60 protein-coding genes, 1 tRNA gene and 1 pseudogene (1 of these 62 running past the window's edge) are annotated in these 55,601 nt (G+C 52.9%); 31 read left to right on the plus strand and 31 right to left on the minus strand.

The window, feature by feature from the left end; translation table 11 throughout:
- The 9 genes and pseudogenes from ACIQ2T_RS01550 to ACIQ2T_RS01590 all read right to left on the minus strand — a co-directional run.
- Window positions 1-126: pseudogene (locus ACIQ2T_RS01550) on the minus strand (S-(hydroxymethyl)glutathione dehydrogenase); the annotation flags it as partial.
- 63 nt (window positions 127-189) lie between these two features.
- The gene (locus ACIQ2T_RS01555) at window positions 190-963 is read right to left on the minus strand and encodes a molybdopterin-dependent oxidoreductase (RefSeq protein ID WP_397589287.1); all 774 of its coding nucleotides are present in this window, start codon (window positions 961-963) and stop codon (window positions 190-192) included.
- The gene (locus tag ACIQ2T_RS01560) at window positions 960-1,793 is read right to left on the minus strand and encodes a cytochrome b/b6 domain-containing protein (RefSeq protein ID WP_397589288.1); all 834 of its coding nucleotides are present in this window, start codon (window positions 1,791-1,793) and stop codon (window positions 960-962) included. The genes ACIQ2T_RS01555 and ACIQ2T_RS01560 overlap by 4 nt, the downstream gene beginning before the upstream one ends.
- 225 nt (window positions 1,794-2,018) lie before the next feature.
- A complete protein-coding gene (locus tag ACIQ2T_RS01565) occupies window positions 2,019-2,900 on the minus strand; it encodes a ParB/RepB/Spo0J family partition protein (protein WP_397589354.1) in 882 nt (293 codons plus the stop codon).
- 41 nt (window positions 2,901-2,941) lie between these two features.
- Window positions 2,942-3,721, minus strand: coding sequence for a ParA family protein (locus ACIQ2T_RS01570; protein WP_397589289.1), 780 nt, complete (start codon window positions 3,719-3,721; stop codon window positions 2,942-2,944).
- A complete protein-coding gene (rsmG, locus tag ACIQ2T_RS01575; protein ID WP_397589290.1) occupies window positions 3,718-4,386 on the minus strand; it encodes a 16S rRNA (guanine(527)-N(7))-methyltransferase RsmG in 669 nt (222 codons plus the stop codon). The genes ACIQ2T_RS01570 and rsmG overlap by 4 nt, the downstream gene beginning before the upstream one ends.
- Window positions 4,383-6,254, minus strand: a complete 1,872-nt coding sequence (mnmG, locus tag ACIQ2T_RS01580) for a tRNA uridine-5-carboxymethylaminomethyl(34) synthesis enzyme MnmG (protein WP_397589291.1) — start codon at window positions 6,252-6,254, stop codon at window positions 4,383-4,385. Before mnmG ends, rsmG begins: the two co-directional genes overlap by 4 nt.
- Before the next feature lie 65 nt (window positions 6,255-6,319).
- Entirely contained in the window at window positions 6,320-7,615 is a 1,296-nt protein-coding gene (gene mnmE, locus ACIQ2T_RS01585; protein WP_397589292.1) for a tRNA uridine-5-carboxymethylaminomethyl(34) synthesis GTPase MnmE, read from the minus strand.
- A gap of 9 nt (window positions 7,616-7,624) precedes the next feature.
- The gene (locus ACIQ2T_RS01590; RefSeq protein ID WP_397589293.1) at window positions 7,625-7,885 is read right to left on the minus strand and encodes a DUF6489 family protein; all 261 of its coding nucleotides are present in this window, start codon (window positions 7,883-7,885) and stop codon (window positions 7,625-7,627) included.
- 90 nt (window positions 7,886-7,975) lie between these two features.
- Here ACIQ2T_RS01590 and ACIQ2T_RS01595 point away from each other — a divergent pair, with 90 nt between their 5' ends.
- Window positions 7,976-8,686 carry a dienelactone hydrolase family protein gene (locus ACIQ2T_RS01595; RefSeq protein ID WP_397589294.1) on the plus strand — a complete coding sequence of 237 codons (711 nt, stop codon included), beginning with the start codon at window positions 7,976-7,978 and terminating at the stop codon, window positions 8,684-8,686.
- A 35-nt stretch (window positions 8,687-8,721) separates the two neighbouring features.
- On the opposite strand, the gene ACIQ2T_RS01600 is transcribed toward ACIQ2T_RS01595, so the two are convergent.
- From ACIQ2T_RS01600 to hemE, 4 genes are all read right to left on the minus strand, one after another.
- Window positions 8,722-9,468, minus strand: a complete 747-nt coding sequence (locus ACIQ2T_RS01600; RefSeq protein ID WP_397589295.1) for a YjbE family putative metal transport protein — start codon at window positions 9,466-9,468, stop codon at window positions 8,722-8,724.
- A gap of 15 nt (window positions 9,469-9,483) precedes the next feature.
- On the minus strand, window positions 9,484-10,740 hold the full coding sequence (rho, locus tag ACIQ2T_RS01605) for a transcription termination factor Rho (protein WP_300039020.1): 1,257 nt from the start codon (window positions 10,738-10,740) through the stop codon (window positions 9,484-9,486).
- 211 nt (window positions 10,741-10,951) lie between these two features.
- Window positions 10,952-11,395 (minus strand): CopD family protein, encoded by a 444-nt coding sequence (locus tag ACIQ2T_RS01610; RefSeq protein WP_397589296.1) that lies wholly within the window; start codon window positions 11,393-11,395, stop codon window positions 10,952-10,954.
- Window positions 11,396-11,413: 18 nt separating this feature from the next.
- On the minus strand, window positions 11,414-12,445 hold the full coding sequence (gene hemE / locus ACIQ2T_RS01615; RefSeq protein WP_397589297.1) for a uroporphyrinogen decarboxylase: 1,032 nt from the start codon (window positions 12,443-12,445) through the stop codon (window positions 11,414-11,416).
- A gap of 302 nt (window positions 12,446-12,747) precedes the next feature.
- On the opposite strand from hemE, the gene ACIQ2T_RS01620 reads away from it, so the two are divergent.
- The 10 genes from ACIQ2T_RS01620 to ACIQ2T_RS01665 all read left to right on the plus strand — a co-directional run bounded on the left by ACIQ2T_RS01620 (window position 12,748) and on the right by ACIQ2T_RS01665 (window position 19,266).
- Complete coding sequence (locus ACIQ2T_RS01620; protein WP_397589298.1) at window positions 12,748-13,593, plus strand: pyruvate, water dikinase regulatory protein; 846 nt, start codon at window positions 12,748-12,750, stop codon at window positions 13,591-13,593.
- Window positions 13,590-14,186, plus strand: coding sequence for a Maf family protein (locus ACIQ2T_RS01625; protein ID WP_397589299.1), 597 nt, complete (start codon window positions 13,590-13,592; stop codon window positions 14,184-14,186). The genes ACIQ2T_RS01620 and ACIQ2T_RS01625 overlap by 4 nt, the downstream gene beginning before the upstream one ends.
- Window positions 14,183-14,992 (plus strand): shikimate dehydrogenase, encoded by an 810-nt coding sequence (aroE, locus tag ACIQ2T_RS01630; RefSeq protein ID WP_397589300.1) that lies wholly within the window; start codon window positions 14,183-14,185, stop codon window positions 14,990-14,992. The genes ACIQ2T_RS01625 and aroE overlap by 4 nt, the downstream gene beginning before the upstream one ends.
- Window positions 14,989-15,588 carry a dephospho-CoA kinase gene (gene coaE, locus ACIQ2T_RS01635; RefSeq protein ID WP_397589301.1) on the plus strand — a complete coding sequence of 200 codons (600 nt, stop codon included), beginning with the start codon at window positions 14,989-14,991 and terminating at the stop codon, window positions 15,586-15,588. Before aroE ends, coaE begins: the two co-directional genes overlap by 4 nt.
- A gap of 31 nt (window positions 15,589-15,619) precedes the next feature.
- The gene (gene dnaQ / locus ACIQ2T_RS01640; protein WP_397589302.1) at window positions 15,620-16,327 is read left to right on the plus strand and encodes a DNA polymerase III subunit epsilon; all 708 of its coding nucleotides are present in this window, start codon (window positions 15,620-15,622) and stop codon (window positions 16,325-16,327) included.
- A gap of 16 nt (window positions 16,328-16,343) precedes the next feature.
- Entirely contained in the window at window positions 16,344-16,919 is a 576-nt protein-coding gene (hpf, locus tag ACIQ2T_RS01645) for a ribosome hibernation-promoting factor, HPF/YfiA family (RefSeq protein ID WP_397589303.1), read from the plus strand.
- A gap of 80 nt (window positions 16,920-16,999) precedes the next feature.
- Entirely contained in the window at window positions 17,000-17,467 is a 468-nt protein-coding gene (locus ACIQ2T_RS01650) for a PTS sugar transporter subunit IIA (protein WP_397589304.1), read from the plus strand.
- Window positions 17,464-17,805: a DUF1491 family protein gene (locus ACIQ2T_RS01655; protein ID WP_397589305.1), complete on the plus strand. Its 342-nt coding sequence runs from the start codon at window positions 17,464-17,466 to the stop codon at window positions 17,803-17,805. The genes ACIQ2T_RS01650 and ACIQ2T_RS01655 overlap by 4 nt, the downstream gene beginning before the upstream one ends.
- A gap of 167 nt (window positions 17,806-17,972) precedes the next feature.
- Window positions 17,973-18,698, plus strand: coding sequence for a cell wall hydrolase (locus tag ACIQ2T_RS01660; RefSeq protein WP_397589306.1), 726 nt, complete (start codon window positions 17,973-17,975; stop codon window positions 18,696-18,698).
- A 100-nt stretch (window positions 18,699-18,798) separates the two neighbouring features.
- Window positions 18,799-19,266, plus strand: coding sequence for an MmcB family DNA repair protein (locus tag ACIQ2T_RS01665; RefSeq protein WP_397589307.1), 468 nt, complete (start codon window positions 18,799-18,801; stop codon window positions 19,264-19,266).
- A 9-nt stretch (window positions 19,267-19,275) separates the two neighbouring features.
- Here the strand turns inward: ACIQ2T_RS01665 and ACIQ2T_RS01670 are convergent, their stop codons facing one another.
- The 3 genes from ACIQ2T_RS01670 to ACIQ2T_RS01680 all read right to left on the minus strand — a co-directional run bounded on the left by ACIQ2T_RS01670 (window position 19,276) and on the right by ACIQ2T_RS01680 (window position 23,183).
- Complete coding sequence (locus ACIQ2T_RS01670) at window positions 19,276-21,210, minus strand: DUF3604 domain-containing protein (protein WP_397589308.1); 1,935 nt, start codon at window positions 21,208-21,210, stop codon at window positions 19,276-19,278.
- A 66-nt stretch (window positions 21,211-21,276) separates the two neighbouring features.
- Window positions 21,277-22,068, minus strand: coding sequence for a sterol desaturase family protein (locus ACIQ2T_RS01675; protein WP_397589309.1), 792 nt, complete (start codon window positions 22,066-22,068; stop codon window positions 21,277-21,279).
- 5 nt (window positions 22,069-22,073) lie between these two features.
- Complete coding sequence (locus ACIQ2T_RS01680; protein ID WP_397589310.1) at window positions 22,074-23,183, minus strand: alkene reductase; 1,110 nt, start codon at window positions 23,181-23,183, stop codon at window positions 22,074-22,076.
- 58 nt (window positions 23,184-23,241) lie between these two features.
- On the opposite strand from ACIQ2T_RS01680, the gene ACIQ2T_RS01685 reads away from it, so the two are divergent.
- The 7 genes from ACIQ2T_RS01685 to ACIQ2T_RS01715 are packed head-to-tail and all read left to right on the plus strand — an operon-like array spanning window position 23,242 to window position 29,695.
- Window positions 23,242-24,114, plus strand: a complete 873-nt coding sequence (locus tag ACIQ2T_RS01685) for a DMT family transporter (RefSeq protein ID WP_397589311.1) — start codon at window positions 23,242-23,244, stop codon at window positions 24,112-24,114.
- 38 nt (window positions 24,115-24,152) lie between these two features.
- Window positions 24,153-24,821, plus strand: coding sequence for a COQ9 family protein (locus ACIQ2T_RS01690; protein ID WP_397589312.1), 669 nt, complete (start codon window positions 24,153-24,155; stop codon window positions 24,819-24,821).
- Window positions 24,822-24,868: 47 nt separating this feature from the next.
- Complete coding sequence (locus ACIQ2T_RS01695) at window positions 24,869-25,111, plus strand: ferrous iron transport protein A (protein ID WP_397589313.1); 243 nt, start codon at window positions 24,869-24,871, stop codon at window positions 25,109-25,111.
- Window positions 25,108-26,961 carry a ferrous iron transporter B gene (locus tag ACIQ2T_RS01700; RefSeq protein ID WP_397589314.1) on the plus strand — a complete coding sequence of 618 codons (1,854 nt, stop codon included), beginning with the start codon at window positions 25,108-25,110 and terminating at the stop codon, window positions 26,959-26,961. Before ACIQ2T_RS01695 ends, ACIQ2T_RS01700 begins: the two co-directional genes overlap by 4 nt.
- 37 nt (window positions 26,962-26,998) lie before the next feature.
- Window positions 26,999-27,520, plus strand: coding sequence for a single-stranded DNA-binding protein (gene ssb / locus ACIQ2T_RS01705; protein WP_397589315.1), 522 nt, complete (start codon window positions 26,999-27,001; stop codon window positions 27,518-27,520).
- Between the two features lie 47 nt (window positions 27,521-27,567).
- The gene (locus ACIQ2T_RS01710; RefSeq protein WP_397589316.1) at window positions 27,568-28,242 is read left to right on the plus strand and encodes a TVP38/TMEM64 family protein; all 675 of its coding nucleotides are present in this window, start codon (window positions 27,568-27,570) and stop codon (window positions 28,240-28,242) included.
- On the plus strand, window positions 28,235-29,695 hold the full coding sequence (locus tag ACIQ2T_RS01715; RefSeq protein ID WP_397589317.1) for a dihydrolipoyl dehydrogenase family protein: 1,461 nt from the start codon (window positions 28,235-28,237) through the stop codon (window positions 29,693-29,695). The genes ACIQ2T_RS01710 and ACIQ2T_RS01715 overlap by 8 nt, the downstream gene beginning before the upstream one ends.
- Here ACIQ2T_RS01715 and ACIQ2T_RS01720 read toward each other — a convergent pair.
- The 3 genes from ACIQ2T_RS01720 to ACIQ2T_RS01730 are packed head-to-tail and all read right to left on the minus strand — an operon-like array spanning window position 29,692 to window position 31,379.
- Window positions 29,692-30,294 carry a CDP-alcohol phosphatidyltransferase family protein gene (locus ACIQ2T_RS01720; RefSeq protein ID WP_397589318.1) on the minus strand — a complete coding sequence of 201 codons (603 nt, stop codon included), beginning with the start codon at window positions 30,292-30,294 and terminating at the stop codon, window positions 29,692-29,694. The two genes, ACIQ2T_RS01715 and ACIQ2T_RS01720, sit on opposite strands and share 4 nt — an antisense overlap.
- 12 nt (window positions 30,295-30,306) lie before the next feature.
- On the minus strand, window positions 30,307-30,837 hold the full coding sequence (locus ACIQ2T_RS01725; protein WP_397589319.1) for a YceD family protein: 531 nt from the start codon (window positions 30,835-30,837) through the stop codon (window positions 30,307-30,309).
- The gene (locus tag ACIQ2T_RS01730; RefSeq protein WP_397589320.1) at window positions 30,831-31,379 is read right to left on the minus strand and encodes a ubiquinol-cytochrome C chaperone family protein; all 549 of its coding nucleotides are present in this window, start codon (window positions 31,377-31,379) and stop codon (window positions 30,831-30,833) included. The genes ACIQ2T_RS01725 and ACIQ2T_RS01730 overlap by 7 nt, the downstream gene beginning before the upstream one ends.
- 88 nt (window positions 31,380-31,467) lie before the next feature.
- Between ACIQ2T_RS01730 and ACIQ2T_RS01735 the strand changes: the two genes are divergently transcribed.
- A complete protein-coding gene (locus ACIQ2T_RS01735) occupies window positions 31,468-31,941 on the plus strand; it encodes an outer membrane protein assembly factor BamE (protein ID WP_397589321.1) in 474 nt (157 codons plus the stop codon).
- A 58-nt stretch (window positions 31,942-31,999) separates the two neighbouring features.
- On the opposite strand, the gene ACIQ2T_RS01740 is transcribed toward ACIQ2T_RS01735, so the two are convergent.
- Window positions 32,000-34,270 (minus strand): NADP-dependent malic enzyme, encoded by a 2,271-nt coding sequence (locus tag ACIQ2T_RS01740; RefSeq protein WP_397589322.1) that lies wholly within the window; start codon window positions 34,268-34,270, stop codon window positions 32,000-32,002.
- A 101-nt stretch (window positions 34,271-34,371) separates the two neighbouring features.
- On the opposite strand from ACIQ2T_RS01740, the gene mutS reads away from it, so the two are divergent.
- Window positions 34,372-36,975 (plus strand): DNA mismatch repair protein MutS, encoded by a 2,604-nt coding sequence (gene mutS, locus ACIQ2T_RS01745; protein WP_397589323.1) that lies wholly within the window; start codon window positions 34,372-34,374, stop codon window positions 36,973-36,975.
- Here the strand turns inward: mutS and ACIQ2T_RS01750 are convergent, their stop codons facing one another.
- Window positions 36,976-38,241, minus strand: coding sequence for a NupC/NupG family nucleoside CNT transporter (locus tag ACIQ2T_RS01750; protein ID WP_397589324.1), 1,266 nt, complete (start codon window positions 38,239-38,241; stop codon window positions 36,976-36,978). It lies immediately after the preceding gene.
- 112 nt (window positions 38,242-38,353) lie between these two features.
- Here ACIQ2T_RS01750 and ACIQ2T_RS01755 point away from each other — a divergent pair, with 112 nt between their 5' ends.
- The 6 genes from ACIQ2T_RS01755 to ACIQ2T_RS01780 all read left to right on the plus strand — a co-directional run bounded on the left by ACIQ2T_RS01755 (window position 38,354) and on the right by ACIQ2T_RS01780 (window position 42,506).
- Window positions 38,354-39,037, plus strand: a complete 684-nt coding sequence (locus ACIQ2T_RS01755) for a queuosine precursor transporter (protein WP_397589325.1) — start codon at window positions 38,354-38,356, stop codon at window positions 39,035-39,037.
- Window positions 39,027-39,917, plus strand: a complete 891-nt coding sequence (gene argB, locus ACIQ2T_RS01760; RefSeq protein WP_300038912.1) for an acetylglutamate kinase — start codon at window positions 39,027-39,029, stop codon at window positions 39,915-39,917. The genes ACIQ2T_RS01755 and argB overlap by 11 nt, the downstream gene beginning before the upstream one ends.
- A gap of 82 nt (window positions 39,918-39,999) precedes the next feature.
- On the plus strand, window positions 40,000-40,302 hold the full coding sequence (locus ACIQ2T_RS01765; RefSeq protein ID WP_397589326.1) for a YggT family protein: 303 nt from the start codon (window positions 40,000-40,002) through the stop codon (window positions 40,300-40,302).
- Entirely contained in the window at window positions 40,299-41,195 is an 897-nt protein-coding gene (folD, locus tag ACIQ2T_RS01770; protein WP_397589327.1) for a bifunctional methylenetetrahydrofolate dehydrogenase/methenyltetrahydrofolate cyclohydrolase FolD, read from the plus strand. Before ACIQ2T_RS01765 ends, folD begins: the two co-directional genes overlap by 4 nt.
- Before the next feature lie 4 nt (window positions 41,196-41,199).
- On the plus strand, window positions 41,200-41,886 hold the full coding sequence (locus ACIQ2T_RS01775) for a hypothetical protein (protein ID WP_397589328.1): 687 nt from the start codon (window positions 41,200-41,202) through the stop codon (window positions 41,884-41,886).
- Window positions 41,883-42,506 carry a MarC family protein gene (locus ACIQ2T_RS01780; protein ID WP_397589329.1) on the plus strand — a complete coding sequence of 208 codons (624 nt, stop codon included), beginning with the start codon at window positions 41,883-41,885 and terminating at the stop codon, window positions 42,504-42,506. The genes ACIQ2T_RS01775 and ACIQ2T_RS01780 overlap by 4 nt, the downstream gene beginning before the upstream one ends.
- On the opposite strand, the gene ACIQ2T_RS01785 is transcribed toward ACIQ2T_RS01780, so the two are convergent.
- Together ACIQ2T_RS01785 and ACIQ2T_RS01790 are read right to left on the minus strand one after the other, a co-directional pair.
- Complete coding sequence (locus ACIQ2T_RS01785; RefSeq protein ID WP_397589330.1) at window positions 42,507-43,124, minus strand: LON peptidase substrate-binding domain-containing protein; 618 nt, start codon at window positions 43,122-43,124, stop codon at window positions 42,507-42,509.
- Window positions 43,121-44,071 carry a tetratricopeptide repeat protein gene (locus tag ACIQ2T_RS01790; RefSeq protein WP_397589331.1) on the minus strand — a complete coding sequence of 317 codons (951 nt, stop codon included), beginning with the start codon at window positions 44,069-44,071 and terminating at the stop codon, window positions 43,121-43,123. The genes ACIQ2T_RS01785 and ACIQ2T_RS01790 overlap by 4 nt, the downstream gene beginning before the upstream one ends.
- A 144-nt stretch (window positions 44,072-44,215) precedes the next feature.
- Between ACIQ2T_RS01790 and ACIQ2T_RS01795 the strand changes: the two genes are divergently transcribed.
- Window positions 44,216-44,290 (plus strand) — tRNA-Gly (locus ACIQ2T_RS01795).
- A gap of 353 nt (window positions 44,291-44,643) precedes the next feature.
- Here ACIQ2T_RS01795 and ACIQ2T_RS01800 read toward each other — a convergent pair.
- From ACIQ2T_RS01800 to ACIQ2T_RS01810, 3 genes are all read right to left on the minus strand, one after another.
- Window positions 44,644-45,090 (minus strand): hypothetical protein, encoded by a 447-nt coding sequence (locus ACIQ2T_RS01800; RefSeq protein ID WP_397589332.1) that lies wholly within the window; start codon window positions 45,088-45,090, stop codon window positions 44,644-44,646.
- A gap of 508 nt (window positions 45,091-45,598) precedes the next feature.
- A complete protein-coding gene (locus tag ACIQ2T_RS01805) occupies window positions 45,599-46,036 on the minus strand; it encodes a hypothetical protein (RefSeq protein WP_397589333.1) in 438 nt (145 codons plus the stop codon).
- 46 nt (window positions 46,037-46,082) lie between these two features.
- Complete coding sequence (locus ACIQ2T_RS01810; protein WP_397589334.1) at window positions 46,083-46,334, minus strand: hypothetical protein; 252 nt, start codon at window positions 46,332-46,334, stop codon at window positions 46,083-46,085.
- Window positions 46,335-46,849: 515 nt separating this feature from the next.
- Here ACIQ2T_RS01810 and ACIQ2T_RS01815 point away from each other — a divergent pair.
- The 4 genes from ACIQ2T_RS01815 to ACIQ2T_RS01830 all read left to right on the plus strand — a co-directional run bounded on the left by ACIQ2T_RS01815 (window position 46,850) and on the right by ACIQ2T_RS01830 (window position 52,186).
- Window positions 46,850-47,776, plus strand: coding sequence for a hypothetical protein (locus ACIQ2T_RS01815; RefSeq protein WP_397589335.1), 927 nt, complete (start codon window positions 46,850-46,852; stop codon window positions 47,774-47,776).
- 873 nt (window positions 47,777-48,649) lie between these two features.
- Window positions 48,650-50,617, plus strand: a complete 1,968-nt coding sequence (locus tag ACIQ2T_RS01820) for a DUF2779 domain-containing protein (RefSeq protein ID WP_397589336.1) — start codon at window positions 48,650-48,652, stop codon at window positions 50,615-50,617.
- Window positions 50,618-50,864: 247 nt separating this feature from the next.
- A complete protein-coding gene (locus tag ACIQ2T_RS01825) occupies window positions 50,865-51,701 on the plus strand; it encodes an LEM-3-like GIY-YIG domain-containing protein (RefSeq protein ID WP_397589337.1) in 837 nt (278 codons plus the stop codon).
- Window positions 51,702-51,766: 65 nt separating this feature from the next.
- Window positions 51,767-52,186, plus strand: a complete 420-nt coding sequence (locus tag ACIQ2T_RS01830) for a hypothetical protein (RefSeq protein WP_397589338.1) — start codon at window positions 51,767-51,769, stop codon at window positions 52,184-52,186.
- A 100-nt stretch (window positions 52,187-52,286) separates the two neighbouring features.
- Here ACIQ2T_RS01830 and ACIQ2T_RS01835 read toward each other — a convergent pair whose 3' ends face one another.
- From ACIQ2T_RS01835 to ACIQ2T_RS01855, 5 genes are all read right to left on the minus strand, one after another.
- Complete coding sequence (locus ACIQ2T_RS01835) at window positions 52,287-52,835, minus strand: hypothetical protein (RefSeq protein WP_397589339.1); 549 nt, start codon at window positions 52,833-52,835, stop codon at window positions 52,287-52,289.
- Window positions 52,836-52,918: 83 nt separating this feature from the next.
- Window positions 52,919-53,317 (minus strand): hypothetical protein, encoded by a 399-nt coding sequence (locus ACIQ2T_RS01840; RefSeq protein ID WP_397589340.1) that lies wholly within the window; start codon window positions 53,315-53,317, stop codon window positions 52,919-52,921.
- 25 nt (window positions 53,318-53,342) lie between these two features.
- Complete coding sequence (locus ACIQ2T_RS01845; RefSeq protein ID WP_397589341.1) at window positions 53,343-53,780, minus strand: hypothetical protein; 438 nt, start codon at window positions 53,778-53,780, stop codon at window positions 53,343-53,345.
- Between the two features lie 182 nt (window positions 53,781-53,962).
- Window positions 53,963-54,547: a hypothetical protein gene (locus ACIQ2T_RS01850; protein WP_397589342.1), complete on the minus strand. Its 585-nt coding sequence runs from the start codon at window positions 54,545-54,547 to the stop codon at window positions 53,963-53,965.
- A gap of 46 nt (window positions 54,548-54,593) precedes the next feature.
- Window positions 54,594-55,601, minus strand: partial view of a zinc ribbon domain-containing protein gene (locus ACIQ2T_RS01855; protein ID WP_397589343.1) — the 3' portion only. It continues 123 nt past the right edge of the window; 1,008 of the gene's 1,131 nt are visible here — the last part of the coding sequence; its start codon lies beyond the right edge, outside the window — the gene reads right to left on this strand; the stop codon is at window positions 54,594-54,596.

The following is a 55,601-nucleotide window of genomic DNA, read 5'->3' on the forward strand; positions in this document are numbered from 1 at the left end:
GGTATGGCAAATGCCCGTCGCCATGATTTCGACCAGCACTTCGCCAGCCTTTGGACCTTCCAAATCCAACTCAACAATTTCCAATGGCTTTTTCGCTTCAAATGCAACTGCAGCGCGGGTCTTCATGGTACTTGGGTCTCCGTTATACTCTGCCACAGGTTTTTCCATTAACCGCGCAGCGGTGCAAGCCTAGATTCCAGCATACCATGCATAGTCGCCAACATCCTCCCAATATCCTCCCTTTCCACCGTGAAATTTGGTCAGGTCGTCCGTCGCCTCGATGCTCATAACATATTTGGCCTGCTTGTAGCCCAACTGCCGCTCTACGCGCAGCCGGATAGGTGCGCCATATTTCACGGGCAGAGTTTCACCATTCATGCCCCACGCCAATATGGTCTGCGGATGGTAGGCGTCGACCAAGTCAATCGATTCATAATATGGCAGCGCTCCGTAATCATCCGCGCAATGAAAAACGATATATTTGGCACGGCTAGACACGCGGGCCTGTTGCAGCAACAGGCGGAGCGGCGTGCCTTGCCACTGCGCAATCGCACTCCAACCCTCCACACAGTCATGCCGCGTGATTTGCGTGCGCGCTGGCATGGCCCGCAGCGCGTCCAGGCCAAGCATCAAGGGATTGGCGACCATGCCGTCAACACGCAGCCGCCAGTCCGCAAAACCATTCTGCAGATGCGCGAGATATTCCGCCGAAGTAGCGATCACCGAACCATTTGTTTTAAAAATGGGCGATATGTCCGACGGCGCAAATTCAGGCGCCAGCGTTGCGCGGTCCATTAACGACCTGTGCGTGATCTGATTAAGACTATCCACCGACCGCAGCGCAGATCTGAAGGTCGCATTCTCATTCATGGCGTCACAGCCACTCAAGATCAGCGCACCGCTGCCCAAAGTCGCGCCGCGCAACAGGTCGCGCCGGCGGATAAATTTGCGCCCATCGGTCATGGCTGTTCTCCAACTTGGCTGGGTTCACTGGTCGCCGCATGCCGCCCCGTTATCATCGACCGGACACCCTTAATTGGTCCGGAAAGTAGTACCATGAGGAGGTGAACGACAACAAAAAGTGCCATCATCGTCGCAGCAATGAAATGCAGCGAGCGGGCCGACTGCCGCCCACCAAATAGATCAAGTAACCACGGCCAAGCCGCGTTCAGTGCAGGCGACATTGCGATGCCCGTCAGGATCATGGTCGGCAGCACGACGAATATGAGCCCAATATAGGTGAATTTTTGCAGTATATTATAAGTGCCGTGCGCGTGATCGAAACGCAGCTGCGCATGATTTTTGATGTCTTTCCAGATATTAGCCACGCTCCATTCCGCACGTCGGACATGCAAGTCCTTTCGAATATGGCCGTTGACCAGCGAACCCAGCATGAAGGCCGTCAGCCCAAGCGCGAAAAGCCACGCAAAGGCAAAATGCCACCTGCGCGCAGCGGCTAGACTATAATGGGTCGGAATGGTCGCCCAGCCGGGGAAGGCAACCCTGCGAACCTTGTCTTTTGAATCTAATGATAGTCCCAGCACGCCGGTGGTTTCAACGCGGGCATTCCCAATTCTCACGAACCCAGTGGTGCGTGTATCGTCAATTTGCAACCAAGCATAATCTCCGCGTGCGCCGAATTCGCCCCAATATAATTGCGGATGGGCGTTAAAGATCATGAGGCCACTCATCAGCAATATCGTAGCGAAAATGGCGTTCAACCAATGCCAGATACGCGTGAGGCTATGGTGCCGTTTCACCACATCCTGCGACCCTGACTGTGTTGCATCCATAAAAGTGCTCCTATGCAAAGTCTAAGCGACCCTGGCCCATCGGGCAACTGCAACATCACAATTTAGCAGCGGACACATCGGGTTTATGTTTAAGGCGCTACGCGGCGCCCATCAGACCAGTGGCCCTATTCGTCGGCGTTGGACCGTTCGGGCTGCACCGGTGCCCATATCAACATGTGATCAGCCTTGAAAAGGCCAGTGCCTTAATATAACCAGCTGAAAATATTAGAATTTTTCACCCGTAAGCCGCTGGCACAACATGTCCAATTGGTCCAAACTCCCATATTCGAAAGTCACTGCGCCAGCGCCCGTCGCATTTTTTTGCGCTATCCGCACCTTCAATCCCAAAAGATCGCCAAGATGCGACTCGACTGCGCGGATATCGGCATTTTCTGGCTGGCCAGCAGATACTGTCCTTTTCGCCTTTGGCGCGCGCTCTTGTTGCACCAGCGCTTCAGTTGCACGAACAGACAGCCCTTTTTTGATGACCAGCATTGCCAACTGGACCGCATTGTCACTGCCCAATAAGGCGCGCGCGTGTCCCATGCTTAGCTTTTCTTCGGTCACCAGGTCGCGCAGCGTTGGCGGCAAGTCCAGCAAGCGCATCATGTTTGCAACATGGCTTCGCGATTTATGCACCAACTCGGCAAGTTCGGCGGCACTGTGCCCAAATAACTCCGTTAGCTTCTTATAGGCATCAGCCTCTTCAATTGGATTTAAATCCTGCCGCTGGATATTTTCGAGAAGCGCAATTTCCAGCGTTTCGGAATCGTCAAAGCTGCGGATAATTGCAGGAATATCATGTAACTGCGCACGCTGGGCCGCCCGCCAGCGGCGTTCACCCGCAACAATCTGGTACCCCCCTTGAAATGGCCGGACAATTATGGGCTGAATAATCCCATGCTTTGCTATGCTCGCGGCCAGCTCATCCAACTTCTCATCGGCAAAATGGCGCCGTGGCTGATCGGGATTAGGACGTATGTCGATCACCGACAGCGTCGCAACGCTCTGCCCACGAGAATCCATGTCTGAATTTGATTTTGTCCCCATGCTGTCGCCGCGCAATGCCTCACCGAGCAAAGCATCCAGGCCCCGCCCAAGGCCCATTTTTTTCTTTAACGGCGACTTTTCCGACGTATTGTCTTTGCTCACGCTGCTAACTCCCGGGCCGGTAGTCGGCCAATCAATTCCCTGGCAAGTTTCATATAGGCTTCTGATCCCGAGCAGCGGTGATCGTAGACCAAGGCCGGAAGCCCATGACTAGGTGCCTCAGACAAGCGCACATTCCGCGGAATGACGGTATCAAATACAAGATTACCTAAGCAACTGCGCACATCGTCAGCCACCTGCTCGGTCAGCTTATTACGCTTGTCGTACATGGTAAGCGCGATACCCATGATTGTAAGGGCGGGGTTGAAACGACCCTGAACGCGTTCAACTGTCTGCAATAACTGGCTAAGCCCCTCCAGCGCGAAAAACTCACATTGTAGCGGGACGAGAAGCGAATCTACCGCAACCAGCGCGTTTACGGTTATCAAACCAAGCGACGGTGGGCAGTCGATTATGCAAATGTCCCAATGCGCGTCGGATTTATCAAACGCCGCTTTAAGCCGACCAGTGCGATCTTCACACTGAACCAATTCGATTTCCGCACCCGATAGGTCAACAGTGGCAGGTACAATGTCGAGGTTCGGAATAAGCGTCGGGATCGACGCGTCTTTCAACGATGCATCTCCCAGCAATAGATCATAGCTGCTGTGAACCCGCTGCGCTTGCTTTAACCCAAGCCCCGTGGAAGCATTGCCTTGGGGATCAAGATCCACAAGAACGCAGCGCCAACCGCTTGCAGCCAACGCCGTCGCCAGATTTATGGCTGTTGTGGTCTTGCCAACCCCTCCCTTTTGGTTCGCTACAGCAATACGGATCATGGCCTTTGCCCCTGTGTTGCGGCACCCGCTTTGGTTTGGCGATGCCCCGATAATGTGCCAACCAGAATCCCCGCATCCTGGTCAGTTATGCTCTGCATAACTTTAAAATTTCCATCCCAAACGCCTTGGGCGTCTTGCCACTCGTGGTCCGCATTACGCCCCTTTGGTAAAAGCCACAAAGTTTTATTTGTCGCAAAGCGTTCTGCAAGATCAAACAGCTTCGGTAATGGCGCAAACGCACGGGCACTGATGACGGAATAAGGCGCGGTTTCCAAACGTTCCAACGTAACCCCTGCAACATGAACACGACGGGTGAGGGCCAACATTTCAACCGCACGCTGCAGATAATCAATCCGCCGCGCACGCGATTCCACAAGCGTCACGTTGTAATCGGCCAACAATGCAATAATCAGCCCGGGAAACCCAGCACCCGAGCCCAAATCCAGCCAGCGGGTGGCTGCGGGGGCATGGTCCAGAAATTGCAGCAACTGGGCACTGTCCACAATATGGCGGGACCAAATATGATCAAGCGTCGATGCAGAAATCAGATTTTGACTGCTCGCTTCCCGTTTCAAAAACGCAACAAAGGTCTTGAGCGCGTCCATTGTTTCACGTGAAACACCCAACTCGCTTTCAAGCCAACGCACTGCTTCCTGCTCGGTCATGCCGGTTCTACGATACTGGATTTTGTCCGCTTGGCATGTACCAAAATGGCAGCCAGCGCCGCAGGGGTTATACCCCTAATGCGCGACGCTCCGGCTAAAGTCTGCGGCTTTGCTGTTTGCAGACGCTCAACCATTTCGTTGGAAAGCCCCGCTATGAAACTGTAATCGGTTGTCTCGGGAAGTCTAATTTCCTCATTGGCGGTGACGTCATGTATTTCTGCCTCTTGTCGCGCCAAATAAGGTGCGTATCTGCCATCCTGCTCAACTTCGTTAAGCAGGTCCGTCGGCCATGCTTCGCTTTCACGTGCAAGCAACGTTGCAACCGACAGCTGCGGAAAGCGCAACCATTCAAACAAGGACATTTTACCGGCGTCTTGTTTTACGGAAAAGCCACGCTTTATGAGGACGTCGGCACTTTCCTGGGAATGAAGGCGCCCGAGCAGATCTTTGCGCTGATGCTCTCGGTGCTGAAACGCCGCAGCCGTGCTAGCCGCAACAGCTCCAACATCAATCGCCATGGGCGTCAGCCTCGATTGCGCATTATCGGACCGCAAACGTAACCGATATTCGGCCCGCGCAGTTAGCATGCGGTAGGGCTCGGTAACACCTTGCAGGGTGAGGTCGTCTATCATGACTGCAATGTAGCTATTTGTCCGGTCAATTGCTGGCATGGCTTGGCCCAGATGCATTGACGCAGCGCCAATACCTGCCACGAGACCCTGAGCAGCGGCCTCCTCATACCCCGTAGTTCCATTAATTTGCCCGGCACAATACAGACCCTCAAAACCGCGAACGGCCAGACTGGAATCCAAACAGCGTGGATCAATATAGTCATACTCAACCGCATAACCAGGCACCACAATCTGACATTGCTCCAAGCCAGACATTGACCTCACCATAGCCTCTTGAATGTCGGTCGGTAGTGAGGTTGAAATGCCGTTTGGATATATCAAATGGCTGTCCAGCCCTTCAGGCTCCAGAAAAACCTGATGGCCTTCGCGGTCTCCAAAACGGAAAATCTTATCTTCGATCGACGGGCAGTAGCGGGGGCCCTTACCCTCTATGTCGCCACCAAAAAGTGGGGAGCGGTCAAGCCCAGACCGAATAATGTCATGCGTCTGACTGTTTGTACGCGACATGGCGCAAAATAATTGCGGCACAGTGCGACGGCTGCGCATTGCGGACATGGTCCATTCTTCGCCGTCGGAGGGCTGCATTTCCAGCTGCGCCCAATCAATGGTCCGGCCATCCAAGCGCGGCGGCGTCCCGGTCTTTAAACGGGATATCGGTAAATCCGCTTGCCTCAGCTGCTGCGAAAGCAGCATCGCTGAATCTTCGCCGACCCGGCCACCATCGAGCCGCTCTTCCCCGCGAAATAACTTGCCGCCGAGAAATGTCCCAGTAGCCAGGACTACCGACGGCGACTTTATGATAGAGCCATCACCCAGAACTAAGCCCGCAACGCGCGTCGGTGCGCGTGGAAGAAAATGTAAAGCCGCAGCCTCACCTTCAATAACTCGGACATTGGGAAGGTGATTAAGTTGATTCTGGATGGATGCCTTAAATAATTTACGATCTGCCTGAATACGTGGGCCTTGAACCGCTGCACCCTTGGATGCGTTGAGCATTCGGTAATGCACCGCAGAATCATCGGCGGCACGGCCGATCAGACCGTCAAAGGCATCTACTTCGCGCACCAAATGGCCTTTTCCAAGACCTCCAATAGCTGGATTGCAGGACATGGCGCCTATCATAAGCCTGTCAAAGCTGACCAAGGCGACACGCAAACCCATGCGGGCAGCAACCGCTGCAGCCTCCGTCCCCGCATGGCCGCCACCAACAACGATGATGTCAAAATCAGTCTTCATGTGTCGCGCATAGCCGAACTGATCGCTGGGGTCAAAAAGGAGAAATTATTGTTTCACGTGAAACACTATTTTCCAACGCAGAATTTCCCGAAGATAGTGTCCAACAGATCTTCAGTGTGTGCACGCCCCGTCAGCGCGTCTAAAGCCAAACGCGCTTGGCGCAGATTTTCTGCGATAATCAACCAGTCCTCTGTCTCACGGCATGCACTTAAAGCATCCGCAGTCCGCCCAAGGAATGATCTTTGTCGCGCGTTGACGGCGAACTGATCCGTAGGTGGCAATAATGTTTTTGCAGTCCGCACCACAGTATCGAGCAATTCGGACATGCCCGCGCCAGACACCGCAGACACCGCAATCGCGTCCGCAGATTTGCTGACATGCCCGTTCCAATCGCTTTTTGTTGCGACCTCAATCAAATTCGGGTGGGTTGGGCCAGAGCCCTGCGTTCCAAGCCACAATATTATATCCGCTTGTTGCATAGCTGCGTGGCTGCGGACGATGCCGATTTTCTCAATCACGTCTTCGCTGTCATCTCGCAATCCCGCTGTGTCCGTGAATATCAATGCAACACCCTGCACACTGACAGGCACCTCAATCATGTCCCGCGTCGTGCCCGCAATATCGGATACAATAGCGGCATCCCGCCCGACAAGCGCGTTTAACAATGTGGACTTGCCGCTATTAGGTGGCCCAGCCAGAACGACCCGCAATCCATCCTTCAACTTTTCCGCAGGCGGCGCTGCCAATAATCGCGCAATATCGGCCGCTAAATTAGTACAAATATCTGTAATTGTTCGATTATTTTGTGATTCAACATCGTCTTCGTCTGAGAAATCCAGCTCAGCTTCGGTAAGTGCAGAAAGGCGCAATACTTCCTGACGCCATTGCTCGATTGCCGCGCTGAACGCGCCGCCGAACATAAGGTTGGCGGCGCGGCGTTGCCATTCGGTCTCTGCAGACAAGAGATCCGCTAGTCCCTCTGCTTCGTTGAGGTCCATTCTGCCATTGGCAAACGATCTTCGCGTGAATTCACCTGCCTCGGCGCGCCTGACCCCCTGAAAGGCCTGAATGGCTTCCTCGACGACATGGATAACGGCGCGACCACCGTGCAGCTGCAGCTCAGCCAGATCCTCACCCGTTGCGCTTTTGGGCCCTGGGAAGATTAATATCAGCGCTTGATCCAGATGCTCCTTGGTTTCAGGCAAACGCAGTACGCACAAAGAAGCCCTGCGCGGTGCTGGCACTCGCCCTACAAGTCCGCGCACCACGTCAAAGGCCGCTGGCCCGCTGATCCGGATTATTCCAATCGCAGCAGGAGGGGCGCCGCTGGACAGCGCAAAAATTGTGTCGGGGGAATGCATCAAAAATCGCTATTTTTTATCTTTGCTATTCAAGCCCGACATCGCCGCCTTGGCGCCTGTCTCGATCAACTGCTGAAACAGTTGAAGCCCCATTTGTCCCATGGGCGCGATTTGTTTGCCGATTTCCTGTAATTGATCAATGCCGCCGGCGCCGTTCATCAAGTTGGTAACCTTCTCGACATAGGCTTCATTGGCCTTGGTAACATCAGGCAGACCGAGCAACGCCCGCGCCTCTTCGGGCGAACAATCAATTTCAATGTGCATCTTCATGGGCCACGCACTCCTATTTGCTGATAGGAAGCACTATAGGGGCTAAGTCGAATCACGCAATTGCGGAGAATATCCGCCAAGGAGCTGAATATGGGTGAAATGGTGAATGTGGATGCGCTGGGTGAGGATGCCCTTTTTCCGGCCTATTTGGCGGCGCCCGCAGAAACCGCGCGGGCTGCAATCATTGTGATACCGGAGATCTTCGGGGTGAATGCTGGTATTCGGCAAAAGGTCGATCATTTGGCAGCTTCAGGATACCTTGCGGTTGCGCCTGATATCTTCTGGCGTTTTGCGCCGGGCGTTGAGCTGAACCCTGATGTTGAGACGGAACTTCAAGAGGCGTTTGGCTATTTTGGCCAATATGATGCCGATGATGGCGTTCGCGATATTGAAGCAATGATCCATGCCATCCGCACGGGGCTTGGAAAACAAGCGCCTGTCGAAAAGGTGGGTTGTGTTGGGTACTGTCTGGGTGGACGTCTGGCCTATATGGCGGCAGCGCGGACGGATATCAGTGCGACAGTTGGCTATTATGGCGTCATGATTGACCAGATGCTGCATGAAAGCCACGCCATTGCTAACCCGCTGATGCTGCATATTCCGACCGCGGACCATTTTGTTGGTCCAGAAGCGCAGGCCGCAATACATTCTGGCCTTGGCCATAATGCCAAGGTGACGCTGCACGACTATGTTGGCCTTGACCATGGCTTTGCAGCTGAGATGGGCACCCGGCGCGATGCGGTCGGCGCTGAACTTGCAGATAGCCGCACCGCCGCGTTTTTCGCAGAGCAGCTGGGATAAACTTTTGGGCTTCCCCTGTTCATGGGGAAGCCAATTTAGCCGCCTATCATCGCAATCACATAACGGCCAACCCCCAAGTCGGGATCAGTCCAGCCTTCATAGATCATCTTGCCCGCGACATAGACGATAACCGCCATGCCGAACCATGCGATCCATTTATAGCGTTCAATGTATTGCGCGATAACATTTGCGGCGATGCCCATAAGAGCAACAGCAAAGATCAGACCGACGATCATAATACCCGGATGGTCCTTAGCTGCACCCGCCACCGCAAGGACATTGTCGAGGCTCATCGACACATCGGCGACCGCCACAGCCCATGCTGCAGCGGCGAAGCTTTTGGCCGCTGGAATACCGCTATTTTCGTCACCCAATATTTCAGGTGAGCCAGGGGATTCTGTTGCTTCGCTGCGTTTCAAGTCGCGGTACATCTTCCACGCCACCCAAATCAAAAGCAGTCCGCCGACAAATATCAGACCGATGACGCCCATCAATATGTTAACCATCAACGCAAATACGACACGCAAAACGAGCGCGGCAATAACGCCGATGAAGATAACTTTTTTACGTTGTTCCGGAGGCAACCCAGCCGCCAACGCGCCAACGACAATGGCATTATCACCCGCCAGCACCAGATCGAGCAGGATAACAGAAGCCAAAGCCGTCCAGGCGCTACTGCTATTTAAGTTGGAGAAATCATTGACGATATGTCCCCAAATTTCAGCAGGCCCACCCAAGGACGGTGCCGCTGAAACCGTTGCGATCAAAAATTCGAGCATCATCACTTCGCCTATTGCTTATTGATTCATCGAGTCAAAAAAGTCTTCGTTGGTCTTTGAGTCCTTCATCTTATCGAGCAAGAACTCCATCGCGTCGATAGTGCCCATTTGCATGAGGATGCGGCGAAGGACCCACATTTTCTTAAGCTTGTTTTCTTCAACCAACAATTCTTCCTTACGCGTACCGGATTTGCCGACATCCAGCGCTGGGAAGATACGCTTGTCCGCGACCTTGCGATCCAGAACGATTTCGGAGTTACCTGTACCCTTAAACTCTTCGAAGATAACTTCATCCATGCGGCTGCCTGTATCAATCAAGGCTGTCGCGATGATGGACAGTGACCCACCTTCTTCAATGTTGCGGGCTGCGCCAAAGAAACGCTTTGGACGTTGCAACGCGTTGGCATCCACACCGCCGGTCAGCACTTTTCCAGATGATGGGACAACGGTGTTATAGGCACGGCCAAGACGTGTGATGGAATCGAGCAAGATGACCACGTCATGCTTATGCTCAACCAAACGCTTTGCTTTTTCTATAACCATTTCAGCAACTTGCACGTGACGCGTTGCGGGTTCATCAAAGGTGGAGGAGACAACCTCACCCTTCACCGAACGCTGCATATCTGTAACTTCCTCGGGCCGTTCGTCGATCAACAAAACGATCAAGAACACTTCTGGATGGTTTTCGGTGATGGCGCGGGCAATATTTTGCAGCAACACGGTTTTACCTGTCCGTGGTGGCGCAACAATCAACGCACGTTGGCCCTTACCCTGCGGGCTAACAATGTCGATGACGCGAGCTGACTTATCCTTAACCGTTGGGTCAAGTGAATCGAGTATCAGCTTTGAGTCCGGATACAGTGGCGTCAGGTTATCGAAGTTGACGCGATGGCGCACCGCATCGGGATCATCGAAATTGATCTTCATTACCTTGGTCAGGGCAAAATAACGCTCACCGTCTCTTGGCGCGCGAATTTCGCCTTCAACCGTATCGCCCGTGCGCAGACCGAACTGGCGGACCATATTTGGGGACACGTAAATATCGTCTGGACCTGCTAGATAATTAGCCTCGGGCGACCGCAAAAAGCCGAAGCTGTCAGGCAAAACCTCGATCGTGCCCAGACCCATGATCTGCTCGCCATCTTCGGCAAGTTCTTTCAGGATCGCAAACATAAGATCCTGTTTGCGCAAGGTAGACGCGCCTTCGACACCCAGCTCTTCAGCCATCGATACGAGGTCAGCAGGATTTTTGCTTTTCAGCTCTTTCAAATGCATAGAAAATTCCGTTGGATGGACGCAGTGCCCAGGTTGGTCGCCGATATGAAAAAGATAATCGGTCGAATTTTAAAAAGTCAGTGGCGCAATTGTTATGTGGATAGCGCCTCATGCCCAGGACGGGCTTCGCCTGTTAAATACCCAGTGATGGCCACGCCGTCAACTGTTCTAAAATCACAATAGTTTAGTCAGTCCATTAAGCGGCTGGGGCTTAGAAGGGTTTGGCAATTACCAATATGACAATGATGGCAGAGGCAATGCCAGGAACTTCATTAAGCAAACGCAATTGCTTGCCGGTTAAACGCCGTTCACCGCGCGCCAACTTCTTGGCATAGCTTACAGTCCAGCCATGATAAGCCGACAGTCCCAAAACAAACAATAATTTGGCGTGAAACCATCCTTGCGCCATCGCGCCGATATTATACGCAAGCAATAATCCCAAAACCCAAACCACAATGATGGACGGATTAAGGATGATTTTGATGAGTTTGGATTCACGGTCTACCCATTTGGCGGCTTCTTCAGACCCTTCAGCACTTTCCTGATGATAGACAAAGAAGCGCGGAATCATGAACAACCCCGCCATCCAAAAAATGACAAAAACAACGTGGGCAGATTTCAGCCAGATATACAGCACAGATAGCGTTTCCGTCATAAAAACGGCCTTTTTGGGTTAACCCTTACGGACCAGATTGAGAAGCAATTCAACATTTTCGATTGGCGTGTCGGGCTGAATACCATGTCCAAGGTTGAAGATATGGGGCCGATCTTCAAACGCAGACAGGATGTTGTGCACGGAATCTTTCAATACATCACCACCTGCGATCAAGGCAAGTGGGTCAAGATTGCCTTGAACCGGCAGGCCTTTGGGCAATTGTCGGTTTGCCCAATGTGGATCAACGGTTTCATCAAGGCCCAAGGCATCAACCCCTGTTCCTTCTGCATAAGCGGCAAGCTTTCCGCCCGCACCTTTGGGGAAACCGATAATCACCGCTTCGGGATTTCGCGCCTTTAACCGGCGCACGATTTCTGCATTGGGCGCGATCACCCATTTTTCAAATTGCGCCGGTGACAATGACCCAGCCCAGCTGTCAAACAACTGCACGGCATCGACACCCGCATCGATCTGGTCACCCAGATAATCCACCGTTGCCGAAATGATAGCTTCGATTAATGCGGCAAAACGCTCCGGCTCCATATAAGCCATCCTGCGTGCCTCTGCTTGGTCTTTGCTGCCTTGACCATGCACCATATAGGTAGCGACCGTCCACGGGCTTCCAGCGAAGCCCAGGAATGTAGTTTCAGGTGGTAGCTCGGTCGATACCTTACGCACAGTGTCGATGATCGGTGCAAGCCGTTGTGGGGCAGGCACAAAATCTTCAAATTTTGATTCCGCGAGACGTGGCGCAAGGCGTGGACCTTCACCTGTTTCAAACCAAAGATCTTGGCCCATGGCATGGGGGATTACGAGGATATCTGAAAACAAAATTGCGCCATCAAAGCCAAAGCGGCGAATTGGCTGCAACGTGATTTCACACGCTGCGTCGCTGTCATAGGCAAGCGCTAGAAATCCGCCCTTTTCAGCACGAAGCGCGCGATATTCGGGTAAATAACGCCCTGCTTGGCGCATCAACCAAATAGGGGGAACATCCTCTTGATTGCCTAGAAGGACGTTAAGCAGTTTTTTCGGGTTTTGCGCTGACATAGAGCGGTGAGATCCAATCAAAATATATATTTATATAAAGGATGATGAAAGATGATGTGGTGTTGATAGATCGGGCCTTAAAAGCTTTTGCTGATATTGCCAACAGCTTGACGCACGGGCGCAAACACAATGAATGGGAGTCGCAATTTTCATCCCCATTATCCACACCCTGTGGATATAAAAATACCCCTGTGGATAGGCTGTGCTCGAATCGAGCCGCAAAATTGGGTTAGTGCCGGAGAAATGGACGTGCAAAACTTGTCCCTTGATTTATCCCCAGCCTGCCAACAAGACTGTCAGCCATGACCCAGCGTTTTCATTTACATTTGTTGTCGGACTCTACCGGCGAGACTTTGGAGAGTATCGCCAAGGCAGCTTTGGCGCAGTTTGACGACGCAGAGCATGTGGTCAAGCATTTCTGGCCAATGGTGCGCTCCGAAAGCCATCTGGACCGGATATTGACGGACGTGGCCGCCAACCCTGGGCTTGTGCTGTTTACGTTGGTCAATCGCGATACACGCCGCAAATTGGAGACACGTTGTCGGGCGCTGGGCTTGCCTGCCATTGCGGCGCTCGACGCGGTTAGTGACGCAATGTCCAATATGTTTGGCCAAGAAGCAAAGGCGCGACCCGGCCGCCAACATGTCATGGACGCAGCCTATTTTGCAAGGGTTGCGGCGATTCAATTTACCATTGCGCATGATGACGGGATAAACGCCCAAAATTGGGAAGAAGCCGACATTGTGCTTGCCGGCGTATCCCGAACATCGAAAACGCCAACCAGTATTTATCTGGCCAATCGTGGGTATAAGACTGCAAATATTCCAATCGTGCCGGAATCGCCGCCACCACCGAATTTATTTCAGCTCAAGCATCCAATGGTCATTGGCTTGGTCACCAGCGCCGAACGGCTGATACAGGTGCGGCGCAACCGCTTATTGTCGTTAAATCAATTGCCGGACACAGATTATGTCGATGAAGAGAAGGTCCGCGCCGAAGTTGCGCATGCGCGGCGGATGTTTGCCGATAATGGTTGGCCGGTGTTGGACGTGACGCGTCGTTCAATTGAAGAAAGTGCAGCCGCGATCATTAATCTGTTTAACGAGCGCGAATTGGCGCAGGTATGGGAAGCGGAAATTCAATCATGACGCTGATTTTGGCGTCCCAAAGTGCTGGGCGGATCGCGATGTTGAACGCGGCCGGTGTCGCGGTTGAGGCGGTGCCTGCTTTGGTTGATGAAGATAGCATCAAAACATCCTTGGCCGAAGCAGGCGCTAAACCACGCGATATTGCGGATGCCCTGGCTGAGGCAAAGGCGCGCAAAGTGTCACGCAAGGTGCCTACCGCATTGGTGCTGGGCTGTGATCAGCTTTGCGTTGGCGCCGACGGCCATGTTTTTGACAAGCCTAAAACACCGGAAGATGCACGCGCACAACTTGCGCGACTTTCTGGCTCTGTACACCGGTTAATCAGCGCTGCGGTGATATGTGAAGGCGGCGCGCCTGTCTGGCGGGTGGTTGACACTGCGCAAATGACAATGCGTCCGCTAAGCCCCGCTTTCATTGATAACTATGTCGACACCTGTTGGGAAGACATCCGCCATTGCGTCGGCTGCTACCGGATTGAAGCCGAGGGCGCGCAACTTTTTGCAAGCGTCAGCGGCAGCCAGTTCACCATTATCGGGATGCCATTACTTCCGGTGCTTGATTATTTGCGATTGAGGGGCCTTTTATCCATATGACACATTATGCTGAAGTGATCGGGCACCCGATTGCGCATTCTAAATCGCCATTGATACACAAATTCTGGCTTACACAATTGGGCATGGTGGGCGATTACCGCGCATCTGATGTACAACCCAAAGATTTGGAGCGTTATTTTGCCGAGCGTGCCGCCGATACCGACTGGCGTGGATGCAACATCACGATCCCGCACAAGATTGCGGCGCTCGACTTTGTCAGCGACCCCGGCGAGGTGCGCAATTCAATTGGCGCTATCAACACCGTGTTTCGCAATGATTCAGGCGCACTTGTTGCCACCAACACCGATGCGGGCGGCTTTTACGGGCCAATTGCGGACATCCCGATTGCAGGCGAGACGGCCATAGTCATCGGCGCAGGCGGCGCCGCGCGCGCGGTCCTATTCGCTTTGGCGCAAGCTGACATTGGTGAAGTGGTCTTGATGGCCCGTAATGGGTTGAAGGCAGCCGGCTTGCTGGCGCATTTTGGCCTGAAGGGCAAAGTCATCAGCCTTGACGCACGCCTGCCCGATGCAGCATTGCTGGTGAATGCAAGCCCTCTGGGCATGGTTGGGCAAGCGGCACTTGAAATCGATCTTTCGCCCTTGCCTGAACATGCGATTATCTATGATCTCGTCTATGCCCCGATTGAAACGCCTTTGCTCAAGGCGGCGCGGATGCGTGAGTTGGAAACGGTGGATGGTCTTGAAATGCTTGTTGGGCAGGCAGCTATCGCCTTTGAGTTGTTCTTTGGCGTGGCCCCACCCGACGATGGTGAGAATGCACTGCGCTCTCTTTTACTCACATGAAAAAGCCTTTGATCATTGGCCTTACCGGCTCCATCGGCATGGGAAAGTCGCCCGTTGCGGCGATGTTTGCGGATGAAAATGTTCCCGTCTTTGATGCTGACGCGGCGGTGCATGACCTGCAAAAGGCGGGCGGCGCGCTGGTGCCCGTTATTGAGTTGGCCTTTCCTGGCACAACGGGTGCTGACGGAGTCGACCGCAAGGCGGTGGGCGCCGCTGTATTTAGCGACCGCGACCGGCTGGCATTGCTGGAATCGATAATCCACCCCGCCGTCGCGGAACGCCGCAAGGTGTTTTTGGCGTTGCATCAGGATGCGGACATGATCTTGTTCGATATTCCTTTGTTGTTTGAAAAAGGCGGACAGGCAGGCGTTGATGTTGTCGTGGTGGTAAGCGCGCCGGCAGCGGTTCAGCGTGAACGCGTGCTTGCGCGGGCCAATATGACCGCGGAAAAGTTTGAACATATACTGGCACTACAAATGAACGATGCCGAGAAGCGCGCACGCGCCGACCATATTATCGACACCGGCCAATATATCGCCGAGACGCGCGCCGATGTGCAGGCACTTGTTAAAAAGCTGCGCGCGGGTCTTGCATAAGGCTTTAAACAGGCTCACATCTAATAACAGAATGCGTGAAATTATATTTGATACCGAAACGACTGGCTTTGACCCCGCAACTGGGGATCGGATGGTTGAAATTGGCTGCATCGAAATGGTCAGCCGGGTGATGACAGGCAATCACTACCACGCCTATTTCAACCCGCAGCGTCCAATGCCCGCAGCTGCCGAAAATGTGCACGGCCTGTCGGACCGGTTTCTGTCCGACAAACCAGCCTTTGCCGAAAAGGCTGATGAACTCCTTGAATTTCTTGGCGACAGCCCGCTCGTTGCCCATAATGCTAGCTTTGACTTCGGTTTTCTCAACCACGAACTGCAGGATTGCGGACGCGCGCCTGTTGCCATGGACCGAATGGTTGACACAGTGGCCCTTGCGCGCGTCAAAAATCCGGGTGCGAAATTATCACTCGACGCTTTGTGCACCCGTTATGGCATCGACCGCAGCCACCGCATAAAGCACGGCGCGCTGCTCGATGCAGAGCTTTTAGCACAATTATATATTGAGCTGACGGGCGGCCGGCAAATCGGCCTTGGCCTCGCGGACAATGCTTTTTCCGATAAAGCTGTGGCCCAAACGGACGTTAGCAGCGTTCCGTCAACAAAGGTATTTCGGCCAGGCCGCGCCCATTCTGCTTCTGTGGAAGAATTGGCGCGGCATGCAGAATTTATAGCGAAGATTAAGGACGCGCTTTGGCTTCAATCGGGGTCAACGCTTTAACAAAAGGAGATAGGCATTGGACATCAGGGTTTCAGGACATCAGGTCGATACCGGTGAAGCGCTCCAAACCCATGTGGAAACACGACTTGGGTCCATTGCCGAAAAATACTTCTCAAAAGCCCTGTCGTCGCACGCAACTTTTGGCCGCGCGCCGCATGACGGCTTTACGAGCGATATCGTCATGCATGTCATGCAGGGCCTTGTCCTCAAAGGCAGAGGCGAGGCACAGGACGCGCATGTTGCTTTTGACCGCGCAGCAGAACGCATCGAGAAACAATTGCGCCGGTACATGCGCCGCTTGCAAGATAGGCATGTACAAACGGCTTATGCTTTGGCGCAGGAAGAAGCGGCCTATACCGTATTTGACGCAGGTGATGACAATGAAGAGGCGTCCTTGCCGGACGCGCCAGTCATTGTCGCTGAAATGCGCGTCGATATTCCTGAATCCACTGTGTCCGACGCCGTCATGCTCATGGATTTACGCAATACGCCGGCCCTGTTATTCAAAAACACTGGAACTGGACGCCATAATATGGTTTATCGCCGCGAAGACGGCACGATCGGGTGGGTTGAACCAAAATCTGCACCTTAGATCTCGGCCAAAATCTTATAGTTTTGTAAACCAATTCAAGGGATTGTGCTTCGGTCACACCGAGCGCTTTTGAAAAAGATATGATACGACTTTCCACTAGGCTCGTTGAAGGGGCCGTTGCTGCTGATATATTATGTTCGGGAAAATCGGACTTGCTGGCGCGGTTATCGGTTATCGCGGCAGAAAATTATTTTGTGGATGCGCGTGACGTGCTTGATGGCATGGTTGAACGCGAGCGGCTTGGCCCGACGGGTTTTGGCGGCGGTACTGCCATCCCGCATTGCAAGGTATCCGGTATCGATATGCCAGTCGCAGTATTTGCGCGGCTTACGAAGCCAGTGCCTTATGATGCCGTGGATGACGAACCTGTTGATCTCGTGTGCGCGCTGATTTCGCCTGCGCAAGACGGAGCTTCGCACTTACGCGCTCTGGCGGAGGTTTCACGCCTTTTCCGAGACGAAAAATTCCGGGCGCAATTGCGCGGTGCGGCAGACTCGTCAGCCATGTATGCCGTGCTCAGCTTTTCTGAAGAGCGTGACGCCGCTTGATTGAACCACGGCTTGCCAGCGGAGTACAAATCTCTGCGCTCAAGCGATTGGCCGAAGCGGAAGGTGATTTTGCAACCGTCCTGAAGAAGGGCGATGCCATATCTGGCGCGATCCTGTTGATTGGGCAGGTGCGCGGTGCAGACCCTATATTGTACGAACGTTACCCTTCATTGGACGGCCAGTCTGCCTGGAAAAGCGTCGATTTGGCCAATTCAAGCGATGCTTTAGTGCAGGATTATTGGAAAAAGCGGGCCACCCGCGACCCAGATTTATGGGTTTTAGAACTGGATGTCGCATCCGGTGCACGGTTGGACGGACTATTGGCCGTGTTGAATTGACTTTGGTGCGCCGCAGCATAACTGCGCCATCAACGAGTAGCGAAGGTTGTCATACGGTACACAAATGGGGTGACCAGATAAACACGCGAGTCGGATGCAACAAAAGACGAACAATAACAAAGTAATGCAGCTTCGTCCGCTGGTGCCGCCGCTTTAATGTATTTTTCATGTTGAAATTTTTTCGTGCCACTTCTCTTGTGGCTGTTTCTTGTGTTTTGGTTTCTGCGGTTTTTACTGCCGATGCCAGCTTCGCCTTTGGCAATGACCAAGGCACCTATTTAAAAGCCAGCACCATCGCCGTGGACGCTATACAGATCGCCGCCGAACGCGCGCAGTTGGATCTGGCGAAAAGCGACAAGGTTACAGCGACGCTCGCTGACAATGGTGATATTATTTTTGCTCCAAGTAACGGCGGAACGCCGATGACGGAGCCTCCACGTAATATAGCAGCACGCGATAACAGTGACGATGCGCTATCCGCCGCTTCATTGGCTGACCTTGTTGACACTCAGGATGTCCGTGACAGCCTAAGCAACGAACAACGTTGCCTTGCAGGTGCCGTCTATTTCGAATCCAAGGGTGAATCGCTCACTGGCCAGTTGGCAGTCGCGCGGGTCATTCTCGCCCGTGCCAATTCGGGTCGCTTCCCCAGCACTTTGTGCGGCGTTGTGTTTCAGAAAAGCCAATTCTCTTTTGTCCGCGGCGCAGGCATGCCGCCGATCCGGACCGGCAGCAAAGGCTGGCAGGAGGCTGTCGCCATCAGCAAAATCGCTTTAAACGACAGTTGGAAAAGCCCCGTTGAAGGCGCGCTGTTCTTTCACGCCCGTCATGTAACGCCGGGCTGGAATTTGACGCGCATTGGCAGCATCGACAATCATATTTTTTATCGCTGATGTGCGATAAGCCGACGCGACGATAAGGGCCCCTAAGTGGGGCCTTTATTATGTTCTAGTTTCGTTCTAATCTCCTGAAATGGATTCGGCTTCGAAATCTTTGTCTTTTTCGGGGGCGCCCGCGGTTGCGCGCGGCGTCTCGCGTCTGTTTTTACGTAACCAGATCATGGTGCAGCCCGAGGTCAGCTTACGCAACAATCGCCGAGCTGACCTGATGGGCCTCACCATCGAGGGTGAGATTATCATTGTCGAAATAAAATGTGCGCGCGCGGATCTTTTGGGTGACCAAAAATGGCCCGAATATCTGGACTATTGCGACCGGTTTTTCTGGGCCGTGCCCGCAGGGTTCGACATTGGCCCCCTGCATAGCGACGCCTTCATGCCCGAACGTGCCGGGTTGATTATCGCCGACGCTTATGACGGCGAGATCGCCCGGCCAGCCACTTTGGTGCCCGTCGCGCCGGTGCGGCGAAAAACCGAAACCCAGCGACTGGCGCGGCTCGCCATGCGCCGCTTGATGGGCATTGCTGATCCCGACCTGATGCTTGCCGGGATCGATGTCGAATAATAGCCTGCGTTAGCTCTTTTTAGGATTATACCAAATCGGTGAAGAATAGGCGCGCTCCTGCGCCTTAAGCTCCGTACCCGGCAGCAGCTTTGCCCCATAACGCAAGGCATCGAACAGCACCCAGCGCGGTGTCGGAATTTCGATCACGCGGACGTAATAGAATGCACGGATGTTGCGGTTGAATTCAGGGTCAGTCCACACCGCGCGTAATTCGGGGTCGCCAATGCTGTTGGTGTAGCTGGCTTTGGCGATGTTAACAGTGTCGCCTACGGCAGGCACTTTACCGTTCGCGCCCTTTGGCCTTTTGTCCGCGTCGCCCCACACAACGTCAAAGACCTTTTCTTGCAGCACGCCTGATGCGTTCACCCATCCCTTGACGACTTGAACACGGTCGAGATTGGCGCCCATCGGGTCTTTCAGTGCGGAAATCATGAATTTGGGCGCGCCATTGCCGGGTTTAAGATCCGCGCCCATGGGCACGCCTTTTGCGTAACCGGCTTTTACCCAGTCGCCTGCAAACAGCGTGTCGTCATAATCCCAGCCACCAAAGAAACGCACTGTCATGCGCGGGCCAGTCGTAGCGTATACCTCGCGCCGCATCATTGCGTCGAAAATGGCTGCGCGTGTATTTGCGGTCGCCCATACCGCGGCATAGCCACCCGCCAGATAGTGCCAACCAATACGCCCTTTCCGGGTACCAAGATTTTGGGCCTGCGAAGCACGGTTGGCGTTAGGCTCGCCGCCCGAGTGCTTGCCAAAGAAATTGTTTTCATCACCCGTTGCAAGTCCCGTATGGCTATCGGTCGACCCGATGACGCCGAACTTATACGGGTTCACGCCGGTGCGCGCTTCAATCGCCAAGCCGCGTTTCAACGCCTCACGAATATACTCACCCGCATAATCCTGTGGCTTTTTCGCAGCCTGCATGGTCAAATTGCCAAGGTCCCAGCCCGCCGTGCCGAAACCGGAGAACTCGTCGTTAGGGGACAAAAACGGATGCGATTCACTGTCGCCCTTGATCTGCGTGATTTCAGCCACGGGCTCGCGCGCCGCACGCCGCCGCGCATATTGCGCGGTCATCGGGCCGCCGTTCGGACCGACCAGTTCAAACATCAGGCCATTGGACAGATTGCTGTTATGCGGGATCGCGAGCACTTTTCCGCCCGTGACCTTTTCATAATTGTCCATATAGTCCCACAATTGGCTAACAGGTGTGTCGCCCTGGCCGGGATCATAGGGCAAGACCTTGTCGGTGCGGCTTTTGCCGTCGCGGAACATGACAACGCGGTGCAAATTATTGCCGCCGGGCATCAGCGTATATTCAAACCCCATGAAGGCCGTGAATTTGCCGGGCTCATTATAGCGTTCTACTAGCGCGCTATGACCTGTCCAAATGTTGGTTGAAGTTTTGCGCTGTCTTTCCGGGTCCGTCAGCGCAGCGGGAAGAGTATTGCGGCCAACGGCGTCAATGAGCTCGCCGGTCACGCGCTGCATGCCCTCTGGCCCTTTGTGCATTTCGGTGTGCCAACGCTTCAGCGTTGGGTCGCGGATTAAAAATCCGGGAGAATCGTACAAAGCTTTGGTCGCGCCAAGGCCGCCAGAGTGATCCGCAATCACCAGAAAATCTAATGGCCGCTCAAGCTTGGCCTTCAACCCGCTCGTCGACGTGACTTCTTCACCGCGCGCAAAACGCAGCGCCTCTTCAGGGCCAAGCTTTACACCAAAGCCAAAGGCATCGATGGAATTGGAGGTATGGAGATGGGTGTCGCCCCAAAGCAGCGTGCTCGCCGGGCCAGAAGTGACTTCGCTATCGGAGGATATCTGCGCCACGCGCGAATCGTCCATGACGCGTTTTTCACGATATTGCTGCCACCCGTAGGTTAGCCCTGCCCCAACCGCGACTAGCGCAACTGTGCTCAATATTATCTTGCGTATTCCGGCCATTTTCAACTCTCCCTGCATTAAAAATGCTCTGGAAAATCGTGCTGGTCAAGACGGTCTTGAATTCCGCTACGTTATGGGTTGCTTTATGCTCCAAATGAAGCCTGAGGGGCGGCTATCGTCAATCTCGGCCAACCCTATTTTCTGGTTTTCGGCACCCAATACCGGCTCTGTGCGATATGTGCCGAACAAGCGGTCCCAAACCGTTAGGCCAAAACCAAAATTATGCTTCTGGTCATCAACTAAAGTGCTGTGGTGAACCAAATGCATGTCAGGCGTCACCAAAAATGGCCGCAACATGCGGTCAAGCTTGCGGGGCAAGCGAATGTTGCTGTGATTAAACAGCGCGTTGGCGTTTAGCCATAATTCAAACGCCAAAGCCACAAGCAACGGCACGCCAAGCAACGCGACAATTGCCGATTTAAAGAATGTCGACATAATCAGTTCGAATGGGTGAAAACGCAGCGCGGTGGTCACATCCAGATCGCGATCGGCGTGATGGACGGCGTGCATGCGCCACAAAAAAGAATAACGGTGCATGGCAAAATGCTGAAACCAAACCGCGAGATCAAGGAGGATAAAGGCGATTATTGCCTCAACCCAAAAAGGCAGCGATACCAGATTCAGCACGCCGAAATGATGCGTGCTCGCCCAATGCGCCGCGCCGCCGACGACCACCAAAAACGACAGCAGTCGCCCAACAACGGCATTGGTGGCAAAGAACAATGCGTGCGTCCGCCACCTTGGGCTGCGCCCGAGCACCAACTTACGGCGTGGCCAGACAATCTCGGCGCCCGCCAGCAGCACAAGCAATAAGGCGGGGATGGCTATCGCATATATGCCAAGCCCCGCCGCGATCATGTGCGTTATACGTCCGTTTTTTCGAGGAAGGGATAGTCGGTATATCCTTCGCCGTCGGGCGTATACCATGTTTTGAAGTTATCCGGCGTCAGTTCCGCGCCAACGCGCAATCGCTCCACAAGGTCGGGGTTGCTGATATAGGCACGGCCGAAGCTTATGGCGTCGGCAAGGCCTGAGGCGAGATCTGCATCTGCCATTTCCTTGGTATATTCTTGGTTGAGCACCAACGGCCCATTAAACACCTTGCGGATTTCCGGTGAAACGCGCGGCACGCTGGTCTTCCCGAAACTGCCATAGGGTTTGATGTCGCGCAGCTCAAGGAAGGCAATGCCGATGTCTTGCAAAGCAGCAGCGGCAGCGGTGAACAAAGCAACAGGATTACGGTCGTCTGCGCCTTGTGTTTCGCCATTGGGCGACAAACGCACAGATGTCCGTTCCGAGCCAACGGCATCGACAACAGCTTGCGTCACTTCGCGCAGCAGGCGGATGCGGTTTTCGATTGCGCCGCCATAATCGTCGGTACGGAAATTGGTGTTGTCGCGCAGGAATTGGTCAATCAGATAGCCATTGGCTGCGTGAATTTGCACACCGTCAAAACCAGCTGCCATCGCATTTTTAGCGGCGTGCACATAATCCGCAACAATGCGCGGCAATTCGGACATATCAAGCGCGCGGGCCTCGGTGTAATCCTTTTTGCCTTGCGGCGTATGGGCCAAGCCCGGCGCAGTGGTGGCCGAAGACGAAACCGGTTGCGCGCCGCCCAAGAAATCAGGGTGCACCAGGCGGCCCATGTGCCACATTTGCAGGATGATCCGACCGCCTGCGTCGTGCACGGCTTTCGTCACTGGCTTCCAAGCCTCGACCTGCGCATCCGACCAAATACCCGGCGCTGACGGCCAGCCGAGTCCCTCTTGGCTGATGCCGGTGGCTTCAGAGATAATGAGGCCAGCGGTGCTGCGCTGGCTGTAATATTCGGCCTTAAGGTCCGACAGGGGTACATGCTCCCCTTCGCTGCGTCCGCGTGTCAGCGGGGCCATGAGTATACGGTTAGGCGCCGAGATGGCACCGAGTTGAATCGGGTCGAACAAAGTTGCAGTCACGGGATTTCCTGTCATTAAGGCGTTTCTTCGTCGCCAAGATGCGGATGAAAGTTGCAAATTGCAACGGGGGTTTATGCAGCAAAAGCTTTTTCAACAGCAAAAACCAAGTTTGCTTGCGTTTGTTGCATTGCTTGCCGGCAATATCTCGATTGCCTTTGGGCCGCTACTTGTGCGCTTTGCGGACAGTGGGCCAATTGCAACGGGGTTCTGGCGACTGGCCCTCGCAACGCCGTTTTTACTGGCTGTCGGCTATCGATTCGGTTTCCGCATGGCGACGGTTAGTCGTTCGACATTATGGCTAATAATCGTCGCGGGTGTGTTTTTCGGTGTAGACATCGTCTTGTGGCATATCGGTATTTTTCAGACGAAAATGGCCAATGCGACAATTTTTGCCAATTGCGCCAGCCTGTTGCTGGTGGTTTATGGCGTGATTGGCGCGCGCAAAATGCCGTCCAGATGGGAAGGCGCTGCCATTCTTTTTGCGTTTCTTGGCGCGGCGTTGCTGATGGGGCAAAGCCTAGAATTGTCGCCGCGTCATTTCACTGGCGACCTTCTGTCGCTTGGGGCTGGGCTTACCTATACCGTCTACTTGGTATCGATGATGAAAGTGCGCCAAAACACCGAAAGCTGGGGCGCACTTGGCATGGCAAGCGCCTTTGCGGCGGTTGTGCTTCTTGCGTGTGCCCTTTTCGCCGGTGAACAGATCATTCCTACGGCATGGTGGCCAGTCGTTTTGCTGGCCCTTACCTCGCAATTTTTCGGGCAAGGTTGCCTGACCTATGCGCTGCCGCATTTTAGCCCTTTGGTGATTGGGTTAGCCCTGTTGCTTCAGCCGGCCTTGTCGGCGGCTGCCGGATGGCTTGCCTTTGGCGAGACGCTTACGGCGATGGACTTTACAGGCAGCGCGCTTGTCATGCTCGCTTTGGTGCTGGTGCGAAAGCAATAGCCCTTTTCTTGCGGGCTGCGAACGGGTACATATAGGGCATGTCTAAAAATGCTTTCCCTGCCGACCCGACGCTTGACGAAGTTCGCGTTGCCCTTGCCCCCGTCATCGGCCGTCACGCCGGTTTTGATGGTTGGTCCGACGCCGCCGTTCATGCGGCGGCTGACGACATGGGCGTTGACCGCGACGTTGCCATGCTGGCCTTCAAGGGTAAGGCTATAGACATGATCGATGCATGGATTGAAGGCGTTGACTTGGATCTCGCTCGCCGCTTGCCAGCCGACAAATTGGGGGCGATTAAAATTCGCGACCGCATTACTGCTTTGCTGGCGGCTCGGCTGGAGATTATGGCGCCCGATCGGGAATCGCTCCGCCGCGCCCTTGCAATCATGGCGATGCCCCAGAATTTAGCTAGGTCCGCAAAAATGGGCTGGCGTTCGGCGGATCGCATGTGGCGTCTGGCGGGGGATACCGCAACGGACCTCAACCATTATACCAAGCGCATGACATTGTCCGCGGTCTACGCCAGCACATTGAGCGTTTTTGTGAATGATGACAGCGACAATTTTGCCGATACCCGCGCGTTTCTCGACCGACGGATCGACAATGTGATGCAAATTGAAAAGGTGAAATATCAGGCCAAGCAGCGCATGGAATTCACGCCAAGCTTGTCGCGATTTATCGGCCGGTTGCGCTATCCTGCAAGGTGAGATGAATCTCTATTGATGTTATTGCGAATCGGTTGCAAATAGCGCGTGTGCAACTTGATCACCTCCCACTCAACCGCATGGCGGTCATTCGGACCATCCATTGGGATGATTTGCCAGATCAGGAAGGGCATCGTTTGCGTTCGCTCGGCTTTGAACCCGGCGTAGCGATTGAGGCATTGCACAGGGGCATATTAATGTGGCGCGATCCACTGGCGGTGCGTGTCGGCCGGATGACTGTCGCCTTGCGCACAAACGTGGCTGCCGCGATTGATTGCGAGTTATCGGCATGACGCAAATGCCGCCTCTCGTCGCGTTGGTCGGTAACCCCAATGCTGGCAAAAGTGCGCTGTTCAATGCATTGACCGGCGCGCGCCAAAAAATCGCCAATTATCCGGGCGTGACGGTGGAGCGTAAATCGGGCCGCGCCGCCTTTGCCGATGGGCGTCCGGTCGAAATGATCGATTTGCCCGGTGCCTATAGCTTGCGTCCCGACAGCCTCGACGAAGCCGTCACGCGCGACGTGGTCCTAGGCAACTTGCAAGGCCATCGCCGACCCGATGCGCTGGTCATCGTGCTCGACGCGGGCAATCTAGACAATCATCTGCGCTTTGCGCTTGAACTGATTGCGCAAGGCCTACCGACGGTGGTTGCATTGAACATGATCGACTTGGCCGAGCGGGACGGGCTTCAACTGGATTCGCAAAAGCTGGCGCGCGCGCTTGGCGTGCCCGTCATTGAAACGGTTGCTGTGCGTCGCCGCGGCCTTGAGCCCTTAATGATGCAGTTGGAGGAAGCGCTCAGAAACCCCCGTCCGGCGATAGAGCCTGTCGCCGCATCCATCGGTGCACAAAATCAGCGCGCCCGCGACATCGCACGCGCGGTCATCATCAGCGAAACCGCTAGCCGCCAATGGACACGCCGGCTCGACGCCGTGCTGCTGCATCCGGTCGGGGGCGTGGTCATCTTGCTCGCGTTGTTGTTCCTGATGTTTCAGGCGGTCTATGGCTGGTCCGAGGCGCCGATTGGTTGGATCGAAAGTGGCTTTGCCCTGCTGAGTGACGGCATAAAAAATGCTATGCCTGACGGACTTCTGCGGTCGTTCCTCACCGATGGGGTCATCGCTGGCGTTGGTTCGGTCATCGTCTTCTTGCCCCAGATTCTGATACTTTTTCTGTTCATATTATTGCTTGAGGCATCGGGCTATATGACGCGCGCTGCCTTTGTCATGGACCGGTTGATGGCGGCGGTCGGGCTTTCGGGACATAGCTTTATTCCTTTGCTGTCGTCATTCGCGTGCGCGATTCCGGGCATCATGGCGACGCGGACGATCATGGATCAAAAGGAACGGCTGGCGACTATTCTTATTGCGCCATTGATGACCTGTTCGGCGCGCCTGCCCGTTTATACTGTTATTATCGGCGCATTCATTCCGGCGTCTACCGTAGGCCCCGGCATTGGCTTACAAGGGCTTGTCCTGTTCGGGCTTTATATCGCGGGCATATTGGGTGCGATGCTGGCGGCAGCCGTCATCCAACGCTTTGTCACGCAAAGCCGAACGAGCAGTTTCCTGATTGAAATGCCGCGTTATCAATGGCCACGGGTCAGCGACATTGCGCTTAACCTGTGGCAGCGCGCATGGGTTTTTCTGCGCCGTGCAGGGACGATCATTTTTGCCGCAACGATCATTTTATGGGCGCTTCTAAGCTTTCCCAAAGCGCCAGAAGGCAGCAATATCTCGCAGGTCGAATATTCGGTTGCGGGGCGTATCGCCGACGGCCTTGAACCCATTGTCCGGCCAATTGGTTTCAACCACGACATTGCATTGGCGTTGATTCCGGCAATGGCAGCGCGTGAGGTTGCGGTTTCGGCACTGGCAACCGTTTACGCTATTGATGTGGCGGATGACGACGCCGCGGCAACAAGCCTTGGTCCAAAGCTTGCGGCGGACTGGTCGCTTGCAACTGCGCTTGCCTTTCTTGCTTGGTTTGTTTTTGCGCCGCAGTGCATCTCCACAATCGCCGTCACACGGCGCGAAACCAATGGCTGGAAATGGCCCATCTTCATGGTCACTTATCTTTTTGCATTGGCATATGCCGCAGCAGGGATAACATATTGGACAGCGCGCTCCTTCGGCTTATAGCGGGTGAACGAAAACTTTTGCATGTAAGGGCAGCAACATGGCGGGAAGCGTCAATAAAGTCATCATCGTCGGCAATTTGGGCGCAGACCCTGAGGTCAAATCCTTTCAGAATGGCGGACGTATCTGCAATTTGCGGGTCGCGACCTCCGAAGATTGGAAAGACCGCACAACGGGCGAGAAAAAAGAGCGCACAGAATGGCACTCTGTCGTGCTTAATTCAGATGGCCTGGTCGGCGTGGCGGAGCGCTTCCTAAAAAAAGGCAGCAAGGTGTATATCGAAGGCCAATTGCGCACGCGCAAATGGCAGGATGCTTCTGGCAATGACCGTTACACGACCGAAGTTTCGGTGGCCGGTTTTGACGGTAAGCTTGTGATGCTGGACGGTCCCAAGGGTGGATCGGGCGGCGGTGATAGCTGGGGCGGCGGCGGGTCGTCGGGTGGTGGTTCTTCGGGCGGCGGCAACAATTGGGGTGCTGGCGGCGGCGGCAGTGCTGGTGGAGCATCTGGCTTTGGTGGCGGTGATTTCGACAATGATCTCGACGACGACGTACCGTTTTGATCGCTAATCACGGGGTAATATTGACGGCAGATTGAGCGGGGACCAACATGAAAAAAGCGATATTGGTCCTTGTTCTGCTAAGCGCGATTGCAGCCTATTTCATTTTTGATCTCGGGCAGTTTGTAAGCCTCGAAAACTTTAAAGCGAGCCAAGCGGACATTGTCGCGGCGAAAGACGCGAACCCTGCCCTTTACATCATGGGCTTCTTTATCCTGTATGTCGCGGTGACCGGGCTATCGATTCCTGGCGCGGCGATTATGAGCCTTGTTGCCGGCGCATTGTTTGGCGTCGTGGTTGGCACGATCATTGTTTCCTTTGCCTCAACGATTGGCGCAACTTTGGCCTTTCTAAGTGCGCGCTTCGTCTTGCGTGATTGGGTGCAGGGGAAATTTGGCACGCGTTTGCGCGTGATTGACGACGGCCTACAAAAGGACGGCGCGTTTTATGTGTTCACGCTGCGCCTCATTCCTGTGTTCCCGTTTTTTGTCATCAACCTGTTGATGGGCTTAACGCGTATTAAAACGCCGACGTTTTTCTGGGTAAGCCAATTGGGAATGCTGCCGGCAACAATCGTGTTTGTGAACGCGGGCACGCAAATCAGCAGGATTGAAAGCCCCGCTGGTTTATTGTCCCCGGCCCTTATTGCATCCTTCGCCGCGCTTGCGTTTTTCCCATGGGCGGCAAAGGGCATTGTCGCCTTATTGAAGCGCGGCCGTGCCTGAACGCGGGCAAAAGCCGAAGCGGTTTGACCGCAACCTCATTGTCATTGGTGCCGGCTCGGCAGGCTTAGTTTCCGCATATATCGCCGCAATGGTGAAAGCCAAAGTGACGTTAATCGAAGCGCATGAAATGGGGGGGGATTGCCTGAATACCGGATGCGTTCCATCCAAGGCACTCATTAAAAGCGCCAAGGTCGCACATCAGATTGCCGATTCGGCGCGCTTTGGCATTGATGTGGGCGCGCCTCGCATCGACTTTCCGGCAGTCATGCGCCGCGTGCGGGACGTCATCACAACCATCGAACCACATGACAGCGTTGAACGCTTCACGGGCCTTGGGGTCGACTGTGTGCAGGGCTATGCGCGCTTCATTGACCCTTGGACGGTCGAGATTGACGGCGCACGGCGTTTGACGGCCAAGTCTTTTATCATCGCCACAGGCGCAGCGCCGCTTATCCCGCCGCTACCCGGTGTAGAAGACAGCGGCTATCTCACCAGTGAAACATTGTGGGATGCAATGGCGACGCGGGCAGCTGCGCCGGATCGGCTGGTCATCTTGGGTGGCGGGCCAATTGGATGCGAGCTTGCGCAGGCATTTCAGCGGCTGGGATCGAACGTGACTATCGTCGAAATGGCGGACCGCTTTCTGTTGAAGGAAGATGCCGATGCCGCCGCCTTGGTGACGGCGCGTCTGGAATCAGAAGGCGTTTCTATCCGCACCAAGCATCGCGCGTTGCGGTTTGAAACGGGCAAGACGCTGGTCGTTGCAGGGCCAGAGGGCGAGGCCGCAATCGCTTATGATGACATCATCATCGCAGTTGGGCGTAAGCCGCGCGTGTCTGGTTTCGGCTTAGAAGAACTTGGGCTGGTCGTTGACGGACGGCTGGAAAACGACGTGTTTTTGCGTTCCAGCATGCCGCATATCCTGTGCGCTGGCGATGTTGCGGGGCGTCAGCAGCTCACCCATGGCGGCAGTCATGAAGCCTGGTATGCCAGCGTCAATGCGCTTGCCCGACCATTTAAAAAATACCGTACCGATTACCGCGTCCTGCCACGCGTAACCTATACAGAGCCCGAACTGGCAACGGTGGGCCTCACCCAAGCTGAAGCGGAAGAGCAGGGCCTGTCCTTTGATGTCACGCGTTATGATCTTGACGATCTTGACCGGGCAATTGCGGAGAGCGAGGCGCATGGTTTTGTCAAAATTCTGACGGCAAAGGGCAGTGACCGGATCTTGGGCGCGACGATCATCGGCCAGAATGCTGGCGAGATTCTCGCCGAAGTCACCTTTGCGATGAAGCACAATATGGGCTTGCGCAAAATTCTCCAGACCATTCATCCTTATCCCACATGGGCCGAAGCGAACAAATATGCCGCGGGGCAATTTGGCCTCGCGCGCAAGCCTGTGGCGTTATTGAAATGGGCGGAACGCTGGTTCCGGTGGCAGCGCGGTTAGCGGAAGCTTTTGGCCGCAAGGACCATGCGCTGCATTACGGTTAAGAGGCAAAGTGCAGCAAAGACTATGGCCAGCGTCGGGAAATATGCTGGGAACAGACAGAATAGCAGGAACAAAGCGATAGTCTCGCCGCCCTCCATCAATCCAGTCGAATAGATAAACGCCTTTGGCCCATGCGCACTGTCACTAGATGTGTGCCGCCCGGCAATGGCGGCGAAGGCCAGGAAGCTGACGGCGGTTAATGTGAAGCTTGCGACTAGAATTAAGGCTGGCATTTTGTTTGCGGGGTCAATCAGTGCGAAAGCCACGGGCACCGAGAGGTAAAATACATAATCGCAGAGTATATCGAGATAGCCGCCCAATTCGGTCGGCCCATTGTTGCGCGCAATCGCGCCATCCAGTCCGTCGAAAATCCGGTTCAGCACGATGAACACCAAAGCTGCTGCGAAATGCGATTGGGTGATACAAAAAGCAGCGCCAAGCCCAAGCCCCGCCCCGCTGATCGTCAGCGCGTTCGCCGAAATACGCGCGCCAGACACCCAACCTGCAACGCGGATGAGCGCCGGATCAACCAACCGGCGCAGCGCCACATCAAACATGGCGCGTGCCCCTCATTTTTTCGCCAATAAGTCTTTAAGGCCTGCCAAAGCGCCTGTCGGAACAACATCTTCCTCGCTTTTCACCCCAGCGGCTTTGAGCATTTTTTCTGCCTCCGGGCTGCGCGGATAGGGGTTGAGGGCAAGGCCAAGTGATTGGGCAACGGCTTCGCCCAGATCAATCGTCTGGCCGTCGTGAAACATCGTGTCGCAATCCTCTGGCGCAAGCTCAAGCTCGACCTCGCCATTGACAACAGGCTCTGGAACGAAACGGATATGGACCGCCTCGTCCATTCTGGCTGGAACAGGGTCATGCGAGGCAATGCAAAATTGCGTGAGATCCGCGGTGAAGCGGCCCGTGGCCACAACCCCTTCAGCATCATGCGCCAACGATATTTCCGCCTTCAGCGAATCCAGCGCAGCAAGGTCAAAACGCGCCATCAGACCAGCGCGGGCATCTTCATCAGCGGACATTTGAATATTCCGGCTGTGGTTACCAACTTCCGAAAGCTTGATGACATGGCTGAACTCGTTGCCCATCACCATTTGGCGTCGCCTTCGACGATCATATCGGGCAATTGTGCGCCAAGCGCCCGCTCGACATCAAGCAGACCTTGGTGTGTGTGGGCAAGTGCCTCGGGTGATGGCGCAACGCTGCGGTAAATGTTGCGGACAATGATATCATCAAGCAGATTATTGTTCGCCATAGCATTGCGCAGTGCGCCAAGCCTGCCGCCGACCGCACTCATGATCTGGCCAATATGCTTTCCGACAATCATGTCGCCAATGCCCACCTCGCGCAATTGCCCGTCCATGTCGTCGACGAAAACCTCCGTCAGCCGCGCCATGTCCAAGGCATAGGCTTTGCCCTCCTCAAGCCGCAACAGCACAAGTGACAATATCGTTGCCACCATGTCGAAACGGCCATCAAGGCTGTCGGGCACCTGCCCCTCAACATACCAGTGTGGCACGCGGGCCTTAGCCACGATCTGGTTATACAATGGAACAAGTTTCAACTTGGGGTCGGGTTGCCCGTTACCGAACAGTCTTTTCAAAAATGTCATAACGGCGATTTCATCCTTACTCATCCGGTATTCATCTGGGATTGCATATTGATATTGCGCCTTAAGGATGCAATGGCAAAGGTCCAAGTTTAGTGGATAAGCGGAGAAGTCTATGCGTGCGTCGCAAATTGTTAGTCTTGCAACAGTGATTGCTGCTTTATCTCTGTCTTCGGGGTGCACGCGCTTGAAATCGCATCAAGGATATATTGGCGACCAAACGCTGCTGACCTCGGTTCAGCCAGGTGTCGACAATAAGGGATCGGTTCAGGCATCGCTTGGCCGGCCGACATTTGTTGGCCAGTTCGACCAGAATGACTGGTATTATTATTCCCGTGACGCCAAGCAATTGGCATTTTCGCAGCCCGTGGCGGAAAATCAATATGTGCTTAAGGTCAGCTTCGACCAAGCGGGCAATGTTGCGTCGGTGTCGCAAACCGGCAAAGAACTGATTTCTAAAATCAGCCCCGAAGGCGATAAGACCCCAACACTTGGCCGTGACACGAGCTTCTTCGAAGAAATCTTCGGCAATATCGGAGCTGTCGGCGCCGGCGGTGGTCAAGGCGCAGCGCCCAATAGCCCTAATTAAACAACATTCCTGACCGACATCAAATCGGCATTCTCAGGCCGTTTGCTTCGCCAGCGAGCTACTCCGTAACACCCGCTGCTGCCAACACTGCAAGCGTCACAAGGTCGCTTGTGCTGGATGCCATGGTTGCAACTTGCACTTGGCGCTCCATACCCAGCAGCATCGGGCCAATGACCTGATCCCCACCCAATTCGCGCAGTAGCTTTGCCGATAGGTTCGCAGACTGAAGCCCCGGCATCACCAGAACATTGGCTGGGCCAGACAATCGGCAGAACGGGTAATTTTTCATCACTGCCGGGTTTAAGGCAACGTCAGGCGGCATATCGCCTTCATATTCAAAATCGGGTCGGCGGGCGTCCAACAATGCAACGGCGTCGCGGATATTGTTGAGCCATGTTCCGGCAGGATTGCCAAAGGTTGAAAATGAAAGGAATGCAACGCGGGGCACATGGCCCATGCGGCGGGCAACAGCTGCAGTCTTTTCGGCGATGTGCGCCAATTCTTCGGCAGTTGGGCGTTCGTTGACTGTCGTATCAGCAATAAACACCGTGTGCGTTTTGCCGACCATGACATGAATGCCAAAGGGCACCGCATCCTTTTTCGGGTCAAGCACACGGCGCAGCTCGCTCAGTGTTTGGCCAAAGGTGCGGGTAACGCCCGTGATCATGGCATCGGCCTGATCCATTTGCAGCAGCAGCGCGCCAAAGATGTTGCGGTCGCGGTTGACCATCCGATGAATATCGCGGCGCAGATAGCCACGGCGCTGAAGCCGGCTGTACAATCGGTCGACCATTTTATCCACCAGCGGACTTTGGGCACTGTTATGGATTTCATAGTCATCCGGGTTCGCGCCGAGCCCGATCAGCTTTTCGGTGACGCGCGTGTCACGGCCAATCAATACCGGAACGCCGTAGCCATCCTGTTTGAACTGGACGGCAGCGCGCAGCACGACATCTTCTTCAGCTTCAGCGAAAATCACGCGCTTGGGTTTCGCGCGCGCAGCTTGATACACCTGCGTCAGCGCCGACGTGGTCGGGTTTTGCCGTGCACGCAGGCTGGCGCGATAGGCGTCCATATCGGCAATCGGCTTTTGCGCCACGCCCGAATCCATCGCAGCCTTGGCAACTGCGGAGGCAACAATTTCCATCAGACGCGGATCAAATGGTGATGGGATGATATAATCCCGGCCGAATTTGTGCATCAGCCCGCCATAGGCTGCGGCCACCTCTTCCGGGACAGTTTCGCGCGCCAACTGCGCCAACGCATGCGACGCTGCAATCTTCATCGGCTCGTTTATGCTAGTGGCCCGCACATCCAGCGCGCCACGGAACAGGAAGGGGAAACACAGGACATTGTTGACCTGATTGGGGAAATCCGACCGGCCAGTCGCGATAATTGCGTCGGGACGGGCAGCGCGCGCAACTGGCGGAGAAATTTCGGGGTCGGGGTTTGCCATCGCAAAGATGATCGGCTGATCCGCCATGGTTTTCATCATATCGGCCGTCAAGATATTGGCACGGGAAAGTCCCAGAAATACGTCAGCGCCGACGATTGCCTCGGCTAGGCTACGCGCAGTGGTCTTTGCGGCATGCGCCGATTTCCATTGATCCATGCCCTCAATGCGGCCTTGATATATAACACCCTTTCGGTCGCACATGATGACATTGTCGTGTGGCACGCCCATGCTCTTGAACAACTCGATACAGGAAATTGCCGCGGCGCCAGCGCCATTGCATACAACCTTTATATTTTTGAGTGACTTGCCGGTCAGCTCGCACGCGTTAATCAATCCAGCGGTTGCGATAATCGCGGTGCCATGCTGGTCATCGTGAAAGACCGGGATGTTCATCCGCTCTTTCAAAGTCTGTTCAATGATGAAGCAATCGGGCGCGGCAATGTCTTCCAGATTGATGCCGCCAAAAGTAGGCTCGAGCAATTCCACTGCGTCAATGAAGCGCTGCGCATCTTCAGTGTCCACTTCGATGTCGATGGAGTCGACATCAGCGAAGCGTTTGAAAAGAACTGCCTTACCCTCCATGACAGGTTTTGACGCCAACGCGCCCAGATTACCCATGCCAAGGATCGCGGTTCCGTTCGAGATTACTGCAACCAAATTGCCTTTCGCGGTGTAATCATAAGCGGTGGCCGGATCATCATAAATGGCCTGCACGGGTACGGCGACGCCGGGCGAATAGGCGAGCGACAAGTCGCGTTGCGTTGCCATGGGCTTGGTCGCCACAATTTCGATTTTCCCCGGACGGCCTTGCGAATGGAAATCCAACGCTTCCTGCGGGGTGATTTGGACATCGCTATCGTTCGCTTCTCTCATTCTGAACCCCTAAACAAATTTCCACTTTATCAACCTCTAACGTGCTAATGACGCAAGGGCAAGCATTGCCCCGCCCGTCGGGCTTCGCTAACGCATAGTATATGGCGGAGGCAAACACACCGACACCGATGATGGTGCAATATCTGGGCTTAAAGGCCAAGGCAGGTGATTGCTTGCTGTTTTACCGCATGGGTGATTTTTTCGAACTGTTCTTTGATGATGCACGGGCCGCGGCAGCGACTCTAGATATCGCCTTGACGTCGCGGGGCGAACATGATGGCCAGCCGATCCCGATGTGCGGCGTGCCCGTGCATGCCGCCGAAGGCTATCTGGCGCGATTGATCAGGGCGGGGCACCGCGTGGCTATCGCCGAGCAGACCGAAAGTCCGGAAGCAGCCAAGGCGCGGGGTGGCAAGACGTTAGTTACCCGGGACATTGTGCGCTTTGTGACCGCTGGGACGCTGACTGAGGACAGTCTGCTGGATAGCTGGGCGTCGAACATGCTTGTTGCAGTTGCCCAGGTTGGGGAATTTTTCGGACTGGCGGCGGCGGATATTTCAACTGGCTATTTCGAACTATTAACCGTGACGGGCGGATCGCTTGAGGCAGAGTTGGCGCGCCTCTCCGCCAGCGAATTGGTTGTTCCGGAAGGCCTTCCCCAATCGCCGCCGGACGCCATCATCCGGCCACGTGCAGATTTTGAAAGCACACTTGGTGGCGATTTGCTGAGGCAGCATTTTGCGCTCACCACGCTCGATTCCATTGGCCCCGTGACACGGGCGGAGCAGGCGGCTGCGGGGGGGCTGATTTCCTATCTCGCGCATGCCGGACAGGGCAAAATGCCTTTCTTAAAGTTGCCAGTCCGCCGCGAGGTGCATGAGCATCTTCTGATTGATCAAGCAACGCGCGACAGCCTTGAGATCAATAGCGCAAGCAAAGGCGGCCGCGCAGGGTCTTTATTGGCCGAGGTTGATCGGACAATTACGGGCGCGGGTGCGCGGCAGTTGGCTTCCGATCTTGCCGCGCCATTGATGGATAAGGCGAAGATCGATGCGCGGCTATCGCTGGTGCAATGGTTTCACGATGCGCCGCTTACGCGCGACGCCGTCCGTGCAGCTTTGCGCCAATTGCCTGATATTGCCCGCGCGCTTGGGCGTGTGGTTGCTGGGCGCGGCAGCCCAAGGGACTTGGGACAAATCCGCGACGGGCTTGATGCGGCGCGCGTGTTGCGCGAACGGCTGGGTGGCATGGAGAACCGGCCGGAGCTGCTGGATCATCTTCTGCCCGCATTGGATGGCCATGGGCATATGGTGGATCTCCTTACCCGCGCTTTGGTGGCTTCACCGCCTACAGATACGACGCAAGGCGGATATATCGCCGAGGGCTATGATGCGGCGTTGGACGTGTTGCGGGTCGCGGGTCGCGACGGGCGGCAAGCCATTGCGCAACTGGAGGCGCGTTATCGCGATGCAACGGGCGTCGCCGCGCTCAAGATCCGGCACAATGCGGTGCTTGGCTATTTTGTCGAGGTGCCTGCCAAGCATGGCGATGCTTTGATGGCGCCCGGGACTGGCTTTACTCACCGTCAGACGATGGCGGGCGCCGTGCGGTTTAACTCCCCCGAACTGCATGAGGAAGCGCTGCGGATAACGCAGGCAGGTGGCCACGCGCTGGCAGCAGAGGCAGCGCATCTTGAGGAACTCATCGCGCTTATACTCAATCGCCGTGATCCGATTGCCGCAAGCGCAGATGCCTTGGCGCGCATTGATGTTTCAGCCGCACTTGCCGAACGCGCGGCGGAGAGCAATTGGTGCCGGCCAAGCTTTGTTGGGCATCCGTGTCTTGAGATACAGGGTGGCCGCCACCCAGTCGTGGAAAGCGCGTTGGCAAAGTCGGGAGACCGCTTCATCGCCAATGACTGCAAGCTGTTGCCCGAAAAACGCTTGTGGCTCGTCAGCGGTCCGAACATGGGCGGTAAGTCGACCTTTTTGCGGCAGAACGCGTTGATCGTTTTATTGGCGCAGGCGGGCAGCTACGTTCCGGCAACCGCGGCGCGGCTTGGGCTAGTTGACCGTTTGTTCAGCCGCGTTGGTGCCTCGGACAATCTGGCGCGCGGACGGTCAACCTTCATGGTCGAAATGGTCGAAACCGCCGCCATTCTTGCGCAGGCCACGGAACGCAGCTTTGTCATATTGGACGAAGTTGGGCGCGGCACATCAACCTATGACGGCCTTGCCATTGCGTGGGCGGTGGTTGAAGGCATTCATGAAACCAATCGTTGCAGATGCCTTTTCGCCACACATTATCATGAGCTAACGCGACTGTCAGAAAGCCTGGATGCGCTGTCGCTGCACCATGTGCGGGCGAAGGAATATAAGGGCGACCTGGTTCTCTTGCATGAGCTAGCTGAAGGTCCGGCCGACCGAAGTTATGGCATTGCGGTGGCAAAGCTTGCTGGCCTGCCGCCGCAGGTTGTGGCGCGCGCAAGCGCGGTTTTGGGCAAGCTCGAAAAAGGGCGCGCTGAAACCGGCGGACTTGCGGCTGGACTTGGTGACCTTCCCTTGTTCAGCGCGGCCATGGACGCCGCCGAGGCCAAGGTGGACGCCTTGCGTGAAAAGCTGTCTGACCTGGACATCGACGCGCTTAGCCCGCGCGCCGCGCTTGACCTGTTATATGAACTGAAACGCGCGGCTGGCGAAAGCTAATCAGGTCAGCGACAAAAATAACCCAGCCAGCGCAGCGCTCATCAGGTTGGCGAGCGAGCCGGCGGCCAAGGCCTTTAAGCCAAGTTTGGCAATCATGGGCCGCTGGTTGGGTGCCAGGCTTCCGGTGACGGCCATCTGGATCGCAATTGAACTGAAATTGGCGAAACCACACAAAGCAAAGGTGACGATGCCGACGGTTGGCGCCGATAATTCTCTCAACGCGCCCAAGTCAATGAACGCCACAAATTCGTTTAGGACGATCTTCGTACCGAATAGGCCGCCAGCCTGAAGCGCTTCCTGCCACGGCACGCCGATCAGGAACATTACCGGCGCAAAGACATAGCCGACAATTTGCTGAAAGCTTAAGTCTGGCAAACCGAACCAGCTACCAATGCCGCCCAATATACCATTGGCAAGCGCAACCAGAGCGACGAAGGCAAGCACCATGGCGCCAACGGCCACCGCAAGCCGGACGCCTGTCTGTGCCCCTTGCGCTGCGGCCATGATGATGTTTGCGGGCTTCTCCTCACCATCGTCATGCACCATCACAGGTTCATCATCAGGATGTGGGTTGGCTAATGCCGGGTCGCCTTCTGGCAAGGCAACCGCTGGCACATCGGGCATCATGATTTTCGCCATCAATATCCCGCCGGGCGCGGACATGAATGCCGCCGCCAGCAGATAGTCAATTCGGATGCCCATCGAGGCGTAAGCCGCCAATATGGTTCCGGCAACACCTGCCATGCCGACAGTCATGACACAGAATAATTGTTCAGGCTTCAAGCCAGCGAGATAGGGGCGAATGACCAAAGGTGATTCCGACTGGCCCACGAAAATATTGGCTGCAGCACACAAGCTTTCGACTTTCGAAATGCCGGTGATTTTTTGCAGACCGCCGCCAATCCAGCGGATGACATATTGCATGATGCCCAAATAATAGAGGATCGAAATTAAGGAGGCAAAAAAGATGATGACGGGCAACGCTGCAATCGCAAAGCTGTTTCCGCCGATTTCAGGCGAGGCAAGCGGGCCAAAAATAAACTGAGTGCCTTTGGCCGAATAGCCAAGCAGATTGGATACACCGGAAGACGCCGCGTTCAACACCACTTTGCCGGTTGAGGTGTACAAGACCAAAGCGGCGACACTTGCCTGCAAGGCAAAGGCTGCGCCCACCACCCGAAATCTAATCGCGCGACGGTTGGACGACAGCAAAATGGCTATTGCCAAAATCAACGCCATCCCTGCCAGGCTCATCAAAATTTGCATGAATGTTTTCCCCGAAAACACGCCCAGCAGGACGGCATTTTGTCATTTCCATACTAGACCTAGCGCCATCGTTAGTCTTGCGCCAATAAAATTAGACGCTAGTCAGTTTTGGATGACTATTCAAACCACATCACACGCGACCGACGGGGGTATCCCGAAATCGCTTTTCATGTTTTCAATCATTTACGGTGGCATGGTGTGCATTGCCGGCGTGCTTGGAAATAAGCAGGTTTCTTTAGGGCCGCTGGCGGTCGAAGCGGGCATTTTCCCGTTTCTTTTGCTTGTCATCTTATCCAGCTCGATTGCAGCCTTGCACGGGAAAGTTATTGCGGACAGACTTGTTAAATATGGTTTTATTCCGCTTATAGCGTCGATATTGCTGGCTTTACTGGTACTGTCATTGCCGCCGTCACCCAAGATGGATGACAAATATCTCGATGCGTTCAACACCATGATGGGGCAGACGCCGCGCATTTGGCTTGCAGGCATTGTTGCTTATGGCGTGTCGCAAATGCTCAACGTCTATCTGTTTGATCGTCTCAAAAACACCGTTGGTAAATATGTCGCGTTGCGCGGTGCTATCGCTGCGGTGCTATCGCAGATTATCGATACATTGTTGTTCGTAACTATTGCCTTTTACGGGGTGTTCCCCATCACGGAATTATTGTTTGGCCAAATGCTTGCCAAGGTCGTTCTGAGCATGATCATGGTGCCATTGCTCATCACTTTCTTTGTCAGCTATGGCCATAAACTTGACGGCACGGACCCCAAAGCAGGTAACACGCATGACCATTGATCCCGTCAATCTCGCTAAGGCCGAAACTCTTACTGAGGCGCTCCCTTATCTGCAGCGTTATGCGGGCAAGACCTTTGTCGTAAAATATGGCGGGCATGCCATGGGCGATGCCAGCCTAGCTCGTGACTTCGCTGATGATGTCGTGCTGCTAAAGGCTGTCGGCATCAACCCTGTGGTGGTGCATGGTGGCGGCCCACAGATTGGCGCAATGCTCAAAAAATTAGGCGTCGAGAGCGAATTTGTTGATGGCCTTCGCGTCACGGATGCCGAAACCGCAAAGATTGCCGAAATGGTCCTGTCTGGCGCAATCAACAAGGAACTTGTCGGCTGGATTAACGCTGCGGGCGGCAAGGCGCTTGGCATTTCGGGCAAGGATGGCGGGTTAGTCACCGCAACCAAGGTGCAGCGCACACAAAAGGACCCCGACAGCCATATTGAACGGAATATCGACCTTGGCTTTGTAGGCGAACCAACGACCGTTGACCGCAGCATCATCGACACCATTAGCGCGGCTGGCATGATCCCTGTCATCGCACCGATCGGCGTTGGCGCAGATGGTCATACCTATAACATTAACGCCGACACCATGGCTGGCGCCATTGCAAGCGCCTTAGGCGCTTCGCGTCTTTTCCTATTAACAGATGTAGCAGGCGTGCTGAGCAAATCGGGTGAATTGCTGACGGACCTTGATCCTGCCGCCATTGCCAAATTGCAGAATGACGGCACGATCAGCGGCGGTATGATCCCCAAAATCCAGACATGCGTTGATGCTGTAGAATCCGGCGTTGATGCAGCCGTCATATTGGATGGCCGCACCAGCCACGCGATGCTTATAGAAATGTTTACCGTGCAGGGTGCAGGCACGCTCATCCACAAGTAAACTGGACATTGCACCGTTTTAGGCTGTTGATACAGCGCCTCGGCTCGGCTAATCGCACGGGCGAAACTTTTTGGAGAATTCCATGCTTGTCGCGCTCATTTCCATAATCGGCTATTTGATGACGATCCTGTCGACTGTCGTGATCATCCAGTTCATCATGAGTTTGCTGATTTCTTTCAACGTGGTCAGCCTGTCGAACAACATCGTGGCGTCCATTTGGCAGGCTCTTTCTGTCATTATTGACCCGTTTCTAAAACCCATTCGCAAGATTATGCCCGATACCGGCATGATCGACTTTTCGCCCATGGTGCTGCTGATCGGGCTGCGCATATTGCAGATGCTTTTGGCGGGCCTGGCCAATGATATTTCTGCGGCCGGCATGTGAGCAGCGCTGCGATCATTGATGGTAAGGCGTTTGCGGCTAATTTGCGCCAGCGTGTTACCTCTGCCGTTGAACCCTTCGTCACGCTAACCGATCGCAAGCCCGGCCTTGCCGTTGTGCTTGTGGGCGAAGATCCGGCCAGTCAAGTCTATGTCGGATCGAAGAAGAAGGCGACCGTCGAAGCTGGCATGAACAGCTTCGAACATCGCTTGCCGACGACGGTTTCGCAAAACGAACTGATTGCGTTGGTGGAAACACTCAATGCCGATGCTGCAGTCGATGGCATATTGGTGCAATTGCCCTTGCCACCACATATCGATGACAAGGCTGTCATCGCCGCGATTGATCCGGCGAAGGATGTTGACGGCTTTCATGTCGTGAATGCTGGACGGCTTGCGGTGGGCGAGGAAGCGTTTGTGCCGTGCACACCGCTTGGTTGCCTGATGCTGTTAAAGGACCATCTGGGGGATTTATCCGGCAAGAACGCTGTGGTCATTGGGCGGTCAAATATTGTCGGCAAACCGATGGCACAATTGCTTTTGGCCGAAAACTGCACCGTAACTATCGCGCACAGCCGAACGCAGGATCTGCCCGGCGTCGTGCGCCGTGCGGACATTGTGGTCGCCGCGGTTGGTCGCGCGGAAATGGTGACGGGTGATTGGTTGAAACCCGGCGCAGTGGTCATTGACGTCGGCATTAACCGGCTCGAACCTGAGGCAGGCCAAAGCAAGGGCCGTCTTGTGGGCGACGTTGCCTTTGACGACGCATTGGCGCGTGCGGGCGCAATCACGCCCGTTCCGGGTGGCGTTGGGCCAATGACTATCGCGTGCTTGTTGCGCAACACTTTGGTTGCCGCATACCGCCGTGCTGGAATATCTGCACCTGAAGGAATTTGATGCCATGAAAGCATATTCTTCCCTTCTTTTTGTTGCAGCATTGGGCGGTTGCGCAGCGGGACCAAGCCCTGAATTTCGAAATTTCCAGCCAAAGATTGCGAACCCAAGCGCGATTATCGCCGCAGAGATTGGCTTTAATCAACTGGCGCAGGAAAAGGGGCAGTGGACGGCGTTTCGCCAGACCGCGACCAAAGACGCAATGATGTTCGTACCGCAGCCTGTATCGGCGCTTGAACATGTGAAGGGCAGGGCAGATCCGAGAAAGTCGGTGAAGTGGCAGCCCCACAAGGCCTTCATGTCCTGCGATGGCAAAACTGGTGTGACGACTGGCGCGTGGCAAAGGGGCGACGGTTCGGTCGGCTATTTCACAACCGTTTGGGAGTTTGTCGAAACCAATGCGGCAGGTGACGGTGAATGGAAATGGGTGTTGTATCATGGCGATACCCTGACCGCGCCACGGGCATCTAAAGAAATGATCGAGACCAAAGTTGCAAGCTGCAAAGGCAGCGCCTCCGCATCGCTTTTTGCGCCACCCGAGGGCGTAGTGATGAAGACCGGCTATGCGCGCGACCAATCGCTCGGCTACACTTGGGTGGTTCAGCCAAACGGCGCACGGACCGTTGAAGTCAAATTATGGAACGGCACCGTTTCAGAGACGGTCATATCTGATCAGGTTGCGGCACCAAATTGATCGATCTGTTTTTCTCGGCATTCATCACCTTTTTTGTCGTTATCGATCCGCCAGGCTGCGCGCCCATCTATGCCAGCCTGACCAAGGGCGCCAATGTTGCGCAGCGGCGGAACATGGCGTTGCGCGCGGTCCTGGTCGCGTCAGGGATATTGCTGGTGTTCGCATTGTTTGGCGAACAATTGCTCGCCGCGCTGCATATTGAATTGAATAGCTTCCGCATCGCGGGCGGCATCATGCTGTTCCTTATCGCTATCGACATGGTCTTCGAGAAGCGGACGGAACGCCGGGAGGAGCGCGCGCAAAAAATTATCGATACGCCAGAAATTGAAGACGTCTCTGTTTTCCCGATGGCCATGCCGATGATCGCTGGGCCGGGCTCAATCGCTTCGATCATGCTGTTGATGTCGCAAAATAGCGGGATTGACCGCGCGGGCGTCATTTTGGCAGCGCTGGGAGCAGTATTGGCCCTTACCCTGATGGCGTTACTTGCCGCTGGGCCAATCATGCGCGTGTTGGGCGCCAATGCCGAAGCCGTGATTACCCGGCTTCTGGGCGTGCTTCTGGGCGCGCTTGCTGCGCAGTTTGTGATCGATGGCCTCCGGGCCAGTTTTGGTGGCTAATTACTGAAGCGTGACGCGGTCGTCAGAGCCGTCATGACGTCCGAAAAACTGCATCAGTTGAACGATCGTGTCCGCCCGATCAGACAGGCCACGCGCCTCAAGCAAGGCCTGCTTGGCCGCAAAGTCGAATGGCGCAATCTGTGCGATGGCATTGACCAGCGAATAATCGTCCAATTGTGACACGGCCGTCCAATCGACGCCGTATCCTTGCGCCTCTGCAAATCGGCGCGATTCAATTTCGATAGATGCGCGCTCAGCCAGCGACAGCGTGTCGTTCGCTTCATCTTCGTCCCACAATTCGGCCTCCACCTGCCGAAAGCTTGTGGTGACGTTCAGCTCGTTCACCACGGAAAAGCGTTGCACACCTTCAAGGATGATATTGTACCGGCCATCCTCAAGCGCTTCGACGTCTTGGATCCGCGCGAGGCAACCGACATTAAACAAGGGCGGCTGGTTGCCCTGCCCCTTTGGCTGAATCATGCCAACGTTCCGGTCGCGGGCAAGCGAATCGCTCACCAAATCGCGATAGCGTGGCTCAAAGATGTGCAGCGGCAATTGCATGCTTGGAAATATGATGGCCCCGGTCAGCGGGAATACCGAGATACGGCGCGTGGTCATCCGAAAAGGATCGCTGACAATTTGCGGCGCGTTGCCGCTACCCAAGGGTCTTCCAATCCAATCAATGCAAATATCTCCAAAAGGCGGGCCTTGGCTGCCCCGTCGTTCCATTCCTGGTCCGCCGCTATGATAACTAACAAGGCTTCGGCGGCGCCATCGCGTTCGCCTGCAGCCATCAAGGCATTGGCAAGCTCAAGCCGCAGGGCATGATCGTCGGGCGCGGCAGTGACGGATGCCTTCAGCCCCGCCAGTTCTTCAGGGGGAACGGCCGCGGCGGCAATGCTCAACACTGACCCTGCCTTCTCCAATACTGGATCACTGCGCAATTCCTCGCTGAGGCTGTCAAATATGGCCTGGCCCTCGTCTTGACGGCCCAATGCGGTCAATGCACGGATCAAGCCTGAAAGCGCTGCGGGGTGCTCCGGCAGAACAGAAAGCACTTCGGCGAACACGCCATATGCTTGTTCTGCCTCGTTTTGCGCCAAAAGCATTTCTGCCTCTTCTACAAGTGGCGCCAGTTGCTCCAATGGGTCCGGGGTAGAATCACCAACCACGATAGGTAATTTCTCCAGCAACTGGTCCAGCATCTGCCGCAATTGCGGTTCTGTGCGCGCAGGCGACAGGTCGGCAACGGGCTGCCCCTGAAACATGGCGTAGACTGTTGGAATGGAGCGCACCTGAAATTGCGCGGCGATGAATTTGTTCTCGTCGACATTGACCTTAGCCAATATCACGCCGCGATCCGCATATTCCGCTGCGACCTTTTCCAAAATCGGCGTCAGTTGCTTGCACGGCCCGCACCATTCGGCCCAAAAGTCCAGAATCACCAGTCGTTCCATCGACGGCGTGACGACGTCGATCCGGAATTGCTCAACGGCTTTTTGTTCGTCGGTGGTGAGGCCCATCGTCGCCAAGGTTATTTCTCCAATCTTGAGGATTCGTTTCATCCCCTATGTGGGCAAAGTGGTGTCTTTCACAAGATAGGCTTTACCCCATTTTCGTAAAAAGCGGCCATTTGTTGCTTGCGAGGGGATATACCCCATGCTAACGGCGCACCTCACCTGTCAGGAATTAGTTGCCTGACCGCCAGAGCGGGCGTAGCTCAGGGGTAGAGCACAACCTTGCCAAGGTTGGGGTCGAGGGTTCGAATCCCTTCGCCCGCTCCATAAAATCAAGGGTTTAGCAGAACCCTTGTGATCCCCCATGAAACTTCCATGAAACACGGTATGTTTTCTGCGACGAGTTATTTCGCCGCATATTCCAACTTAATCTTTGTTTCCATATTGTTCAACCTAGGAAACCGTTGAGCGCCCACATTCATAAATATCACCGAATGATGGCGAATAGTTAGCCATGATCCGACATGTTAGGGTGCGATTTCATTCCGAAATTCATATAAATATCAATAAGATGATCCGAGACGGATCAATGGCCGGCAGTTCGCAAACTGCCGGTATGTAAGGCATTTGTATGTTGGGATTGGTAGCTTGGCATCGGTGTTTATCGGATCAAGTGCCTGCTATACCTCTCGAACGACCACAGCACCTGCAAAGCTCTGGCTCGGAAACTCCTTAGCATCAAAGCTCAGCAGAAGCGAATTTGACCCGAACGCCGATGCGTCCAATTCGCACTGCCCATTTTCTTTAAGAGCTTTTGACATCTTTCGCTTATAGCCACCAACTAGTTCTAGTTCACGGCTCCCCACTACGGAGATGACAGGCCTACCATTTTCGTAGCCATGGAACACCAACAAACCGTCAAGATCGCTCAACGGGACGTCGTAAAATTGACGCTCGGAGTCATGATAGAGAGACAGGAAGCAGTTGGCGGCGTTGTCCGTGAAAGCGTCAAAAATCTTTTTGAAACCTTTATCTCCTTCGATGGCGATCTTTTTGCCATCATTATCGTAGTAATCAAGGCCGACCTGCGGAAAATTAAAATCCCAAACAATTGCCTTTTTCGCCATGGTGAATTCTCCCTTTTATAAAGTCTAAACGACTACGTATTCGTAACTAGGTCGCGAGAACGGCTCATATGCCGTTACCGGTTCAAAATCGTCACTCTGCTTGGCTATCGGTGCGTCGCTAGTCTTCAGATGATGGGTAATAGCTCTTTGTATCGACCAGTCTATTTCGTCCTCATCACGTGGCATATCTTTGAGTTTAACCCAATAGATATACTCCGAGCCATCCTCAGACGTCACACATACTTCGATGTAGGATATTTTTTTGGACATGATAAGATCAATTTTCTCGTGTAAATACAATAATTTGTGTGAAAATCTTTAAGCCGCAATTTTGATCAAGTCGTTTCGAAGATGCCCAAGCGTCCGTATGGTGTCAAGAATTGACTATTATTCCAACTTGTGGATAATTTACGCTTTATTGTTTGGGCCACTGCCTCAGATTGTGCGCTGACTACCGGTCAAGACGAAGTTTCTTGCAATCGATGGAACGTGGGCAAACAGCGTCATTTCAAAGCTGCGGGGCTTGTTGCACATACCGTCTCCAGTCACCTGCAGCACGGCCGCCATAGGAAAACATCCGCATTTCTAACTCTTCAGGTGTACTAGATTTTAGTTTTTCGCTTACATCTTGCTGCCCCGCAAGAAATTCCATTCCCTGACAAAAAATCTCAAACACTGGAGCGCCGTTCCGATCCGAGACATAGTGGTTAACTTTACCGCGAAAAACGGTGCGGTTAAGATCGACAATAGGCTTACCTGTATACCTTAGAAGCAGGTTCATACTTACTGACGTCCACTGATCCATTATGTACCCTGTATGCTGCGGCTCCGCAAAAAATATCAGCTTCGTGTAGTAAGCCGGACCAAAGCCACAGCGCGGATTTTCTCTTCGAAACTGGTGAAATCGTGCATAGCCTTCCTCCCGTGATAGCTTGCCTTCTCGCAAATCACGGACAATTCCACGCCATCCATGACGCAGATTCCAAGCAATCTCACCGTGATTTTTTTTTGCCCCCCCACGCCATGATGGCTAAAAAGCAGTTTTCATCCGAAACATTAGAGTCTGCGCAAATCGACTTAAGAAAGTCTCGGTCAACCTGCTCGTTCGGCAACATGGTTATTGTTTTTTGATCGGCACCGATCCCCTGTGCCCACGAATAAGGCTTGCGGGCGGCTGGCCAGCCTGTTTGATGTGCCAAGTCAGTGAAAACATCAAAATGTTTCTGGTTTATCGTAAATGCCATATTGGGGTCCTGCAGATTTAGTTTCGCACATTATATCAACGAGACGGCCATCCTTATCAACTCAACAGATGCGTATATTTGGATAGATCTTCTTCAGATTCCGCATTGAGTGGCCTATAAACTGAGAGTTATTGATTACCGTGTTGCAGGTGCGCCAGCTCCTTGCCCCATGTGTATCTGAATATAGTCACGCATCAGTCCTCCGCCATGAAGAATGTTGGCTCGATAGCGCTCAACGCTCCGCCAATTTTTCTGGGTCCATGCGCTAAATTTTTAAGACTAAGGGCGGAGGGGGCAGCACGAAGTCTGACCTAAAACATCCACTATAGGCTGAAGCTTGTAACCTAGGAATTTACCAGAATTCGTCCGACCCGAAGGAAGCCAGTCAATACAGAGCGACTGCAACATTATCCTTAAATCCGAAATTAAAACAAGTATTGACTTGGCGGCTAAGAAACGTTCTTTTCACGGTCATAAAGTAATGAAATAAATGCGATTAAATAGAGGATTGATTTATGAGTCCACCTGAACCATCGCCTCACGATGGCCCATACGGATTGCCTGAAGATACTCAATCTGCCGGTATGATAAGAATCAAGGCAAACTATTGCGTCGACGAGGGTGAGTACGAGTTTGAAACCGAAAGTGATCGGGATGAATTTATCTCAAATCCGACATTCAGTTTCGATTTTAATATCGACAATGTGGATGACAAAGATGGCGTCGAACACGTTTTTGGCACTCTTGATGTAGCTCCTCATTTTTCGAGACGCTCCCCTGAATTTACCGTCACTCGGGTGGAGCCAAGCGAAGACAATGACGCTGTCGCAATCGTTAGTGTCGAAGTTGAGATGTTTTTCGACATCCGTATCTCGTTGGCGGATTTCCACGAATGGGTTGAAGGTGAAGGAGACACATGGAGATATTCTGGCCGGATCGAGTGCGCTGGCGAGATAGGCTTAATCAATTCTGAGAGGGAGGAGTATGAATCCTATCTTGAGGTAACGAGTATTCTAGATCCGCCAAATGTGGGCGCTGCCTACGACATTGTTCAATCGGTTACTGAACAACTTGCTGGCGCAATTGGACTAACAATCTTTATCTCTGAGGATACCGATGCCGAGCTAGTTGATAGCCTGATCTGTAAACTAGAGGGAGATGGCGCTCTACTTGTCCAAGTAGAAATGGGTGCCAGCTATATGGATTACATTTCGCCGCTGATAGAAACTGAAGAAGGGGCTACTGCGATTTTGGACGGGGTGCAGCATATACACGAAGATCTCATAGGTGATTTTCTCCGCATCTTGAGCGATAGGGTCTTAGTCGGCACCATTGGTGACGGCGATAACGCCCAATCATTTGAGATGCCAATGGCCGCATTTAACTTGGTTCTGATTGACCGCGGTGGTGGGGAAACGTCGCTAATAAGGTATGCAGTGTAAACATCAACGAAGGTTGGGAAGCCGGTTGTGGGCGTGAGCGTATTGTGGACTAATGCCGGTGAGCTGTCTGTCGTTGAAGTTGAAAATCAATAATTTTAAGGATGTATTTTTATGAAATCGATACACATTGAAATTCCGGAATCAAATTTCAAGTTTTATCTGTTTGAAAACGATTTGGATGATTCAACGCGAAATAAATTGAAAAAACTAGGAATGCCCGACCTTTCAATAAATTTTCCTGACGATCCAAAGGACAATTTTGAAAAAACACCTGATGGTTTGTTTAGGCAGGGGGACTTTTACTGCAACTCTCTCTAGCCAATGACGCCTGTCGATGGGGCCACACACAGAGCCATTTTTGATCCGAGCGATAACTCGATCAATGTCGAACTAGAGGGCACCTTCTTCTGCGTTAACATCTTTGAGGAAGATATCTCTCCGAGCATACCCCATCTCACATTCGGCTATATCTCTGGAACACGCCTTAACAATGACAGGGGCAAACTGATAAAAAAACCGAAAGATCAATGGGGGCTGACCGTTCCTCTAGAGGCGAATATTGAAAAAGATTCGTATGATGGGGGAAGTTGTATCGTTAATTTTAATGTAATTATAAAAGATAGTGAATTTTGAATTCAAGATTCAATTATCTTACTACATTTCAAATAAATTATACTTCATGGCGAACGCCGAAATGAAGAGCTTCGTCTCGTGAGAATCCGCCTAGAATGATGTTTAGGCAACGACGGTTTCGAGAGAGGAGGGTTCTCCACTAACGTAAATACAGGGCAGGAATAACATCACTGGCCAAACATAACATTTTTAAAGCTGGCCATTGCCCGATTTGGCATTGCCAGCAGTAAGGTAATAGATTTGAGATACCTCACTAAATCACGCTTTAAAATGGCGGTTGAATGCCCCCGTAAGCTCTATTACGCGGGCAAGAAGAACGTGTATCGTGACAATAAGCAAGAGGACACTTTCCTCCAAGCATTAGCGGACGGCGGCTTCCAAGTCGGTGAATTGGCCAAATGCCTCTACCCAGACGGCATTGAGGTTTACCCCAAAGGTAACGCGGACGCGCTGGCAGAAACAGCTGAGTTATTGAAGCGAGAGAGCGTCACACTCTTTGAGCCCGCAATTGCTTATGGTGCCTATTTAGTAAGGGTAGATGTTCTCATAAAAACTGGAAACTCAATCAAGTTGGTTGAGGTGAAGGCCAAGTCCATCAAATCCGATGATCATCAGATAGAAGGGCGCGGAGGTCTAAAATCAGCGTTTAAGCCATATATTGAGGACATCGCGTTCCAAAAATATATTGTAGGGTTGGCTTATCCAGAATGCCGCATCACAAGCTATCTTTTGATGCCGGATAAAACCCAAACTGCCGTTATCGACAAGATGAACCAGCTGTTTAAGGTTAAGCAAATAGGTGCGGAAAGTGAAGTGGTCACTGACCCCGCAGCCAAAGATCTGACTTTCGATCAATCATTGCTCCATGAGTTTAATGTCGATCACTATGTTGATTTGGTCCACGAACACGGGTTAAATTTTCCAAATGACACGGGCAGTATGGAGGAAATGGCTGTTGTTTGGGCGAAGGCTTATGCTGAAGATATTGCAATTCCTGCACCAATAGGCGCCCAATGCGCGAGTTGTGAATTCAAAGCTGCGCCAAATAGCAATCTGAGAAGTGGCTTCCACGAATGTTGGAAGGAGGCAAATAGCTGGTCGGACGATGATTTTATTGAGCCAACCTTGCTTGATTTATGGAACTATCGCGGCAAGCAGAAGCTCATGGACGCTGGCATCAGGCGACTTTCTGGGGTTACTCAGGAGCATTTGAAGTATACCGCCAGCGATGACGGTTTAAGCAATTCCGAGCGGCAATGGATGCAAGTGCAATGGTCGACCAATCATGTCTCCGAAGAGCTTAAATCTGCGGGGTTTTTCATTGATCATGAGTACATGACAAAAGAGATGGATCGTTGGCGCTTTCCGTTACATTTCATCGATTTTGAAACGTCTACTTCAGCTCTGCCATTTCATATCGGCATGAACCCATATGAGAGCGTCGCTTTTCAGTTTTCCCATCACACGTTGGGGAAGGATGGCTCATTGAAGCATTCCAATCAATTTCTTCTTGCAGAAGCTGGGGAGTTTCCAAACTACGAATTCGCTCGCGCCTTGCAGGCTGCGCTTTCTGAAAATGACGGATCGGTTTTCATGTGGTCGAGCCACGAGAACACTATACTTTCCCACATCATCAAACAACTCAACACTCGGAGGGATGCGCCCGAAGACAAGACTGAGCTAATCACCTTCCTTGAAACGCTCATAAAAGGCGGCAGTCGGGCGATGGTCGATCTTAAAATCATCGCACAAAAGGGATATTTTCATCCTTCGACCAACGGCAGCAATTCTATCAAAAAGGTGCTGCCAGCAGTTCTCGAGAGTTCTACGTTTCTTCGAGAGCGTTATTCTAAACCAATTTACGGCGCCGACAACGGTATCCCGAGTTTGAATTTCCGCGATATGACTTGGTGGGAAGTGGGCGCACAGGGCTTCCTGCAAGATCCGTATAACGCGCTCAAAGATAATGAGGTAAAGGACCAATCTGCTGCTGCGGTAGACAATGACGATCTCGAGATCGCCGGTGGCGGTGAGGCTTCAATGGCATATTGCCGACTGCAATTCGAGACGCTACCCGCCAAAATGCGAACGTCTATCAAAGACAAGCTACTTCGCTATTGTGAGTTAGACACCCTTGCGATGGCGATGATTGTCGAGGCTTGGAAAGCGGAATTGGGTGAAAACCCATTTGCTGAGGATGCTCCCTAATGGCGTCTACAGGCCATGCAATTTACGATGAGACGCGCAATCGCTTGGAGGTTGTTCGATCAGGGGAGAACACTACTCGCTATATCAAATGCGTTAATTTGGACCCAAAATCATTAAGAGTATTTGGAGTTCAAATTGACGGCGATGACATTTGGGTTCTGGTTGGGCCACATCAGAACGCACGTCCAAATCGGAAAATAGGCTATCGGTTTTCTAGCCTTAGTGGTGGTCGTGGGAGCAATATTTAGTGAGCAATCTAAGTGGGGAATTTAATTGTCCCAATGACGAGCCTAACTTCGACGCCCATGTTGAACTAGCACTTGGCTGCTATGTGTACGTTCTGAAAGATGATGACGGAGACATATTCTATGTTGGAAAGGGCGGAGGTACGGGAGCCGGAAATGACAGAGTCCTCCACCATCTAGAAGATGCGAGAAAAAAACTTCAGAGCAATTCTCCAAATATTTCGAAAAAGATCGAGCGCATCCATGCAATATGGAGGCGGGGCAAAAAGGTTGAATGGGAGATCATTAGGTATGGCTTGCCAGACAGTCAGTCAGCATTTCACGTCGAAGCTGCTGTCATGGATATCATTGGCAGAGATAAACTTACAAATGCGCAAGGGGGGCACGACGCATCGCACTCAGGGCGCCGAACCAGCAGCGAAGTATATCGTCTTTCTGCCGCACATGTCGCGCCCAAAGAAGACTACGGCAAAGTGCTTATATTTAACATTGATAAAGGCTTGAAGGTTGATGGTCGATCACCCTACGACGCAACGCGGGGCTGGTGGACCAACACAAGAAAACACGAAGACGCAACGCATGCAGTGGGGGTTGTGCGCGGAGTTTCTTTTTGCGTAGTTGAAATTGGTCTTTGGCACAGCTGGGAAATTGACAAACAGAGGCGCGGTTTTGACGGCCGGCTGTATGAGGAAAGTGGATCACATGAGCTACTAGGGAAAAATTACGCTAAAGTTATTGAACAAGCCGCAGGTTACTGGGGGCGCGGTAACTGGCTGGCTGTCGAATTTTCCCAAGGAAACGCAAGGCTTCTGAGAGGGAAGAGTTCGACAAAAAAATAATTGTATATGAATTTTAATATTATTTACTTCTGTATTTCTGTTTAAATTTGATTGGGGAGAGAGCAGTGCCAAATATATTTATTAAAGCAGATTGCGAAATCGAAGTCGAACTTCCTGAGGTGGGTTGGACCTCAGGCGAATGGAAAAGCCAAGAGAATGAACGGATCTGCGATGATTATGGGCATCCTAAATGTACAATCAATTTTAGAATTGAAAACCCAAATGAGCCTATTTGCCCTGCTCTTATTTTCGTAGGCGATAACGATGCCATGGATGGGGGTATTTCTGTTGAGGCGCTAAGTGAAACAAAATACAAATTTACTATAAAAGGTGTTTTCAAATCTAAAATTCATAAAGATGGCGTTGCGTTGCTGAATTCTGGCCAAAAGCCGGTGTTGGAGGGCGTCTCGCGTTTCCGGCACGATTACAATTTCGACGAGCCGCGAGCGACAGATTGCGAATTTTCGTTGAAGAAATTGAAGTGAGCCATAGTTGACGGCAGCGAAGGTAATATATGTCCGCGGCAGTTATAACTGCATCGCTTATAGGGTGCAGAGGGCGCAAAAATTGTTGGTTTTTAAAATATTAACGAGAACCCCGCCGTCCGAATAATGGCTTCAACTCTTTAGATAGTTGGTCTTCGATTGCACACAAAACGGTTTGGTCGATATCGGTGTATTTCAGGATTTCGATCTCAAAGTCACCAACCAAGCTAGTGGCCCAAGAGGACATGTGAAGGGAATATGTACTCTTCGCACCAAGTCCTAAATGCTCAATCAACCTCTTCACGCAATCCCGCGAACTGCCGACATACATATATTCGCTTGCGGCGGTTTTGTTAATTTGTGGGTAAGCTCTGCCATCCAGCTTTCCAGTCTTTTGAAGATTTAAAGCATCCCTAACCGCAGTCCAATTTGCATTTGGACCAAGTTTTATGATGTAGATCGCTGTACACTTTTTTCCCAATTTTTCCGTAAGTCCGGCGCGAACGGTCTCTTTTTGCATTAATTCTAACGAGCCGAAATTTTCAGTCACCACGGTGCGAGCGGGATCAGGCGCAATTTCGACTGCCTTCGCAAGATCAATCAATGTTTTGGAAGTTCGAGTTTGAAGCCTCACCTCATTTGTTTTCATCTTACTCACCTTTGTTTCGTGACGCTAAAAATTAAAAGCTGTTAAGTTGGATTTAGTAAGGCTGTGAATAGTCTTGGTCACATTCATTCCTGCCAGCGGAACTCGCCGCCGCTGTCTTCCGCGATGTATGCATCGGCGTCAGAGAGCATTATGGTAGCGCAAGCCCATCCACCTTTATCTTCAGCCCATTCGATAAAATTCTCTTTTACTATATCGTCTCGAAGCTCAGCATTAAGCGTTACCCATGCCGTTACGCAGACTTCATGTTCGGACAAATCAATTACCAATTTGCTGTTTTGGGCCGTTAAATCAAAATGCTGAGGCAATGCCAGATTCATTATGGATTTAGCATTGTCATCAGATTGTTCAGGAGAAAATTCAAACCAAATTGGCTTCGCTGAACTAATCCAATTTTCCCTATCTTGCGCTTCAGAGAATTGAAAAATAGCATTTTCAATGTGCCAAACAAGTTGCACCATCATGTCTAATTCTATTCCGTTCAAACCGTTACGGGAAGGTGAAATCAGATACGGTGTATAAGTCGGTTAACACAGCTTCATATGCATTATATTCCTCATGCCCGTCTAGAGCAGCTCTAACATTGTCACATGTGATGCAGGCCAATTTAAAAACGTAACCACCTTCTTCTTCGTTCAAACTATCTATAACTCCTGAACGTAATTTTACCTTCATTTCACCGTTTATCTTTAAAGTATATTTCTTTGTTTTTTCACAAAGCTCGCCTTCAAAAGAGCTAATTTTTTTGACAAGTGATTTATGTTTGAAAGAAAGTTCAAATGCCACTGCCATATTTGTTTTCGCATTTATGGGAAATATTGTAATTCCAACAGAATCAATTTTATTGTTCCTAAACGATTCAAGTTCGAAATCGTCTAGTTGCGTAGTTGTAAAAGTATCATTCAATCGGATAGTTAAATCAGTCATTTTTTAATCCCTAATTTTGAAATGTTGTTAATTTTCATTTAAATAATTTCTCGTAACCTAGCAAAAGTCAAAATTTGTTTTAACTAACGTTTTGCGGATCGTGCCCTGCCATTAAACTGACAGAGGGCAGCGGGACAAGGCAAGCCAAACCAGTCTTTCAACCAGCATCGACAAGTCCCTTTTCACCTAATGATAACTTGGACGTCGATGCTATCGTATTCGTCATAATCGAGTCCATTAACCGCCTGTTCGTAAAAAACTTGCGGGTCATTAGTTTCTAAAGGCTCTCCGTGGTTCACAGCAAAATACCTAGAAACGTAACAAGTGTGGGGGCCGAGACCTTCGATTTCAGTTTCCCCAATCGCATGGCTATTTTCTAATTTTAGATGGTTAAGAGCCGAGTGCGGTTCGACACTTATCGAAAGATTTTCGATAAAATCTGCAATTTCAAAAAACCTATCATCACCAAAAGTCACTTCGAGATTTAGGTGCTTGATGAGGGTTGTCAAAAGCGACCATTCATCTTCTGGTTCAGATTGATCGCTACGCTCAAGTTTGTCTCTCGCACTATAAAAAACGACATCAGATTCTTCTAAAATAAGAACGTTTTCTAGATAAATATCGCCGGCATCATCTGCTTTGCCGCTGCAAACGATATAATTGAGCGGCCCCGTACCCCATCTATCGTAAATTCCTCCAGCAGATAGGCCTTCTTTTTTTTCAATATTTTTGGATATTGCTATATTTATTACGACTTCCTCAGTCATCTTTGCCTCCCGCAGTCCAGTTTCCAGTTCCGCCTTGTCTTCACAGTCAGCTGTAGCAGTACATAAATCCTTCCTCCCTGCTAAGTTGCAGAGACCAATCTGCTACGTCCATTGTTTCATTATTGATGCGCAATTGGGTGCCATTTACGACACAGCCATTAACGTCAATCGTGACATCGTGCCATCCGAGCTTGTCAAACGCCCAGCGGCGCATGACTGGCCATAGGTCATCATAAAGCAATCCCTTCTCGCCACCGTCCATCTCCGTGTTGTCATAGATTTTGCGAAATAAAATTACAAAGTTCTGCTGGGTTGGGTTCTGTTCGCAAGCCAAATGCAGCATAGCTAACTCGTCTGAATCTGTTTCTAAAGAAATAGTCTGCTGGTCCTGTTCTCCAGTATCTCCGTTGTTGTAAGTGACTTCAAAATCAATTTTCATTATCCCACCCGACCGAGAGTTATTTTGGGTTCCGTGTTCTGCTACTGACACTTCCTCAACTTTTAGGGTGGCTTTGGAAGCAAGCGCACCAACTCGAGTTCCGCATTCAAGGCAGAACTTTGCCTGCTCAGGCAGTTTCGTTTTGCACTCTTGGCATATACCTCTTGGAATTACCTTGGCCCCGCATTCTAAGCAGAACTTCGCGCCTGCCGGCAAACTGACTGAGCACTCTGCGCAAGCGACTGCTGCGGTCTTTATTTTGGAAGTCTCCAACTTAGGCTCTGCCGCAGCCTTTGGCTTGTTTGAGACCTTGGCTGGAGCGACCCCCTTGCTGGCAGCGTAAGCGGCTTTCAGAATTCCGATGACAAAATCATGATCTTCCTTGTCGATGGTGCTGAGCGTTACAAACAAATTGCCGCCAAAATAAATATCGAGCGATCCCAATTTGTTGCTTTGGCTGCTCACGCTTCGGATAGAAGATATCTTGACCGACTTGATGTCTCCAAGCGTGCCTTTTGCATAAACATAATCTTCACTGATCGCTAAACCGTCCTTGGAAGAACCAAAAAGCGTGTCGTCTATGAGCGCGACAATGGGTTCATCTCTCGTAATGTA

The organism is Sphingorhabdus sp. (genome assembly GCF_044357595.1).
Classification (GTDB): Bacteria; Pseudomonadota; Alphaproteobacteria; order Sphingomonadales; family Sphingomonadaceae; genus Sphingorhabdus_B.

Bases quoted from the DNA above. Each gene is read 5' to 3' on its own strand.
- ACIQ2T_RS01555 (WP_397589287.1), bottom strand. From the start codon at position 963: ATGACCGATGGGCGCAAATTTATCCGCCGGCGCGACCTGTTGCGCGGC.
- ACIQ2T_RS01560 (WP_397589288.1), bottom strand. From the start codon at position 1,793: ATGGATGCAACACAGTCAGGGTCGCAGGATGTGGTGAAACGGCACCAT.
- ACIQ2T_RS01565 (WP_397589354.1), bottom strand. From the start codon at position 2,900: ATGGGCCTTGGGCGGGGCCTGGATGCTTTGCTCGGTGAGGCATTGCGC.
- ACIQ2T_RS01570 (WP_397589289.1), bottom strand. From the start codon at position 3,721: ATGATCCGTATTGCTGTAGCGAACCAAAAGGGAGGGGTTGGCAAGACC.
- rsmG (WP_397589290.1), bottom strand. From the start codon at position 4,386: ATGACCGAGCAGGAAGCAGTGCGTTGGCTTGAAAGCGAGTTGGGTGTT.
- mnmG (WP_397589291.1), bottom strand. From the start codon at position 6,254: ATGAAGACTGATTTTGACATCATCGTTGTTGGTGGCGGCCATGCGGGG.
- mnmE (WP_397589292.1), bottom strand. From the start codon at position 7,615: ATGCATTCCCCCGACACAATTTTTGCGCTGTCCAGCGGCGCCCCTCCT.
- ACIQ2T_RS01590 (WP_397589293.1), bottom strand. From the start codon at position 7,885: ATGAAGATGCACATTGAAATTGATTGTTCGCCCGAAGAGGCGCGGGCG.
- ACIQ2T_RS01595 (WP_397589294.1), top strand. From the start codon at position 7,976: ATGGGTGAAATGGTGAATGTGGATGCGCTGGGTGAGGATGCCCTTTTT.
- ACIQ2T_RS01600 (WP_397589295.1), bottom strand. From the start codon at position 9,468: ATGATGCTCGAATTTTTGATCGCAACGGTTTCAGCGGCACCGTCCTTG.
- rho (WP_300039020.1), bottom strand. From the start codon at position 10,740: ATGCATTTGAAAGAGCTGAAAAGCAAAAATCCTGCTGACCTCGTATCG.
- ACIQ2T_RS01610 (WP_397589296.1), bottom strand. From the start codon at position 11,395: ATGACGGAAACGCTATCTGTGCTGTATATCTGGCTGAAATCTGCCCAC.
- hemE (WP_397589297.1), bottom strand. From the start codon at position 12,445: ATGTCAGCGCAAAACCCGAAAAAACTGCTTAACGTCCTTCTAGGCAAT.
- ACIQ2T_RS01620 (WP_397589298.1), top strand. From the start codon at position 12,748: ATGACCCAGCGTTTTCATTTACATTTGTTGTCGGACTCTACCGGCGAG.
- ACIQ2T_RS01625 (WP_397589299.1), top strand. From the start codon at position 13,590: ATGACGCTGATTTTGGCGTCCCAAAGTGCTGGGCGGATCGCGATGTTG.
- aroE (WP_397589300.1), top strand. From the start codon at position 14,183: ATGACACATTATGCTGAAGTGATCGGGCACCCGATTGCGCATTCTAAA.
- coaE (WP_397589301.1), top strand. From the start codon at position 14,989: ATGAAAAAGCCTTTGATCATTGGCCTTACCGGCTCCATCGGCATGGGA.
- dnaQ (WP_397589302.1), top strand. From the start codon at position 15,620: ATGCGTGAAATTATATTTGATACCGAAACGACTGGCTTTGACCCCGCA.
- ACIQ2T_RS01650 (WP_397589304.1), top strand. From the start codon at position 17,000: ATGATACGACTTTCCACTAGGCTCGTTGAAGGGGCCGTTGCTGCTGAT.
- ACIQ2T_RS01660 (WP_397589306.1), top strand. From the start codon at position 17,973: ATGTTGAAATTTTTTCGTGCCACTTCTCTTGTGGCTGTTTCTTGTGTT.
- ACIQ2T_RS01670 (WP_397589308.1), bottom strand. From the start codon at position 21,210: ATGGCCGGAATACGCAAGATAATATTGAGCACAGTTGCGCTAGTCGCG.
- ACIQ2T_RS01675 (WP_397589309.1), bottom strand. From the start codon at position 22,068: ATGATCGCGGCGGGGCTTGGCATATATGCGATAGCCATCCCCGCCTTA.
- ACIQ2T_RS01680 (WP_397589310.1), bottom strand. From the start codon at position 23,183: ATGACAGGAAATCCCGTGACTGCAACTTTGTTCGACCCGATTCAACTC.
- ACIQ2T_RS01685 (WP_397589311.1), top strand. From the start codon at position 23,242: ATGCAGCAAAAGCTTTTTCAACAGCAAAAACCAAGTTTGCTTGCGTTT.
- ACIQ2T_RS01690 (WP_397589312.1), top strand. From the start codon at position 24,153: ATGTCTAAAAATGCTTTCCCTGCCGACCCGACGCTTGACGAAGTTCGC.
- ACIQ2T_RS01700 (WP_397589314.1), top strand. From the start codon at position 25,108: ATGACGCAAATGCCGCCTCTCGTCGCGTTGGTCGGTAACCCCAATGCT.
- ssb (WP_397589315.1), top strand. From the start codon at position 26,999: ATGGCGGGAAGCGTCAATAAAGTCATCATCGTCGGCAATTTGGGCGCA.
- ACIQ2T_RS01710 (WP_397589316.1), top strand. From the start codon at position 27,568: ATGAAAAAAGCGATATTGGTCCTTGTTCTGCTAAGCGCGATTGCAGCC.
- ACIQ2T_RS01720 (WP_397589318.1), bottom strand. From the start codon at position 30,294: ATGTTTGATGTGGCGCTGCGCCGGTTGGTTGATCCGGCGCTCATCCGC.
- ACIQ2T_RS01725 (WP_397589319.1), bottom strand. From the start codon at position 30,837: ATGGTGATGGGCAACGAGTTCAGCCATGTCATCAAGCTTTCGGAAGTT.
- ACIQ2T_RS01730 (WP_397589320.1), bottom strand. From the start codon at position 31,379: ATGAGTAAGGATGAAATCGCCGTTATGACATTTTTGAAAAGACTGTTC.
- ACIQ2T_RS01735 (WP_397589321.1), top strand. From the start codon at position 31,468: ATGCGTGCGTCGCAAATTGTTAGTCTTGCAACAGTGATTGCTGCTTTA.
- ACIQ2T_RS01740 (WP_397589322.1), bottom strand. From the start codon at position 34,270: ATGAGAGAAGCGAACGATAGCGATGTCCAAATCACCCCGCAGGAAGCG.
- mutS (WP_397589323.1), top strand. From the start codon at position 34,372: ATGGCGGAGGCAAACACACCGACACCGATGATGGTGCAATATCTGGGC.
- ACIQ2T_RS01750 (WP_397589324.1), bottom strand. From the start codon at position 38,241: ATGCAAATTTTGATGAGCCTGGCAGGGATGGCGTTGATTTTGGCAATA.
- ACIQ2T_RS01755 (WP_397589325.1), top strand. From the start codon at position 38,354: ATGACTATTCAAACCACATCACACGCGACCGACGGGGGTATCCCGAAA.
- argB (WP_300038912.1), top strand. From the start codon at position 39,027: ATGACCATTGATCCCGTCAATCTCGCTAAGGCCGAAACTCTTACTGAG.
- ACIQ2T_RS01765 (WP_397589326.1), top strand. From the start codon at position 40,000: ATGCTTGTCGCGCTCATTTCCATAATCGGCTATTTGATGACGATCCTG.
- ACIQ2T_RS01775 (WP_397589328.1), top strand. From the start codon at position 41,200: ATGAAAGCATATTCTTCCCTTCTTTTTGTTGCAGCATTGGGCGGTTGC.
- ACIQ2T_RS01785 (WP_397589330.1), bottom strand. From the start codon at position 43,124: ATGACCACGCGCCGTATCTCGGTATTCCCGCTGACCGGGGCCATCATA.
- ACIQ2T_RS01790 (WP_397589331.1), bottom strand. From the start codon at position 44,071: ATGAAACGAATCCTCAAGATTGGAGAAATAACCTTGGCGACGATGGGC.
- ACIQ2T_RS01800 (WP_397589332.1), bottom strand. From the start codon at position 45,090: ATGGCGAAAAAGGCAATTGTTTGGGATTTTAATTTTCCGCAGGTCGGC.
- ACIQ2T_RS01810 (WP_397589334.1), bottom strand. From the start codon at position 46,334: ATGGCATTTACGATAAACCAGAAACATTTTGATGTTTTCACTGACTTG.
- ACIQ2T_RS01815 (WP_397589335.1), top strand. From the start codon at position 46,850: ATGAGTCCACCTGAACCATCGCCTCACGATGGCCCATACGGATTGCCT.
- ACIQ2T_RS01835 (WP_397589339.1), bottom strand. From the start codon at position 52,835: ATGAAAACAAATGAGGTGAGGCTTCAAACTCGAACTTCCAAAACATTG.
- ACIQ2T_RS01840 (WP_397589340.1), bottom strand. From the start codon at position 53,317: ATGATGGTGCAACTTGTTTGGCACATTGAAAATGCTATTTTTCAATTC.
- ACIQ2T_RS01845 (WP_397589341.1), bottom strand. From the start codon at position 53,780: ATGACTGATTTAACTATCCGATTGAATGATACTTTTACAACTACGCAA.
- ACIQ2T_RS01850 (WP_397589342.1), bottom strand. From the start codon at position 54,547: ATGACTGAGGAAGTCGTAATAAATATAGCAATATCCAAAAATATTGAA.